Origin of the sequence: Nocardia albiluteola, from assembly GCF_018860155.1 — a bacterium.
GTDB lineage: Bacteria > Actinomycetota > Actinomycetes > Mycobacteriales > Mycobacteriaceae > Nocardia > Nocardia albiluteola.
The window spans coordinates 1-56,116 of the sequence record NZ_JAHKNI010000014.1 but is presented as its reverse complement, the minus strand read 5'-3'; the positions used below and the strand labels follow the sequence as shown (position 1 = coordinate 56,116).

Sequence of the window (56,116 nt, the reverse complement as noted above, 5' to 3'; positions counted from 1 at the left end):
GCGCGGAGGAGATGTTGGTGAACTTGCCGTTGGCGTCCTGGGCGAAGAACCCGATCCGATCGTTACCGGCCAGATCGCCCTCGGCTGTGAAATTCGGCCAGGCCCAGGGGTATTTGGTCAGCACGTCGTTCATGGTGACCATTTCCTGCAGCTGAGGCCAGCGGCTGACCTTGCCCTTGAACATGCCGTTGGTCTGCACGATCTGGGGACGGCCGCTGTTGTCGAAGTCGGCGATCTTGTTGTCCCAGCCCCAGCCGTCCCAGGCCAGCCCCTTCTTCACCGCATCGTTCTTGAACGGAGCGATTCCGGAATGTAGCTGTGCGGCGGCGTCTTTGGTGTTCTTCGCGGAGTTGTAGAAGGCGAAGTTCGCCTCCATGACGCCCCACCGCTGCGCGATGTTGCTCACGAACAGGTCGGGCATGCCGTTGCCGGTCAGGTCGCCGAAGTCGGCGCCCATCCCCTTGAACGAGCCGTTGCCCAGCACGAACGACTTCGGGTCGGTCCAGCCACGCTGCCCCTCGGCGAGCCGGAACTTGAAGTTCCCCGGGGTGGATTCGTTGACGAACAGGTGTCCGTGGCCCATGTCGTTGGCCACATACAGCGACGGCAGCTGCTCACCGGTGAGATCCTGTGCGGCCGCGGCGAGGGTCCAGCCGTTGGTCGTGCCCGGCGGGAAGGCGTTGAACACCTCCCGGTAGTCCGCGGTGGGGTCGGCGCCGCCGGTGCCGTGCTGGAAGGCGAGCAGATGATCGCCTCCGGCATTGGTCGAGTTGGAGAACGATTCGTTCAACGTCAGCGGAAGCTTGCCGTTGTGGCCGATGAAATCGCTGTCCGGGAAGTAGTTTCCGAGGAAGATGCTCGGATTGCCGCTGCCGTCGAAGTCGGCGACCGATGCGGCCAGGGTGAACCAGCGCGCGCCCTGGTAGGTCCCCTTCGGGCCGACCGGGGAGGGCACCAGCTCAACGGGTTTGAACGCGTTGTTGTCCAGATGCGTTGCGCCCGCGCGCGGCAGGAACAGGATCGGGGTGCGGCCGCCGTAGTAGACCATCAGGCCCATCCGGCCCGAGTGGTCGAAATCGCCCGGCACACAACCGGCCGGCTCCATCGTGTCGTCCATCGGCAGCGGCGAGGGATCGAGTACGAACGGCGCGAAACGGCTGGTGTCGCTGTCCGGCGCGGGGGTCACGATCACCTTGTCGGAACGGGAATCGACGATGCACAGGTCATCGTCCTTGCCGTTGCCCTCCAGGTCGTTGATCGCGACCGCCGAGTTGACCGTCGACAACCAGGCCGTGAGGTGTTGGTACCGGGGTTCCACGTCGCGGATGGTGTGCGCGGGCAACCCGGGCGGCTCCGCGATCGGCATCGGCGTGAAGTGGAACCGGGCGGCCAGCGGGCCGGTGGGATCGCTGGAGACCGGCGGCACCATGATCGAATGCGCCGGCACGAATATCGCGCCCATCAGTGTCAGGGACACCAAGGGCACCAATGCTTTCCGCAGAAGCGGGGATTTGATGCGTAGTTTCACTGCTGGTGTTCTTCTTCCGTGGACAGATCGTCGAGCACCTGACGCAGGGTGTTCAACGCGTGATCGAGCTGCTCCTCGGTGTGGCGGCAGTTGATGAAGAATCGCAGGCGTTGCTCCCCGGCGGGGACCACCGGATGGCCGATAGCATTGACCATCAGGCCGCGTTCCACCAGTCCCAGTGAGGCTTTCAGGGCCCGCTGGTCGTCCCCGATCATGATCGGCGTGATCGGGGTGCCCTCGCCGTTGCCGGTGTCGAACCCGAGTTCGCGGGCCCGGCGCAGGAAGTACTGTCCGTTGTGCCGCAGCGCCGCAACGCGTTCGGGCTCATCGTGCAGCACGGCCAGCGCCTCCAGGGCCGCCGCCGCGGCCGAGGGCGCGGGCGAGGCGGTATACATGCTCAGGCCCGGTGCGGAGTATTTGAATCCCTCCACCAGTTCCCGGTTGGCCGCGAGATACCCGCCGACGCTGCCGATCGCCTTGGACAGGGTGCCCATCCAGACATCGACCGCGTCGCCGGGCAGGTCGAACATCTCACGCACGCCGAGCCCGCGGTCGCCGAGCACGCCGAACGAATGCGCCTCGTCGATCATGATCGAGCAGTTGTGCTTGCGCGCCACCTCGATGATCTCGGGCAGCCGCACGACGTCGCCGTCCATGCTGTAGACGCCCTCGAGCAGCACCAGCACGCGGTCGAAGCTGCGCCGCGACATGCTGAGGATGGCATCGAGCGAGTCGGGATCGTTGTGCCGGAACGTGACTCGCTTGCAGCCCGCCCATTCGGTACCCGAGACCATGCTGTTGTGGATCAGCGAATCGCACACCGCGAGGTCGCGCTTGCCGAGCAGGAAGGCGATCGCCGCGGCGTTGGTGAGGAATCCGCTCGCGGTGACGATCGCGGCATCGGTGTCGTAGATGCGCGCGATCTCGCTCTCGAGCTCGCCGTAGAGCGGCAGTTCACCGGCGACCATCCGGACCGCGGCCGCGGAGGTTCCGTATCGTCCGATCGCCTCGATGGCGGCGGCGTGCACGCGCGGTTCGGCGGCCAGGTCCAGGTAGCCGAAGCTGGAGAAGTTGAGCATCTCGCGGCCCGCGAAGCTGGTGATGGGCCCGCTGATGCCCTCGTGCGGCAGGAAGTAGGGGTTCGGAACGCCTACCGCGCGGGTGTATTCGGTGAGCCTGTCCCACTTCTGTGCGTCGATCACACCGGGGTGGTCCCGAAACGAGTGCTGCCGCACGGTTGTCGGCGTCGCCTCCGAGGGGGACGGTTCGGGGGTGGATGCGGCCGTTGCCGGGGAGGTGGCCGCACCGCCGCTGTGTTTGGCCATCAGGGAGCGCGCCAGGCCGCGCGCATCGATACTCTCGGTGGTCATCGCCAGATTCCTCATACTCCCGTCGGTTCCGACGTTGCTTCCTCGTGCGCGATCTGGGCAGCGACCTTGGCGCCCAGGCCCGCGAGCGATAGTCCGGCGCCGATCGAGAGGATCGACATCTTCACGCCGAGACTCTTCACGACTCGGGCTCCGAATTCCACCGCCATCAGCGAATCCAGGCCGAGTTCGCTGATCGGGGCGGCCGGGTCCAGGCTGTCCGCGTCGACCCCGAGCACGACCGCCAGCTGCTCGGCGAGCAGGTAGCCGACCACGTCGCCGCGGTGCTCCGGATCCAGCGCCAGGATCTCCGCGCGCAGCGCGCTGCTGCCCGCGCCGCCGCCGGCCGCGGCGATCAGCTCGACGAAGCGGGGCACTCGCTCCGACGGGCGGTGGGCCAGAGCCCATTGCGCCCAGTCGATGTCGAGGAGGGCGACCTGGGTCGGATCGGCCCGCAACGCCTCCCACAGCAGCACGGTGGCGAATTCCATGTCCAGCGACAGGTATCCGGTCATCTCGGCGTACTGGGCGATCGCGTGCGTATCCGCCATGCCGCCGTCGCCGCGCATGTGGCCCCAGTTCACCGATACCGCGGGCAAGCCCCGCGCGCGTCGCGCCCACGCCAGTGTGTCGAGGGCGGAATTGGCCGCGCAGTAGCCGAATTGGGGAGACATGCCCGCGATGCCGCTCGCCGAGGAGTACAGCACGAACAGGTCGAGGTCGACCCCGGCCGCGGTGATGGCCCGGTCGAGATTGAGCGCACCGGTCACCTTCGGCTCGAAGATGTCGCGCAGCGATTGTTCGGTGATCTCGGGGATCTCGAGGTTGTTCACCACTCCGGCGGAGTGCAGCACGCCGCGCAGCGGTGCATCGCCCGCCGCCAGGCGCGCGATCATGTCCGCGACGGCGTCGTAGTCGGCCACGTCCACGCGCTCCTCGCGGACTTCCACACCGGCAGCGGCGAATTCGGCGAGCTGGGCGCGGGCGGCGTCGGTGGTGGCGCCGCGACGGCCGACGAGCACCAGGTGGCGGGCCCCGCTGCGGACCAACTGCCGGGCGGTCGCGAGGCCGAAGGCGCCGAATCCACCGGTAATCAGATAGCTTGCGCCGGGTTCGATCTCGACCGTGGACGGGACCTGCCGCACCATCGGTTGCTCGTCGCGCAGGTCGAGCAGCACGCGACCGACCTGGGCCGAGCGGGCCACGGTGTCGAACGCGTCGGTCAGCCGATCCAGCCCGAACACGGCGTTCGGGATGGGCGTGTACTCGCGGCGGCGCAGTGCGCCCACCACCTGCCCGATCGCGCGGCGCACCCGGTCGGGCTGGTAAGCGACCATCCGGTCGATATCGACGGCGAAGAAGGACAGGTTGCGGTCGAAGGGCCGCAGGTCGATGGTGGCCGAGGCGTAGATGTCGGCCTTGCCGATGTCGACGATGCGGCCGAATTCGGCTGCCACCCGGAAGTTCTGCTGCAGGATCTCACCCGGCGCCGAGGTGTAGATGACGTCGACGCCCTTGCCGTCGGTGAGCCGCATGACCTCGTCGACGAAGCTGATCGACCGGGAGTTCAGCACCTCCGCGGCGCCGAGCGCCCGGACGGCGTCACGGCGTTCGGGCGTACTGGCGGTGGCGATCACCCGCGCTCCCATGCGGACCGCGACCTGTACCGCGCCCATGCCCATGCCACCGGCCGCGCCGTGGATGAGGATCGTCTCACCGGGTTGTATGCGGGCCAGCTCGCCCAGCGCCAGTTCGGCGGTGAAAAGCGGCTGCACCGAGGTGAATTGGAGTCGGTCGAAGGCGCGGTCGGCGCCGACACCCATCTTGGTGGTCGCGCCGGCGTCGGGCCGCAGGGTCACGAAACGCCGGATGATGCCCGGCTCCACGACGGACATCTCGTCACCGGGCTCGATGCCGGTGACGCCGGGGCCGACCCGCTCGACGACCCCGTAGCCATCCATGCCGATCTCGGTGCCGTAGTAGGTGCCCGCCAGTTCCTTCTCGGTGAGCACACCGATGATCTTGCGGGTGTCCTTGTAGTTGAGACCCACGGCGTCCATGCGGATCTCGATCTCACCGTGTCCCGGCGCGATCCGCTCGGTGGTGCGCAGCGCCAGATCCGACAGCAGCCGCGACTGCGGAACCTCCAGCCGGAAAGACTGCTCCGGGTCGGTCAGCGGTTGCGGGGTGTTCCAGCGGGTCAGATGATCCGACAACGTGTGCCGCCAGCGAATGGTCCAGCAGGCGCCCGCCCGCAGCGCGACCTCGTCGGCGGAGGTATCGGCGTAGAGCTGCTCGAGCAGGGTCGCGGTCGCGGTGCCGGGTTCGGTGTCCACCAGCCGCCACTGCGCGGCCGGCAGTTCGTTCAGCAATTCCCGTCGCGCGCCGGTGAATACGGCGTGGTCGAGCCGGGCCGCAGTATCGATCGGCAGGCACAGCGCGTTCTCCGTGACCACGATCGCCTGCAGCCGGAGCGGGCCGTCGGAGACCTCCTCGGACGACGAATCATCCAGGGAGGCAAGCTGTTTGATCGCCTGTGCCACCTGGGCCAGACCGTAGAGCAACTCGACGGTGTCCGGATCGGTACCGGGCACGACCACCAGCCGCAGCCGCTCGACGCCGGGCCGATGGTAGGTGGCCCGCAGCAGCTCCAGCACCTGCGCGCGGTCCAGGCCCGGGGAATGATTACCGACGGTGACCAGCTCCGCGGTGCGGCTGTTGGCGATCTCCTTGGCCCGCTGGGAGATCTCCGCTCCCAGGTTGATCACGACCAGGGCCTCGTGCTCGTCGGCTGTGGATGCCGCGGAATCCGTTGTGTCCGCGACGATTTCCCATACTGGCTCGTAGAAGAACTTGTCCAGCTGGTCGGTCAGGGCCGGACGCGGGTTGAGCGTGCGGAATCGGACCCCGGACAGGACCAGGGCGACTTCACCGGTGGGAGAGGCGATCCGGATGTCGGCCCGCAGCCGATCGACAGGATCCCGGTCGACCACGACGACCGGATCGGCCGGAATCGGCCCGGTCCAGCGCACGCCCCCGATCGATCCGGGGATCACGATCTCGGGATCGCCGAGATCCGGCTCTGCGGGTGCGGTGCTCGCATAGAGCGCGGCGAAGCACTGCAGCGCGGCATCGACGACCGCAGGGTGGGCGAGATGACGGCCCTGGGAGGCGGAGGTGTCCAGCCGCGCCACCACCGCGTCGGTGCCGACGTGCACCTGCCGCAGCAGCCGGAACGCCGGACCGTAGGCCAGCCCGTGCTCGGCCATCCGGTCGTAGAGCTCGTCCACCGGTACTTCGGCCGAGTCCGGTTGTGGCGCAACGGCAATGGTGGTGCGATCGACATCCGCCTCGATCAGGCGGCCGTAGGCGTGCAGTGTCCACGCGGTGCCGGTCGAGGACCGCGAACGGATCGCGAAGCGATGGGTGGTGTCCTCCACCGTGATCCGGACGACGGGCACGTCGTGTTCCTCGACGACCAGCGGGCTGACGAACTCCACCGACTCGAGCCCGAAGCTCTCCCGGCCGGTACGCACCGCAACCGCGCTCATGGCGGCATCGAGATAGGCCGCGCCGGGCAGCACCACCGTATCCGCGACGACGTGGTCGTGCAGCCACGGCAGGTTCGAAACGGACAGCTGGACTTCCCATTCCGAGGCCAGTGGTGAGGCGAGATCGCCGAGCATCGCGAATCCGCCGGGCGTGCCGAGGCGGTCCAGCCGCGTCTCGGGTTCCATTGTCCACAGGTAGCGGCGCTGCCAGGGGTAGCGGGGGAGGTCCAGATGCGGGGTCGCCGGGTCGATGGCGCCGGGAAGCCGGGTGCCGTCGAGGGCGCCGGCGCGATACAGCTCGGCGACCGCGGTCGTGATGTGCTCGGCATCGTCGCCGCCGCGGGACAGCGTGGGGACCGCGGCGCCCGAAATACCCTGCTGCAGCAGGATTTCCCGGATGTTGCCGCTCAGGACCGGGTGCGGCCCGATCTCCAGGAACACGCGGTGGCCGTCGGCCAGCAGGGTGTCGACGGTGTCGGCGAAGCGGACCCGGTCGCGGACATTGCGGCACCAGTATTCGCCGTCCCAGTCCTGCCGGGTCGCGGCCGCCGCGGTGACGGTGGAGTAGCAGGGCAGGACGCCGTCCGCCGGCGCCAAGGAGGCCAGCGCCGCGCGCAGGTCGTCGAGGATCGGGTCCATGAGGCGACTGTGGTAGGGCACCTCCACCCGCAGCATCCGGGCGAAAACGTCGTCGGCGGTGAGCTTTTCGGCGAGTGCCTCGAGCACGGGCACCGCCCCCGCCAGCGTGACCGCCGACGGGCTGTTGACCGCGGCGATGTCCACCCCGTCGAGGTCGGCGAGCAGCTCGCGCGCCTGCGGCTCCGAGAGGCCGACCGCGAGCATGCCGCCGGTGTGGGCCGTGGTGGCCTGCAGCCGCGAGCGGTGATAGCTGACCGTCACGGCCTCGGTCAGGGACAGCATTCCGGACAGGTAGGCCGCGGTGACCTCGCCGACGCTGTGGCCGACCACGGCGGCGGGCCTGATGCCGAGCTCGGCGAGCTCCGCGGCGAGGGCGGCCTGCAGCACGAAGTTGGCCGGTTGGGCGATCTCGGTGCGGGAGATGCGGGAGTCCTGCTCCTCCCGGAGCATTTCCTCGAGGATCGACCAGCCCGCGAGTGTCGAGAATTCCCGGTCGATTTCGCGCGCGATGGCCGCGCCCGGGCCGTCGGCGGTGATCAGCGCACGACCCATCGCCCACCATTGCGGTCCCATGCCGCTGAAGACGAACACCGGATCGGTGTGTCCCTCGGCGATCGCCCGCGCGGGCGCCTGACCGCCGCCGTCCGCGAGCTCGGTGAGCTGGGTGCGCAGGTCGTCCTCGTCGCGGTACCGCAGCGCCGACCGCAGCGGATGATGCGCCCGCCGGACCCAGGCGGCGGCGGTGAGCTGTTGCGCCGATGTGGTTTCCAGGGCGGTGGCCAGCTCGCCGGCCAGCTCACGCAGCGCGGTTTCGCTGCGGGCGGACAGCGGCAGGATCCGCAACGGCCGTGCGGAGGACGGGGTTTCGGTCGTAGCAGTGGAATCTGGTGCGGGACCGACGATCGCGTGCGCGTTGGTGCCGCCATAGCCGAAACTGTTGACCGCCACCAGGGGTCGCGCGAGTGGTTCCGGGGCGAGGGGCACCCGCAGCCGCAGGGCCTCGAAATCGATGTCGGGGTTGGGGTTCTCCAGCGCGACCTGCGGTGCGATGGTCCCGTGGTACACCGTCAGCGCGGCCTTGATGACCCCGGCCACGCCGGCCGCCGCCTCGGTGTGGCCGATGTTGTTCTTGACCGAGCCGACCGGCAGCGGTTCGGTGCGGCCCTCGACCGCGCCGTACACCGCGCCCAGCGCCGCCAATTCGGCGGGATCGCCGACCGGGGTGCCGGTGCCGTGGGCCTCGACGTAGCCGATGTCCTCCGGTGCGATGCCGGCCTGCGTGCGGACGCGACGGGCGAGGTCCTCCTGCGCAACGGGATTGGGCACCGGGATCGCCAGCGTGCGGCCGTCCTGGTTCACCCCGGTGCCGCGGATCACCGCGTAGATGCGGTCGCCGTCGCGCACGGCCGCCTCGAGCGGCTTGAGGATCACCGCGCCGGCGCCCTCGCCGCGGCCGTAACCGTCGGCCGTGGCGTCGAACGACTTGCAGCGCCCGTCGGCGGACAGGAAGTGGCCCTTGCACATCGAGATGAAGGTCTCGGGCTGCAGCATGGCGTTGGTGCCGCCGACGATCGCGCTCTCGCATTCGCCCAGTGCCAGCGATTGCACGGCCTGGTGCAGCGCGACCAGCGACGACGAGCACGCGGTGTCGATCGTCATCGTCGGCCCGTGCAGGTCCAGCAGGTATGCGATGCGGGCCGACAGCAGCGTGTGTGACGAGCTGGTCGGGGTGTGGCTGCTGATCGCGGAGCGAATGACGTTGCGCCCTACCGCGTTGTCCATCATGAAGCCGCCGACGAACACGCCGACGTCGCGCCCGGAGACCCGGCCGGCCAGTCCGGCGTCGTCGAGGGCCTCCCAGGTTACCTCCAGCAGCAGCCGCTGCTGGGGATCCATGATCGAGGCCTCGCGCTGGGAGATGCCGAAGAAGTCGGCGTCGAACTCCCACAGTGACTGGGTCAGGAACCCGCCGTGCCGGGTGTACATCCGGCCCGGCGCCTCCGGGTCCGGGTCGTAGAACTTCTCCAGGCTCCACCGATCCGGTGGCACCTCCACGATGCCGTCACCTTTGCCGATGACGAAATCCCAAAAGGCGTCCGGGCCGTCGATACCGCCGGGAAACCGGCAGCCGATCCCGACGATTGCTGCATCGGACATTGCGCGATCCTCTGATGTATGCGTATTCGATATCGCGCCACGGGCGTCGACCTCGATGGCTAGCGATTGTCATCGAACAGTAGGCAGCATATTGGAAATACTCAACTTGCGTGAAGTGTGGACGAAAGCGGCTGCCGCACAGCATGTTCAGCCTGATCAACGGGTGAATTACGCTGTTATTCCGACCCGGCGCGACCCCCTGACCAGCTGGCCTGACAATGTTATTTCTATGAATATCATCGTTATTCTCCGCTGTGGCTCGAGGTATAACAGCGTCATAATCCGGAGGCGATGAAAAATAACACTGTCAGCCGGTCTGCGGCACCCTCGCCCGGGGTACGGTGACGCCATGAACTCCGGTGAATTCGTTCTCGATCCCGACGCCGAGCCCATCGAGAGCCAGGACTGGCTGCGCGCCTTCGTCGACACGTACATCGCCGGGTGGAACACCGGCGACGGCGAGGCGGTCGCGGCCTGCGTCACCGAGGACACCCGCTGGATCGATCCCTCGGAGCCCGAGCTGATGACGGGCCGCGCCGGGGTGGCGAAGTTCGTTCGCGACACGTTCCGTGCCTTCCCGGACGTGAACTACGACCTGGTGTTCGAGCCCACCATCGTGGCCGGTGGGCGCGCGGCGATGGTGCCGTGGCGCATGACCGGCACCCACACCGGACTGCTCACCCCGCCGGGTTTCGCGGGCACGGGCCGCAAGATCGATCTGTTCGTCGTCGACATCTGGCAGTTCCGCTCGGGGCTCATCTGGCGCAGCAAGGCGACCTGGGACGTCAACGAGCTGTTGCTGCAACTGGAGCTGATGCCCAAGCGCAACGGCTTCTCCGAGAAGTTCGTGGCCTGGTGGCAGCGCACCGGAGTGGCGATTCGCGGGCTCATCCGCTGAGGCAGGGCAGGGCCAGTGAATGCTGTACGGCCTGGGCCACCGCCTCCTGGACAACAGCTCGATCGGCGCCCATGCCGACCAGCACATGGGTGACCGAGGGTAGCAGCACATCGATCGGGCCGCGATCGCCGTAGAGTCCGGCCATGTCGAGCTGGATGAAACCGTAGAGCCCCGTCCAGAATTGGGCCGCGGTGGTGCGTGGATCGCCCTCGTTCAGGATGCCGGCATCCATCGCCCGCTGGGTGGCGCGCACGATGTGGTCGAAACTCTCGGCGAAGTTCTCGAAATCGGAGTCGTCGGCGCCGGATAGCACGTTGCCGCGGTTCAGTTTCACCTCCGCCTTCGGCGAGTCGGTGGCGAACATCAGCCGGAACAGCTCCGGCCGGCGCAGGGCCTCGTCGCGAAAGACGAAGCCCAGCACCAGGATATCGGCGATCGGATTGTCGGTGACCGCACATTCCGCGAGCCGGCTGCCCAGCTGCGCGAAGCCGGCGGACCCGACCGCGCGCAGCAGCCCGGGCATGCCGGTGAAGTTGGAATAGATCGCCATCGTGGACACGTCGCAGCTGCGCGACACCCGGCGCACGGACAGTGCGCCCAGGCCCTCGGCGGAGATGAGCTGAATCGTGGCCTCGATCAGACGCTCTCGAATCGGGCCGGGCGGCGCCGGATCGGCCGGGCACGGTGCGGTCATGCCGCGATCTCTCCCAACTCCGCGGCGGTGATCTCCTCGAGCGGCCGGCGCCGAGTCTCGACCAGCGCGCCGACCGCCACGATCGCCGCGAGCGCGACCGGCACCACGCTGAGTAGCGCCATCCGGCCGATCGACGGTGCGCTGATCGCCACCACCACGAGCGCGAGCACCGCGACCCCGCCGGCCTTGGTCATGGCCGCGGCGAATCCGGTACCGCGCGACCGGATTCGGGTCGGATAAACCTCGGATCCGTAGGCCACCACGACCGCGACGATCGAGCTGGATCCCCAGATCGGTACGACGAGAAGGGCATACAGGAGCGTGCGGTTGTCCGCGACATGATTGCCGAGCGCGACGAAGGCGGCCAGCGTCACCGCGAGCATGGTGCTGAGGCCGACGAGCGTCCATTTGCTGGAGCGGTGGTAGCAGTATGCGACAAGGAAATTGAGCGGGAAGCCCAGGATCGCGGAGTCGCGCAGGATCTTGTCCGCGCTCACGCCGCTGAACCCGAGGGTGCGTAGGTTCGTCGGCAGCCAGAACTGAAAGCCGTAGGTGACCAGCCCGACGCCGAGCCCCAGCAGCGCGAGCACGACGGTGACGCCGAGGAAGGGGCGGCGCAGCAGCTGGTCGATGCCCTCTCGAAAGCCCTGCGCCGCAGTGGGTTCGGGCTCGTCCGCGCGGACGATCTCGGCATGATAGGTGCGCAGCACCCGCTCGGCCTCCAACTCCCGGCCGACCGCGATCAGATACCGGGGCGACTCCGGAATCCAGCGCACCAACAGGGCGAGCAACAGCCCCGTGGGCAGGCCGACGAGCCACAGGATGCGCCAGCTGTAGGTGTGCCCGATGGTGGAGGACAGCCAGCTCGTGATGACGTACGCGCCGGCGATGTCGCCGCCGATCAGCACCAGCAGCCAGCCGCGGTGGCGGGCCGGAATGGTCTCCGACAGCAGCGTGAACGCGACCGGCAGCATTCCGCCCGCGGCCAGGCCCATGATGAAACACATCACCATGTTCATCTGGAAGCTCGGCATCGCGCCGCAGATCGAGGTGCCGACGAACCAGATAGCGGCCAGCAGGATGGCGGCCTTGCGACCGATGCGGTCACCGAGCCAGCCCCACAGGAACGATCCGAGCGCCGTGCCGAGGATGCCGGACAGCGGCAGCAACGCCACCGGCAGTGCGTGCAGGTGCGGCGAGGCCGGTGTGCGCAGGTGATATTCACTGCCGACCCCGGGCACCACGAATGAGAGCGTGGTCGGCTTCATGACGTCGATGGTGATGGCGGTGGCCAGCACCAGCACCAGCAGCACGTGCACGCGGCCCAGTGGAGCGTCGTCCATGGCCCGCACCCGCAACCGGGCCACCTCGCGGTGCACCGGGCGGCGCGGGAACAGGCCGTAGGTCGCCAGGCCCAGCCCGATCACGATCAGGATCATCCCGGCGATCATGGAGCCGTCCATGGGCATTCCGTCCATGCGGTAGCCCATGCTCGCGGCCATGAAATACATAGGTAGATGTAAGAGGGTTCCCACCGTGGTAGCGGTGAGCCCGGCCCAGAACGCCCATGTGTGCCGGCCGTTCATCGTCTGTCCAGACACTTGTGGAACATCGCGCACGTTCTATACCACCGCTTCAAACACCGGGGAGCCGCTGTCCGGCGACCCCCCACGACCTAGTTACTGCTTGGTAGCGTACAAACGAAAGTCCGGTTCAGGAAATGATTCGACACATTCGTTCCGAAATGTTCAGTCCGAGTGCCGCATTCACCGTACTTAAGATTCCCAACGATGGGAATGGTGTATAGGGCATAGATCGAAGAGGTGAACTCGGTAGGCTCGTATGGTTGATTGGTGTCGATACAGGAGGCGGTCATCGAGGAGCGGGGTAGCGCGCGGATGTTGGGCAGGATTCTGCCCGCCGGGGTAGCCGCGGCCGAGTTGCTGCGGTATCCGGAGGGCCTGAAGCCGCATCCGGGTGAGGAGCATCTGATCGCGAAGTCGGTGGAAAAGCGGCGGCGGGATTTCATCGGCGCCAGGCATTGCGCGCGGGAGGCGCTGGCGCAGCTGGGTGAGCCGCAGGTGGCGATCGGCAAGGGAGAGCGGGGGATGCCGCTGTTCCCGCGTGGCGTGGTGGGCAGCCTCACCCACTGCGACGGGTATCGGGCCGCGGCGCTGGCGCACCGGCTGCGGTGGCGCTCGATCGGTATCGACGCCGAACCGCACGCCGCACTGCCCGAGGGCGTGCTGGATTCGGTGAGCCTGCCCGCCGAACGGGACTGGCTCGCCGGTGCGCTCCCGGCGACCGGCCTGCACATGGACCGCCTGCTGTTCTGCGCCAAGGAGGCGACCTACAAGGCGTGGTTCCCGCTGACGTTACGCTGGCTCGGATTCGAGGACGCGCACATCACCTTCACCATCGGCGACGACGACCGGTCGGGCACGTTCCGCAGCGAGCTGCTGATTCCCGGCCAGGTCAACGACGGCGGCGCGCCGCTGCGATCCTTCGACGGGCGCTGGCTGATCACCGACGGGCTGATCCTGACCGCGATCGTGGCCGGCTGATGGGACGCGAACCGGCCCTGGTGGACGCGCTGGGCGGGCTGCTGGTGGTGGACAAGGACGGCGGCATGACCAGTCACGATGTGGTGTCGCGCTGCCGGAAGCTGTTGCGCACCCGCAAGATCGGGCATGCCGGGACGCTGGACCCGATGGCGACCGGCGTGCTGGTGCTGGGCGTGGAGCGCGCGACGAAGATGCTCGGCCTGCTGACCCTGACCACCAAGGCGTACTCCGCGACCATCCGCCTGGGTCAGGCGACCGTCACCGACGACGCCGAGGGCGAGGTCCTGTCCACCGCTCCGGCCTCGCATGTCACCGATGCCGAGATCGCCTCGGGCATAGCGACATTGACCGGTGACATCCAACAGGTCCCGGCCACGGTGAGCGCGATCAAGGTCGACGGTGAGCGCGCCTATGCCCGCGCCCGCGCGGGGGAGGACGTGCAACTGGCGGCCCGCCCCGTCACCGTCTCCCGCTTCGAGGTGCTGGCCCGCCGCGATATCGAGGCCGGTGCAACCACATTCGTCGATCTGGACGTGGAGGTGGAGTGCTCCTCGGGCACCTACATCCGCGCCCTGGCCCGCGACCTGGGTGAAAGCCTCGGCGTCGGTGGCCATCTCACGGCTCTGCGTCGCACCAGGGTGGGCCCGTTCACCCTCGAGCATGCGCGCACGCTCGACGCGTTGGCGCAGGACCCCACCCTGAACCTCGACATCGATTCCGCCGCGCGCCTGGCCTTCCCACATCGCAGCATCACGGGCGAGGAGGCCGAATCCCTGCGCGACGGCCGCTGGCTCGACCCGATCGGCCTGCGCGGGGTGCACGCCGCCCTCACCGAGGACGGCAAAGCCATTGCGCTGCTGGAGGAAAAGGGAAAGCGCTCGTCCCCGGTCCTGGTCGTGCGCCCGCGCGGCCTGTTCGACTAGGGGCCGGTACTCCGCTCTACCGCTGATAAATATCGCGACGGTGCCCCGCGTTGATGACCAGAATGATCAGGAGGCCGTCGTCGATGCGGTAGATCGCGCGGTAGTTCCCGTGGCGCAATCGGTAGTAGCCGGTATACGTGTCACCCACCATCGGCTTGATGTTCGGATTCGGTGCGTACGGGTCGTTGCCCAAGGCGGTGATCGCACTAAGCAATCCCAGTGCGTCTGCCTGCGGGATGGCTCGGATCGCTCGCCGGGCGGCAGGCGTGAATTCGAATCCGTACTTCACGCCGCGCCATGCTTCGGTTCGTCGAGAACCTCGGCCATCATCTCGGTAAGGCTGGTCCGCTCGCCTGGCTCACGCTCGGCCTCGTCGGCCATCCGGGTGAGCTGCTCGTCTTCCCACTGTTCGAGCTTTTCCAGCATGTACATGGGGATGATGGCGGCCACGGGCTGCCCGTCGCGGGTGACCGTCGTCGACTCGCCTGCGACCGCCTTGTCGATCACGGCTGCGAGACTGGCGCGTAGCTGCCGGATGCTGATCGAATCGTCGTCCATGAATTGGAGTGTACTCGGTATTGTGTACACGCGTGGTGGGCTCAGCTGACGTCGGATTGGATGTGCTCGGGCGCCCGCTGGGCGCGCAGCCGCTCGACCGCGTCGTGCATGTGCTCGATCAGCAGCTGGCGGGCGCGGGCCGGGGATCCCTCGCCGACGGCATCGCGCAGGTCGACGTGCTCGCGGGCCTGATCGCGCAGGTCGGGGTAGGCGGACTGCAGTGCGCCCAGGCACATTCTGGTCTCGATCAGCAGGGTGCGGGCCGCGCGGGTGAGCCTGGGGCTGTCGGCGCTGTCGACAAAGGCCTCGTGGAAGGCCTGATCCGCCTCGGACACCCCGGCGGCGTCGCCGCGCTCGGCGCACGTGACCATTTCGATCACGCTCGGTTCCAGCGCCGCGTAGGCGATCTCGCGGCGGCCGTCCAGAATCAGTTCCAGCGCACCGCCCTCGATCGCGGTGCGCGCCCGGTAGACGTCGATCACGTCGTCCTGGGTCAGCTCGATCACGAAGATGCCGCGGTGCCGGATGCTGTGCAGCAGTCCCTCGGAGACCAGGCGCTGCATGGCCTCTCGCACCGGGCCGCGCGACACGTCGAACTGCGCGGCCAGATCGGCCTCGACGAGCTGCGCGCCGGGCGCGAGCGTGCCGCGCATGATGGCCTCCCGCAGCCGGTCCGCGATCATTTCCGCGGTCGACTGCCGGTTGACCGGTTCGAACTCAATGACCGGCATGGACGAGCCTTTCCGAGAAGAGCCTCCCCAGGCTCGGTGAGACGGGAGCATATCCGGCCAGCCGCAGGCCCTCCCAGACGGTGACCTGATTGGCGGTCAGCACCGGCTTGCCCAGCGCCGCCTCGAGCCTCGGCAGCACCTCGACGGTGTGCATCGCGGTGTCGGGGATCAGCAGCGCCTGCGCCTCGGGGTGATCGTTGGCGATCGCGAGCTCGAGCACCCGCTCGGGCGACAGCGTGCCGACCTCGGCCGCGGTGTCGATGCCCGCGCTCGACATCGAGACGACCCGGATGCCCTCGGCGGCAAGAAAATCCACGAACAGCTTCGCGACCTCGTCCGGATAGCTGGCGCACACGGCCACCCGCGCCACCCCGATCGCCCGCGCCGCGTTGACGAAGGCGAAGCTGGTGCTCGACGCGGGCACCCCCGCGGCCTCCCCGAGCCCGCGCACCTGCTCGCGCGCGCCCTGCGGGCCGTAGACGAAACTGCCGGAGGTGCAGGCCCAGACGACGGCCGCGGGCGCATGCCCGGCCAGCAGCTCCGCCCCGTGCCGCAGCTTGTCCGGGCTGCCCAGATCCAGTAGTTCGGGCACCGCGTGCAGGTCGGTGCCGTAGATGTGGGCGATGCGCAGGTCTGCATTCAGCAGGGCGCCGGCGCGCGGATAGTCGTCCTCGGCGGCGTGGTCGGGGTAGATGAATCCGATCGCTGTCACGGGTCTCCTTCAGAAAACGTTCTGGAGCCACTTGCCAGGCCCCATCATGGGAAGTTTCATGCGGCCCAGGCAGGCCCACATGGTGAGCTGATTCGCGGTCAGGACCGGCTTGCCCAGCGCCCGTTCGAGCGGTTCGACCAGGTCGTAGGTGGGCAGGTTGGTGCAGCTGACGAAGATGGCCTGCGCCTGCGGATCGTCGGCGTTGATGATGCGCTCGGCGATGGTGCGGTAGCTGACCTTCCAGATGCCACCGCCCAGGCCGAGGTGATCCGAGCGGATCACCGTGCAGCCCGCCTCGTCGAGGAATTCGTGCAGCTTGCCGGTCAGTTGCTCGTCGTAGGGGGTGATCACCGACATGCGGGTGATCTCCAGTTTGCGGACCGCCTCGATCAGCGCCCCGGAGGTGGTGACCGCGGCGGCGGCCCCGGCGCGGCAGATGGCCTCGACCAGCGATCGCTCGTAGGCCAGGCCCTTGATGAAACTGCCCGAGGTGCACAGGTAGGCGATGACTTCGGGATCCACGTGCAGCACGTTGCGGGTGGCCGCGGTCAGGTGCACCGCGTCGGAGACCAGCTCCGCCATCTCCACCGAGACCGGCACCGGCTCGTACGGCGTGCGGGCCAGATGCAGGCTGACCTCGAGCGGCGCCCAGCGCCACAGTTCGCGCTCGAGGGCGAGGTCGAACGGCGCGATGATGCCGATGCCACGCTGGGCCACGGGCCCATCGATATCGGCAAAGTTCAGTTCCACGAGGGCCCCTCTCGCGTCCGCTACCAGTCCTCCGCACACGATCGGATTGTTGACAATCATACGATGCGTTTCTAGTCTGTCAATGTGAAAGAGGGCCCCAAAGTCGCCGTATTACACGATGGCACCCGGCCCGATGCGCAGCTGATGCGACCGGTCACGATGCGGGCCGAGGTTCGCTATACGGTCGCGGACGGGCTCGCCGAGGCGTTGCGCGGCGCCGATGTGCTATTCGTCGACGACTTCCGCACCACGGCGATACCCGCCGCCTGGTTCGCCGCGGATCGATTGTCCTGGCTGCACGTGGGTGCCACCGGTGTGGATGCCGTGCTGTTCGACGAACTGATCGCCAGCGACGTGATCGTCACCAACACCCGCGGCGTATTCGACAGTGCCATCGCCGAATACGTACTCGCGCAGATCCTCAATTTCGCGAAGGATCTGCCCGAATCGTTGCGCCTGCAGCGCGAGCACATCTGGAGGCATCGGGAATCCGAGCGGATCGCCGACGCCTCGGTGCTCATCGTGGGCACCGGATCGATCGGCCGCGCCACTGCCCGGCTGCTGCGTGCGGTCGGTATGCGGGTGCGTGGGCTGGGCCGCCGGGCGCGCGAGGACGATCCGGATTTCGGCACGGTCGCCACCGATCTGTACGCCGAACTGCCCGCCGCGGACTACGTGGTGGCCGTTGCTCCCTTGACTCCGCAGACGCGGAATATGTTCGACTCCCGGGCATTCACGAATTTCACACCGCATGCTCGTTTCATCAATGTCGGTCGTGGGGAATCCGTAGTGACAGACGATCTCGTCACCGCATTGCGCACCGGTCTGCTCGCCGGTGCGGCGCTCGATGTCGTCGATCCCGAACCGCTGCCGCACGGCCATGCGCTGTGGGATCTGCCGAATGTCCACCTCACGCCACACAATTCCGGCGATTTCGCCGGTTGGCGCCGCGAGATAACCGCGGCGTTCGCCGCGAATTTCCGGAAGTGGATCGATGGCCGGCCACTGGACAACGTGGTCGACAAGAGGCTGGGGTACGTCCCCGCCTGAAGGGAGTCAGCTATGGCCCACCCCGATATCGATATTCCCGCCGAACCCGCCGCCATGACAGCGGTCGAGCTGGTGACCGCCTATTCGGCCGGCGCACTGTCCCCGGTCGAGGCCACCGAGGCGGTGCTCGAGGCGATCGCCGAGCGGGACGGCGCGCTGAATGCGTTCTGTCTGGTCGATCCCGAGCGGGCGCTGGTGCAGGCCAAGGAATCGGAGGCGCGCTGGCATTCCGGGCACGTGCAGGGCCTGCTGGACGGGGTGCCGATGTCGATCAAGGACACCTACCTCACCGAGGGCTGGCCCACCCGGCGCGGCTCCACCTCCATCCAGGCCGATATGCCGTGGCCGGTCGACAGCCCCGCCACCGCGCGGCTGCGCCAGGACGGGCTCGTCTTCGTCGGCAAGACCACCACCCCGGAGCTGGCCTGGAAGGCCGTCACCGACTGCCCGCTCACGGGCATCACCCGCAATCCCGCCGATCCCGCCAAGACCTCCGGCGGCTCGTCCGGCGGCAGCGCGGCGGCGGTCGCGGCGGGGATGGGCCCGCTGTCGATCGGCAGCGACGGCGGTGGGAGCGTGCGGATTCCGGCCTCGTTCTGCGGCGTCGTCGGATTCAAGCCCACGCACGGGCGCATTCCGATGTATCCGGCGAGCCCGTTCGGGCCGCTCGCGCACGGCGGGCCGATCACCCGCACCGTCGAGGACGCCGCGCTGCTGATGGACATCCTGTCGCTGCCCGATCCGCGCGACCCCACCCAGCAGGCGCCCACGCTGACCACCTTCCGCAGCCAGCTGACCCGGGACGTGCGCGGCTGCACCGTCGCCTATTCGCCAACACTGGGCTACGCACACGTCGATCCCGAGGTCGCGGCGGTGGTCGATGCCGCGGTGCGCAGGCTGGACGAGGCGGGCCTGCGGGTCGTCGCGGCCGAGCCGGGCTTCACCGATCCCCTCGAGGCGTTCGAACTGCTGTGGGCGACAGGCGCCGCGGCGATGCTCTCGAAATTCCCCGAGGGCACCCGCGAGCGGGTCGACCCCGGCCTGGGCGCGGTCTGGGATGAGGGCGAAACCCGCAGCGCCGTAGACTATCTCGACGCGCGCGCGACCGCCGCCGAGATCGGCATCGTGATGGGCGCCTTCCACACCGCCTACGATCTGCTGATCACCCCCACCATGCCGATCACCGCCTTCGAGGCCGGTCACGATGTGCCGCCGGACAGCGGCCTGCGCAGCTGGCCGCAGTGGACCCCATTCACCTACCCGTTCAACATGACTCAGCAACCCGCGATCAGCATCCCCGCGGGCAGCACTCCCGAGGGCATGCCTGTAGGGTTGCAGATCGTCGGCCCGCGGCACTCGGACGATCTGGTCCTTGCCGCCGCGCGGTTCGCCGAAACCGTTCTGGCCTCCTGAGACTCGTGCACGGGACCTGACGCCAAGCCGTGCGCGCGGAGAAAGCCTGGCTCGCCAACAATGTTGGCGGGCCAGGCTTTTCAGTGTCGAGGTGCTATGCGGCCGATTCGGCTTGTGGCCGGTTCAGCGTCGAATTGCGGTAGCCGAAGCCCCAATACAGTGCCAGGCCGAGTACCAGCCAGATGACGAACCGCAGCCAGGTGACCCAGGTGAGTTCGGTGATCAGCCAGATCCCGCGAACACCTCACCATCGTCGACCTGATCGAATCCCGGGATCAGGACGCCGTCGAACGGTATCTGCGCGAACACATCCAGCAGGCCCGCGGCCGCTGGGCGAAGCCTCAGGACTGAGCGTCGCCGGTCGGCGCACCATGTCGAGTCCGGCTGCCCGAGGTGTCGTGATCGCGCCGCGCCGGAATGACGGATGCTCGTCGCGAGATCACGGGGTGGATGCGGTAACCCGACCCAGGCCGGTGTGGGGTTACCGAGGTCCGGTCGTCCGTGCGATGGGGCCGCGCGGCTCAGGCTCGGGCGAAAGCGAGGGTTTCGCCCTCTACTCCCCGCAGCCACAGGGAGTTGCAGGCGGTGGCGAGGTCGGGGAGGCCCTCTTCGATGGTAGCGAAGACGTTGCCCGGAACCCAGCCCATGTCACCGTTGATCAGTAGATTGTTGCGGCCGTAGAAGAGTGCAAGATCCGTGGCACCCTGGGCGTGATGTGCCTCGGAGCCGGGCTCGTAGCCGTAGGCGGGGTTGCCGATCTCCCAGGGCTCGAAGTCGAACAGGCATACGTCGCCGGGAATCGGTGTGACCGTGGGGTTCTCGCGATGCGGGGCGGCGGAGATGCGGGGGACCAGGGTGTACACCTCGTTGCGGGCGTACTTGGCGTGGAAGGCATCGCCCGCCTGCGGCAGCGCATCCCACACCGCGGCACAGGTGCGGGGGGCCTCCTCGTCGAGAAGGCGTGCGCGGCAGGTGATTCCGGCCTTGGTCAGGGTGATGGTGAGGTAGCGGGCCACGGAGACTCCCTTCGCGGGGTGGGTGAGCTCAGAGCTCGTCGAGGACGGCGGACCAGATCTCGAGCGCATCGTCGACCTGGCTCTCGGACACGATCAACGGCGGGATCATCCGCACGACATTGCTGTAGGCGCCACAGGTCAGCAGCAGCAGGCCCTTCTCGCCCGCGAGGCGCTGCGCGGCGGCCGCGGTGGCGGTATCGGGTTCGCCTGCGGCCGTGGTGAATTCGGAGCCCACCAGGAGGCCGAGCCCCCGCACGTCGCCCACCGCGATGGTGGCGGACTTGCGTGAACCCTCGATGAGCTGGCGCCCCCGGGCCGCGGCGTTGTCCACCAGGCCCTCGGACTCGATGACCTCCAGCGTCGCGACGGCCGCGGCGCACGCGACCGCGTTGCCGCCGTAGGTGCCGCCCTGCGAGCCGGGCCACGCCTTGGCCATCAGTGCGGCCGGGGCGGCGATGCCCGAGAGCGGGAAGCCACTCGCCAGGCCCTTGGCGATGGTGATGACGTCGGGCCGCACGCCGAAGTGCTGGTGCCCGAAGAACTTTCCGGTTCGTCCGAATCCGGTCTGGATCTCGTCTATCACCAGCAGGATGCCGTGCCGGTCGGCGCGCTCGCGCAGGCCCTGGAAGAACGCGGTGTTGCCGGGGATGTAGCCGCCCTCGCCGAGCACGGGCTCGACGAAGAACGCCGCGGTCTCCGCGGGCGAGCTGAGCGTCTGGAAGAGGTAATCCAGTTCGCGCAGCGCGAATTCGGTGGCCTGCTCCTCGCTCCAGCGGTAGCGGTAGGCGGTGGGGAACGGCGCGACGTGCACCCCGCCCATCAGCGGGCTGAATCCGGCCGAGAACCGGGTGCCCGAGGTGGTCATGGTGGCCGCGGCGACGGTGCGGCCGTGGAAACCGCCATGGAACACAATCACATTCGGCCGTCCGGTGGCCTGGCGCACCAGGCGCAGCGCGGCCTCGATCGCCTCGCTGCCGGAGTTGGAGAAGAACAGCGAGTCGAGTCCGGCGGGCAGCACCGTGCCCAGCTTTTCGGTCAGCTCGAGCAGCGGCCGGTGCAGCACGGTCGTGTACTGGCCGTGGATGAGGCTGCCGACCTGCGCGCGGGCGGCCTCCACGACCCGCGGATGGCAGTGGCCGGTGCTGGTGACCCCGATGCCGGCGGTGAAATCGAGGTACCGGCGGCCGTCGGTGCCGTACAAATAGCACCCCTCACCGTGATCGACGGTGACCGGAGTGGCCTGCTTGAGGACGGGGGAGAGTTCGGACATGTGAGCTGCCTCACTTCTCGACGATCATTGTTTATTGTCGGATTGTTGACAATATGAATATCATGGCGGGCAGGGCGACAGCAATGGTTTGCGGCGCCCGGGTCACGAATGCAGGAAACAAGCGTGAGGAGCGGGCAGTGACGCAGACCAGTGCGGGCCTGGAGTCCGACGAGCGGGCCGCCATCGACAGCGTGCCCACCGGACTGTTCATCGGCGGGCAGTGGCGGCAAACCGCCGCGCGACTGCCCGTTACCGACCCCGCGACCGGGCAATTGCTCTGCGAGGTGGCGGACGCCGCACCCGAGGACGGCCTGGCCGCCCTGTCCGCGGCCGCCGGCGCTCAGGCCGCCTGGGCCCGCACCCCGGCGCGCGAGCGCAGCGATCTGCTCATGCGCGCGCACCGGCTGCTGCTCGCCGACACCGAGCGCCTCGCGCTGGTCATGACCCTCGAGATGGGTAAGCCGCTGGCCGAGGCGCGCGGCGAAATCGCCTATGCCGCAGAGTTCTTCCGGTGGTTCGCCGAGGAGGCCGTGCGCCTGGACGGCGGGTACATGCCCGCGCCCGGCGGTGGCTCGCGGTTCCTGGTGACCAGGCAGCCGGTCGGGCCCAGCCTGCTGATCACGCCCTGGAACTTCCCCCTGGCCATGGGCACCCGCAAGATCGGCCCCGCCCTGGCCGCGGGCTGCACGTGCGTGATCAAGCCCGCCGAGCAGACGCCGCTGTCGATGCTCGCCCTCGCCGAGGTGCTGGTCCGGGCTGGGCTGCCCGCGGGGGTGGTGAACGTGATCACCACCTCGGACCCCGCGTCGGTGATGACGCCGATGATCCTGGACGAGCGCTCCCGCAAACTCTCGTTCACCGGATCCACCGCGGTGGGCAAGGTGCTGCTCGAACAGTGCGCCCGCACGGTCATGCGCACCTCGATGGAGCTGGGCGGCAACGCGCCTTTCCTGGTGTTCGACGACGCCGATCTCGACGAGGCGGTCGAGGGTGCGCTCGCGGCCAAGATGCGCAATATCGGGCAGGCGTGCACCGCGGCGAATCGAATTCTGGTGCAGCGCGGCGTCGCCGAGGAGTTCTCGCACCGCCTCGCCGCGCGGATGGCGGCACTGCCGATGGGCCGGGGCACCGAGGAGGGCGTGGTGGTGGGCCCGCTCATCGATGCCGACGCGGTCGCGAAGGTGACCTGGCTGGTGGCCGATGCCCAGGAGCGCGGCGCCACGGTACTACTCGGTGGATCCGCGGCCGACGGCCGTGGGAACTTCTATCCCGCAACGGTTCTCGTCGGAGTCCCCGATGATGCGGCGCTGTGCCGGACCGAGATCTTCGGCCCGGTCGCCGCGATCGCCGTCTTCGACACCGAGGACGAGGCGATCGAGCGCGCCAACGCCACCCAGTACGGCCTGGTGAGCTACGTGTACACCGAGAATCTGCGGCGCGGGCTGCGCGTCTGCGAGGCCCTCGACACCGGAATGGTCGGGCTGAACCAGGGCGTGGTGTCCAATCCCGCCGCACCGTTCGGCGGCGTCAAGGAGTCGGGCCTGGGCCGCGAGGGCGGTTTCACCGGCATCGACGAGTTCCTGGAAACCAAGTACATCGGCGTGAAACTGTGAGCCCGGAATCCGGATACGAGGGAGATTCGTTGAGTACCTACCGAATTGCGACCATCCCGGGCGACGGGATCGGCGTGGACGTGACCGCGGAGGCGGTGCGCGTGCTGGATGCGGTGCTGTCGGGCATCGAGTGGACCGAATTCGACTGGTCCTGTGAGAACTACCTGCGCACCGGCGCGATGATGCCGCCCGACGGCCCGGCGCAACTGGCCGGGTTCGATGCGATTCTGCTGGGTGCGGTGGGTTTTCCGGGCGTGCCCGACCATATTTCGCTGTGGGGCCTGCTGATTCCGCTGCGCCGGGCCTTCGGGCAGTACGTGAATCTGCGGCCGGTGCGGCTGCTGCCCGGCACCGAGTCCGCGCTGCGCGGCCGCACCGCCGAGGATCTGGACATTCTCATCGTCCGGGAGAACTCCGAGGGCGAGTACTCCGAGATCGGCGGCACCCACAATCCCGGCCGCCCCGAGGAATTCGTGCTGCAGGAGTCGGTGTTCACCCGCATCGGCTGCGAACGGATCATCCGGTACGCGTTCGAGCGGGCCGCCGAGCGCGACGGCCGCCTGTGCTCGGCCACCAAATCCAACGGCCTCATTCACTCGATGCCATACTGGGACAGCATCTTCGAGCGCATCGCCGCCGAATATCCGTCCGTGGAAACCCGCCAGATGCACGTCGACGCCCTGGCCGCCGAGATCGTGCTGCACCCTGACCGCCTGGACGTCATCGTCGGCTCGAACCTGTTCGGCGACATCCTTTCCGATCTGGCCGCCGCGGTGACCGGCGGCCTGGGACTGGCTCCCTCGGGCAATATCAACCCCCATCGCGAGGCCCCCTCCATGTTCGAGGCCGTGCACGGCAGCGCACCCGACATCGCGGGGCAGGGCATAGCCAACCCGGTGGCCCAGATCCTCGCCGCCGCAATGATGCTCGACCACCTGGGCGAGAAGTCGGCGGCCGCCGCTGTCGATCAGGCGGTCTGCGACATCCTGGCCGAGGGCGCGATCCGCACCCCCGATCTCGACGGCACCGGCACGACGACCGATCTGGGCGCGGCCATCGCGGCCCGGGCCGCCGAACTCGCGGGCTGACCGACGGGCCCGGAGCCTGCGGCGGACGAGTGAGCAAGCGGGCGGATACTTTGTCCCATGGACGTATCGGCACCGCTCGCAGACGTCATGATCACTCTCGGCGCGCACGATCTTCCCCGGCTCCGCGACTTCTATCGCCGCTGCGGCCTGCCGCTGATCATCGAAGACGACAACTTCGCCGCGTTCGAGCTACGCGGCGTCGTCCTGGCGGTGTTCCCGATCGGCGAACTCGCCCGCGACGGGCAGACCGCGCCCGATCCTGGCAACGGTGGCATCCGCTTCAGTATCGGGGTCATCGTCGACACGCCCGAGGATGTCGATCGCCTCACCGAGCAGATGCGCGACGCCGGCGCGCAGGTCACCAAGGAACCCGTCGACGCCGAGTTCTTCACCGGCCGCTCCGCGTACCTGCACGATCCCGAGAACAATTACTTGGAGATCACCTGGGCCGCGCCGGACAACCCGATCATGCGGCGCCGCCGAGCTCGGCCCGCGGACGGGTAGGCCGGGCTATCGGCTCCGAGCACCCACCGCGCCGCGGTCCGAATCCCGATCCCGCGGACGGGTGATCCGATAGTGGGCCGGGTCGGGTACCGCGAGCATCGCAGACAGCCGGCGGCGGTCGAACGGCCACAGGTCGATGGTGCGGCCCTCGGTGAAATACCAGGAGTCGCACCCGGTGTTCCAGACCGTCGGCCCCATCGCCTCGTCCACGTCCTTGTAGTAGGCGTCGGTGGCCGACTCGGTGACCTCTACGGTATCGATGTCGCCGTCGCGGAACCTGTTGAGCCAGTGCGTGATATACGCGGCGGTGCGCTCGGCGGCGTACTGCAGGGATATCGATCCGGTGGGGGAGTTGGGTCCCAGGACGGTGAACAGGTTCGGGAAGCCTGGGATCGCGGTCGTGCGGTAGGCCCGCGGTCCCTGCGCCCACGCCTGGTCGATGGTGACGCCGTCGCGCCCGCGCAGATCCATCGGGCGCATGTACTCGTGGGCGCGGAAACCGGTCGCGAGCACGATGACGTCGACGGGGTGCTCGCGGCCGTCGGCGGTGCGGATCGCGGTGGGCGTGATCTCCGTGATCGCGTCGGTGACAAGGTCCGCATTCGGCGCGGTGATGGCCCGGTAGTAGCTTCCGGACACGACCGGGCGCTTGCACAGCGGCTCGTATTCGGGGGTGAGCCGGGCGTGCAGGTCGCGATCGCGGACCAGGGCGTCCAGGCTGCGGCGGGCGTACGATTGCACCAGCTTTCGCCGCCAGCTCGGCCGGAGCACGATGTCGGTGAACACCCCGGATGCCTCCAGCGCGAGCCCGTACAGCCGGTGCGCGAGCGGCGGTGCGCTCCGCAGCAGCCGGGTGAGTGCCTCCGGCTGCGGAATTCCCATGGGAGCCCACAGCACCCACTGCGGGCTGCGCACGAAATGCCGCAGGGCGCTCGCCTCGGGCTGCAGCGCCGAGACGACCTGGACGCCGGTGGATCCCGTGCCTAGGACCGCGATTCTCTTTCCGGCCGTGGCGATGTCGTCGCGCCAGCGGGCGGTGTGCACGACCGGGCCCGCGAAGTCGTCCATGCCGGGAATGTCGGGGACGGCCGGATGATGCAGCACGCCGGTGGCGGCGATGACGAAGTCGGCCTCGAGGACCGTGCCGTCGGCGACCGTGACCTGCCATTGGTGCCCGTCGAACTCGGCGGCGGTCACCTCGCTGTTCAGGCGCAGGTACCGGTCCAGCCCGAAGTGCTCGACCACCTCGCGGTGATAACGCTGAATCTCGCCGCCGGTGGCCCAGATTCGCGACCAGTCCGGCTTCGGCGCGAATCCGAACTGGTACAGGGTCGAGGGCACATCGCAGGTCAGGCCCGGATAGCGGTTCCAGTGCCAGACCCCGCCGACGTCCGAACCCTTCTCCAGGATGGTCACATTCGTGAAACCGGCGTGGGTGAACGTGTAGGCGGCGGTGATGCCCGCGACCCCGGCGCCGATGATGACAATGCGCGGATCACGCGCTCCGGGTGAGGTTTTCATGCGTGATCCTCGCCGATGGCCCGCACCTGATCCTCGTAGGCCGCGCGGACCCCGGCGTCGTCCGGGTGCAGCGCGCGGTCAGCGTTGAACAGGCGGCGGACCAGCCGCACGGCCGGTTCGGGAGTAGCGGCCAGGAGTGTGTCGATCGGGCCGAGATACGACGGGACGGCGGTCTCGGCGCGGCGGGTGCGGCAGGTCTCGAGGATCGCTGCGGCCACGTCCTGCGGTTCGACGGTGGGCATGCCGCGGCCCAGGGTCAGGCCCGAGGAGAGCCGGGTGCGCACGGCCGAGGGCAGCACCGCGCTGACGCTGACGCCGTATTCGGCGAACTCGAGCCGCGTCGCGGCGGACAGCCCGACGGCGGCGAACTTGCTGGCGTTGTAGACCGCCAGGCCCGGGACGGGGATCTTGCCCGCCAGCGACGCGACATTGACGATATGCCCGCGCGAGCGGGCGATCATGCCGGGCGCCACCGTGCGCATGCCGTGGATCAGGCCCCAGACGTTGATGTCGATCGTGGTGTGTCCCACCGAATCCGGCTGCTCGAGGAACGGCCCGGCGGGCATGACGCCGGCATTATTGACCAGGATGTCGATATCACCGAACTCCGCGGCCACCTCCTCCCAGCGGGGGCGGTCGCGCACGTCCAGCTGGAATGCCCGGGCGCCCAACCGGTCCGCCACGGTCTGCGCGGCCTCGAGGTCGATATCGGCCAGCGCGAGCTCGGATCCGTTGCGGGCGAACAGCTCCGCGGTCGCCTCGCCGATGCCGCGCCCGGCGCCGGTGATCAGGACCCGGGCGCCGCGCGGTTCTACGGCCGGGTAGCGGGACAGAAGCGTCATAAGATGATTAGGCGCCCGTGATTCCCGTTTGCGAGGGGAGCAAGCGCCGTCTCCTTTCGATGTCGGTGGTAGCGGTTAGTGTGTTGAGTGTGGATGAGCTGGTGCGGTACAACTTTCGCTTGCGGCCGGGCCGTACTGCGGAGTCTGCGTTGCTCGCCGAGTGGCATCGCTGCCGGTTCCTTTGGAACGAAGCTGTTCATCGACAGAAATCGAGGAACAAGTCGACACTCTGCACTTTGAGCAAGCTTCTTACCGAGGCCCGTTCACGGAGTGCGTGGTTGCGGTCGGGTTCTCAGGTCGCCCAGCAGCAAACACTGCGCACGTACGCCCAAGCGCTCAGTGGGTCTTTCACCGTGACAGGACGTCGGCGTCCGGTGTTCAAGTCTCGCAAGAAGACTCGGGTGTCTTTGGAGTACACGCGTCGCGGATTCACCCTTACTAAGGGGCGTCTGGTGTTGGCCAAGGGCATCAGCGTCCCAGTGGTCTGGTCGCGGGAGTTGCCGTCCGACCCGACAAGTGTGCGGATTACTCAAGACTCGCTCGGGCATTGGTATGCGTCGTTCGTCGTGCGCCGCATGACCGAGAAGGCGCCTTCGGTTGAGGGGGCTATCGGTATCGATTGGGGTGTGAGTACGACCGCCACCACGACGAACCACTCGTTTGATTTGCGATACCCCAGGCACCGCAGGCGTTGTGCGGCGGAGTTGGCCAAGGCGCAGCGCACGATGGCGAGGCGACGACGTGGCACGCACGGCCCGCAGTCCGGCGGGTACCAGCGGGCCGCACGAAAGGCCGCGAAGCTTTACAAGAAAGCAGCCAGGCAAACCCAGCACGATGCACGTGTGTGGGCCAAGAACGTTGTCGACCACCACGACCTCATCGTGGTAGAGGACTTCCGGCCCAAGTTTCTGGCGAAGTCGACGAAGGCTCGCAAAGCCGCTGATGCGGCGATCGGTGCGACGAAACGGGATTTGATTGCGCATGGCGCGCGGGCTGGCCGGAGGGTGGTGTTGGTGCAGCCCGCCTATACGAGCATGACGTGTTCGAGTTGTTTCGCGAGAGCCAAGCAACGACTCGACCTCGCCGAACGAACCTTCCGGTGCCACGACTGCGGGTTCACCGAGGACCGGGATCGGAACGCCGCCAGAGTGATTCTGGCTGTGGCAGAGCGCGGCCACACACGTGTCGAGGACGTAAGACAATCGGATCACATCCCTTTGATGGCTGATTCGGTTGCGGTCTGAGCGTGAAATCCCCTGCTGACAGGCAGGAGAAGCGTTAAACGATGGTGCGGCGGGTACTGGCCATGGCGTGCTCGAGGGTCGCCCCGCGGCGCCGGTCGTCCATGAAATTCGGGCCCATCACCGCGAGATCGGCGGCGGTGGCGGCCACGTACAGCACCCGGGTGCCGCTGGCGCGCGCGGCCGCGATCTCGGCATCGAGCGTGTCGCTCATGCGATTTCGCAGCTGGCGCTCCAGGAGGTGGCCGGGACCGGAGGCGGGGATGCGGCCGGCCGAGGCCATCGGCGCCAGCACCACCAGCTCGTCCAATTCCAGCGGTGCGAGCAGATCGACCGAGGCGGTCGAGGCGACCCCGCCGTCGACGTAGCGGCGTCCGCCGATCGGGACGGGCGGGTACCACCCGGGGACCGCCCACGATGCCCGCAGTGCCGCACCGAGTTCCGCGCGCGGCGCGCCGGGGGAGCCGAACGGCACCCGGGTCCCGGTCTCGAAATCCGTTGCCACCAGCCATGTCGCGGGATGCGGCACCCAGTCCCGGCCCGGATTGAGTCCGTCGGCCAGCCGCTGCAGCCAGCTCGCGTCGCCGCCGCCGCGGGGCAGCAGCCCGCTGCCCGCGATCAGCATGTGCTGCGGAGATCCACTGCCGCGCAGGGCCATTCGTGGCGAGCCGAGACGCGGGCGGGGCAGCGGCGGGAATCTGCCGGGCCCGTCGCGGTGATGCCGCGCCAGCACGGGATGCGTGGCGGTGCCGAGCTGCATGTCGACGAGTTCGCCGACGTCCACGCCGCTACCGAGCATCGTCACCAGTTCCGCCCCGGCCGACGTGCCGATCAGCGCGTCCGCCTCGCGCGGATCCCAGCCCAGCACATCGCGTGCCGCGGCGAGCGCGGCCACGATCCACGCCGCGCCCAGGGTGCCGCCACAGCCGATGGCCAGTCCACGTCGATGTGTACCGAATGTGTTACCCACGGTTTCGGATACTAACAGTATTCGGATACTGATGGAATCCCGAAGGCGTGGGTATTTAGAATCGTCTCGTGGCACGTCTGACACGCACCGAATCGCAGGCCCGCACCCGGGAGAACCTGCTGAACACCGCCCGCGCGATCTTCCTCGCCGAGGGCTACGCGGGGACGAGCCTGGAACGCGTCGCCGAGGCGGCGGGCTACTCCAAGGGCGCGGTGTACTCGAACTTCCACACCAAATCCGATCTCTGCCTCGAGGTGCTGGCCTCGATCCACGAGACGAAGCTGGGGGAGGTGACCGCGGAGCTGGTGGGCGAGGGCACCCTCGAGGACCGGGTGGGCCGGCTCCGCGTCTGGGCCGAGCGCACCCTGGGCGATGTCGAGTGGACGCTGCTGGAATTCGAATTCGCGGTGGCCGCCCGCGACGATCCGCGCCTACGGGCGGCCATCGCGTCGAATCTGGCCGCGATGCGCGGCATGGTCGCGGCGCAGTTGGCGGGCCTGGCCGCCGATTCCGCCGTCGAGCTGTCGCTACCGGTCGAGGATGCTGCCGACCTGATCCTCAGCGTGGGTCTGGGCGTGGGCATCCAGCGCGCGGTGGACCCGTCGATATCGGTCGCCCTGCTCTCGCACATCGTGCGGATGGTGCTGCGCCCCAGTGTGTCCGGCGATTCGCGCGCCGGAGATCGCTGATCGATCGAGCTGTTCGAGCGGGAGGTGATGCCGGGCCTGCGGTGACGAACCCGGCGCCCGGATCAGTTGTGCGAGAACGGCCGGTGGGGCAGGACCACCGGACCGGGGCCACCGGCGCACCGCCACTGCCCGCCGGTGTAGACGGGCAGCTGCCATGGCGTGTGGCAGTGCAGATTCGGTGGGACGGGCGGGGTGGACGGCGCCGGGTCCGCGGTCGCGCCGCCTGCCAGGGTCGCGGCCGATACCGACAGCGTGGCGAGCACGCCCAGGAGGAGGGCGGCCGATCGTCGAGTTGTCCGGGTCACGGTAGGTCCTTCGGTTGCACTGCCGGGATCGTTAACTCGCGCCGACGACCGTGAGCCAGATGGCCTCGGCGGCGGGGCTGCCCAGATCCACGGTGCGCTCGCCGATGCGCACGGCGATGGTGCCCGCGAAATCGCGGCGCTCGACGACCGCGATCGGGGTGTCCAGCGCGATGCCGACCGAGTCGAAGTAGCGCAGCATGGCCGGATCGAAGTCGGAAATTCTTGCGACGCGGCCGTTTTCGCCCGCCTGGAAATCGCTGAGCTGGCGCGCGGGCGGGGTGGGCACCGCGCCGTCGACCGAGGGGATCGGGTCGCCGTGCGGATCGCGATCGGGGTGGCCGAGCTTGCTGTCGATGCGGTCCATCAGCGTCTCGGAGACCGCGTGCTCGAGGACCTCGGCCTCGTCGTGCACCTCGTCCCAGCCGTAGCCGAGCTCGCTGACCAGGAAGGTCTCGATGAGCCGATGCCGCCGCACCATCGCGATCGCGGCGCGGCGGCCGTCCTCGGTGAGGGTGATCGAACCGTAGCGGGCGTGTTCGACGAGGCCCTGGTCGGCAAGCTTGCGCACGGCCTCGGACACCGTGGACGCCGAGACGCCGATGCGCTCGGCGAGCAGCTTGGTCGACACCTTCTCCTGCGACCACTCCTGCGCGGTCCAGATCACCTTCAGATAGTCCTGGGCGACCGAGGACAGGACGGGCGCCACGCTCCCCGCCGCGGCGCTCGAGTCGGCGAGAACGTGCGGCGCGGCGGCGGTGACGAGTTCACGACGGGTGGCGATATCTCGTTTTCCGGGCACGCACCTGAGCTTAGCCGTGGAAACACCGGGTGAGTGCGACCGGACACAGCCCGCGTACCCCGGGCCGGGTCCGGCTCGCGGGCAGATGACGGCGGCGTGACCAACCGCCGATCCGCACCCTGCGCGGCCGTTAACAAGCGCACCGCGAAATGCTCGGAAGCGCCCGCGGTGATTAGGCTGCCGGTGTGCAGAGATGGCGAAGTCTCGAGGAAATGCCCGCGGATTGGGGCCGGTGTGTGCTCACGATCGGCGTCTTCGACGGTGTGCACCGCGGTCACGCCCAGCTGATCAGCCGCGCCGTGAAGTCCGCGGCCGTGCGCGGGGTTCCCTCGGTATTGATGACCTTCGATCCGCACCCCATGGAGGTGGTGCGTCCCGGCTCGCATCCCGCGCAGCTCACCACGCTGACCCGCCGCGCGGAACTGGTCGAGGAGCTGGGCATCGACGTCTTCCTCGTGATGCCGTTCACACACGAGTTCATGAAGCTCACTCCGGCGCGTTACGTGCACGACCTGCTGGTGGAGAAGCTGCACGTGACCGAGGTCGTGGTCGGTGACAACTTCACCTTCGGCAAGAAGGCCGCGGGCACCGTGGCGACGATGAAGGAACTCGGCGGCCGGTTCGGCTTCGAGGTCGACGGGGTCAAGCTGGTCGGCGAGCACGCGGTCACGTTCTCCTCCACCTACATTCGCGCCTGCGTCGACGCCGGCGACATGGCCGCCGCCGCGGACGCGCTGGGCCGCCCGCACCGCCTCGAGGGCGTGATCGTGCACGGCGACGGCCGCGGCCGTGACCTGGGCTATCCCACCGCCAACGTGGCGCCGCCGATGTACGCCGCCATTCCCTCCGACGGCGTCTACGCCGGCTGGTTCACCGTGCTGACCCCCGGGCAGACCGTGGGCACGACCGAGCCCGGCGAGCGCATGATGGCCGCGATCTCGGTCGGCACCAACCCGACCTTCTCCGGCCGTACCCGGACGGTCGAGGCCTTCGTGCTCGACACCGAGGCCGACCTGTACGGCCAGCACGTCGCGGTGGATTTCGTGGAGCACCTGCGCGGTATGCGCAAGTTCTCCTCGATCGATGAGCTCACCGCCGAAATGGGCCGCGACGTGGAGCGCGCCCGGCAGATACTCATCGCGGCGGAGTGAGGCATGGGGCCGCTGGTGAACTGGATGCTCTCGCAGCTCTCCGGTACCGGCAGCGCGGCGCTGTCGGACGTGCTGACCGCCGTGATCCACGGGCTGTCGGGCTGACCGGGGCGGTGGGGCGGGGGTACGCATTGGCGCGGCCCGGGGCGGGGCACCGCCCGATTCGGCTGGTCGCGGCCCTTCCTGTAAGGTGGTACGTCGGGTTTGCTGCGGTTCGCGGTGGCGCCCGCCCGGGTTCGTCCCGGTCCCTCGAGCGCGGACTGAAACAACAGGAGAGTATTTCGTGGCTCTGACCACCGAGCAGAAGACGGCCATCCTCAAGGAGTACGGCCTGCACGAGAAGGACACCGGTTCGCCGGAGGCCCAGATCGCGCTGCTGTCCAAGCGGATCTCCGACCTGACCGAGCACCTGAAGGTGCACAAGCACGACCACCACACCCGTCACGGCCTGCTGGCCCTGATCGGTCGTCGTCGTCGCCTGTCGAAGTACCTGCAGGCCAAGGACATCGAGCGTTACCGTTCGCTGATCGAGCGCCTGGGCCTGCGTCGCTGATCTCGGAAGAGAGCAACACACCGGCCGGTTGACATGGCAGCCGACGGGGAGGCATACAATCTCCCCGTCGGCTAGTCGTGTATATGGACCCGATCGGGGTCTCGTACAATACCGGCCACAACGCCGTATGCACCCGTCCTCGTGGCGTCGGTCCTCGGTAGTGGCCTTTCGGCAGGACATACGGTCCGCCGGAGGGCTTCGATCGAAGGCCGCCTCCGCGTCGCCGCTTCCTAGGGGGAACCGGTCGGGTGTGTGAGCGGCAGTCAGGGTGACTGCCGCGCGCCCGCACCTGGGTACGGCACATTCTCCAGCCGGGGACATGGCTGGGGGATTACTACAGCCGGATCGCGCAAACGTGCGCTTGATCCGGCGAAGACGAGAGGTTGAGAACAGAAAATGTCAGACACAGTGACCAGCACCGCCGTAGAGGTCGAACCCGGAGTGTTCGAATCGGTGGCCCTGATCGACAACGGGTCCTACGGCACCCGCACCGTCCGCTTCGAGACCGGACGCCTGGCCAAGCAGGCCGCCGGCGCGGTCGTGGCCTACCTGGACGACGAGACCATGCTGCTGTCGGCCACCACGGCCGGTAAGCACCCCAAGGACCAGTTCGACTTCTTCCCGCTGACGGTGGACGTCGAGGAGCGCATGTACGCCGCGGGCCGCATTCCCGGCTCGTTCTTCCGCCGCGAGGGCCGTCCCTCCACCGACGCGATCCTGACCTGCCGCCTGATCGACCGCCCGCTGCGCCCGTCCTTCGTCGACGGCCTGCGCAACGAGATCCAGGTCGTCGTCACGGTCATGTCGCTGGATCCCAAGGATCTGTACGACGTGGTCGCCATCAACGCGGCCTCGGCGTCGACCCAGATCTCGGGCCTGCCGTTCTCCGGTCCGGTCGGCGGCGTGCGCGTCGCGCTGATCGAGGGCCAGTGGGTGGCGTTCCCGACCGTCGAGCAGCTCGAGGGCGCCGTGTTCGACATGGTCGTCGCGGGCCGGGTCGTCGACGGTGACGTCGCGATCATGATGGTCGAGGCCGAAGCCACCGAGAACGTCATCGCCCTGGTCGAGGGCGGCGCGCAGGCGCCGACGGAAACCGTTGTGGCCGAGGGCCTCGAGGCCGCCAAGCCGTTCATCGCCCGGCTGTGCCGCGCGCAGCAGGACCTTGCCACCCTGGCGGCCAAGCCCACCGAGGAGTTCCCGCTCTTCCCGCCGTACGGCGAGGACGTCTACGTCGCCGTCGAGGGCACCGCGAAGCGCGAGCTGAACGAGGCGCTGTCCATCGCGGGCAAGCAGGAGCGCGACGAGAAGACCGACGAGATCAAGCTCGCGGTGCTGTCCGAGCTGGCCGAGACCTTCGCGGGCCGCGAGAAGGAGATCGGCGCGGCGTTCCGCTCGGTCACCAAGAAGCTTGTGCGCCAGCGCATCCTGACCGACGGCTTCCGCATCGACGGCCGTGGCCTGGCGGACATCCGCGCGCTCTCGGCCGAGGTCGCCGTGGTGCCGCGGGCGCACGGCTCGGCGCTGTTCGAGCGCGGTGAGACCCAGATCCTGGGCGTCACCACCCTCGACATGGTGAAGATGGCCCAGCAGGTCGATTCGCTCGGCCCGGAGACCAGCAAGCGCTACATGCACCACTACAACTTCCCGCCGTTCTCCACCGGTGAGACCGGCCGCGTCGGCTCGCCGAAGCGGCGCGAGATCGGCCACGGCGCCCTCGCCGAGCGCGCGCTGGTGCCGGTGCTGCCCTCGCAGGAGGAGTTCCCGTACGCCATCCGTCAGGTCTCGGAGGCGCTGGGCTCCAACGGTTCCACCTCGATGGGTTCGGTGTGTGCCTCGACCCTGTCGCTGCTGAACGCCGGTGTGCCGCTGAAGGCTCCGGTCGCGGGCATCGCGATGGGCCTTGTCTCGGACGAGATCTCGAACGACCAGGGCCAGTCCGAGACCCGCTACGTCGCGCTGACCGACATCCTCGGCGCCGAGGATGCCTTCGGCGACATGGACTTCAAGTGCGCCGGCACCCGCGAGTTCGTCACCGCGCTGCAGCTGGACACCAAGCTGGACGGCATCCCGTCCAAGGTCCTCGCGGGCGCGCTGAACCAGGCCCGCGACGCGCGCCTGACCATCCTGGACGTGATGGCCGAGGCCATCGCCACCCCGGACGAGATGAGCCCGTACGCGCCTCGCGTCACCGCGATCAAGATCCCGGTCGACAAGATCGGCGAGGTGATCGGACCCAAGGGCAAGGTCATCAACCAGATCACCGAGGAGACCGGCGCCAACATCTCCATCGAGGACGACGGCACGGTGTTCGTCGGCGCGACCGACGGCCCGTCGGCGCAGGCCGCGATCGACGCGATCAACGCGATCGCGAACCCGCAGCTGCCGAAGGTCGGCGAGCGTTTCCTGGGCACGGTCGTCAAGACCACCGCCTTCGGCGCGTTCGTCTCGCTGCTGCCGGGTCGCGACGGCCTGGTGCACATCTCCAAGCTGGGCAACGGCAAGCGCGTGGGCAAGGTCGAGGACGTGGTGAACGTCGGCGACAAGCTGCGCGTGGAGATCGCCGATATCGACAACCGCGGCAAGATCTCGCTCGTTCCGGTCGAGGAAGAAGATTCGGCGAGTGATGCATCCGACAACACTGCTGCGGTCGAGGCCGGTGCCGAGTAAAGATTCTCGTGTGAAGAAGAACGCGAAGCCCCCCCTGCTCACTGGCGAGCAGGGGGGTTCGTCTCTCCTGAAGACCACGATCGACGCACCCCTGGCCGACAGCGGGGTGCGGCGCACCGTGCTGCCCGGCGGGCTGCGCGTGGTCACCGAGCATGTGCCCGGGGTGCGGTCGGCGTCCATCGGGGTGTGGGTCGGCGTCGGCTCGCGCGACGAGGGCCCGACGGTGGCCGGCGCCGCGCACTTCCTGGAACACCTGCTGTTCAAGGCGACTCCGACCCGCTCGGCGCTGGAGATCGCCCAGCGCATGGATGCGGTGGGCGGTGAGCTGAACGCGTTCACCGCGAAGGAGCAGACCTGCTACTACGCGCACGTGTTGGACGAGGACCTGCCGCTGGCGATGGACATGGTCTCCGACGTCGTGCTGAACGGTCTGTGCCGTACGGAGGATGTGGCGGTCGAGCGCCAGGTGGTGCTCGAGGAGATCTCGATGCGCGACGACGACCCCGAGGACATGGTCGGCGACGCCTTTCTGAGCGCGCTGTTCGGCGACCATCCGGTCGGGCGCCCGGTGATCGGCACGGTCGAGTCGATCGAGTCGATGACCTCGGCGCAGCTGCGCAGCTTCCATCAGCGCCGGTATCGCCCGGAGCGGATGGTGGTCGCGGTGGCGGGCAACGTCGAGCACGAGCACACGGTCGAGCTGGTGTATCGCGCCTTCGCCGATCGCCTCGATCCCACCCGGGATCCCGCGCCACGGCGCGAGGGCCGCTTCCGCGCCCACACCCCGCCGCGGCTGGAGTGGGTCGGGCGCGACAGCGAACAGGCGCATCTGGTGTTCGGGGTGCGCGCGTTCGGGCGGCACGACGGCGAGAAGCGCTGGCCCCTTTCGGTATTGAACACTGTGCTCGGCGGTGGCCTGAGTTCGCGCCTGTTCCAGCGCATCCGGGAGGAGCGCGGCCTGGCGTACTCGGTGTACTCCAGCGTCGACACCTTCGCCGATACCGGCGCGTTCTCGGTCTACCTCGGCTGCCAGCCCGAAAACCTCGCGCAGGTCGCGAGTCTGGCGCGCGGTGTACTGGAAGAGGTTGCCGTGGACGGCATCACCGATGCCGAATGCGCCCGCGCCAAGGGTTCCCTGCGTGGCGGTCTGGTGCTGGGCCTGGAGGATTCGGGCTCCCGCATGAACCGCATCGGCCGCAGCGAGCTCAGCTACGGCAACCACCGCAGCGTCTCGGAAACCCTGACCCGCATCGACGCGGTCACCACCGAGGAGGTCACGGCGGTGGCCCGCAAACTCCTCTCGCGCCCGTTCGCGGCGTCGGTGGCCGGCCCATATCGGCGCACCCGGGATCTGCCGGTGTCGGTGCGCAGAATGGTGGAGTGAGGACTCCCCGGCGCCGAGAAGTCGCCCCGGCGCCGGCCCCGTCATCACCGGCGGCACCTTCGGCGTCGCCCCGTGGGGTCTGGTGTCGGGCGTCGGTGCGGAACTTGCGGCATCGGATGACGGTGTGACGCAGCATGTCTCGGACATGTCAGTTGGCGAAGCCGCCGGGCATCGTCTGATGACGGGAGGGCTCAGATCGACGCCGGGGGATCGGCGTTGGCGCCGAGCAGGGCGATGGCGGCCTCGACCGTGACGTCCACGAGGGTCTCGATGTCGCCGCCGTCCTCGACGGTGATGGCGATCAGCTCGCGGAATCCGCCGAAGACGATGGTGGCCATCTCGCGGCTGGGCCGGTGCAACCCGCTGGATTCGAAAGCTGTTGAGCTGGCCAGGTTTTGGATCAGCACGATGAACGCCTCGGCCGCGCCGCGATGCAGCTGCCGGGCGAGCTCGCCGAGGGCGGGCGAGTCGCGAATCCAGGACAGGGTGATCCACGGATCCTCGCGCGAGGCGCCGATCCACGCCTCGATGGCCTGGCGGACCTGGGTGCGCCAGGGCGCGGCGGCGTCGACCGCAGCGGCGATGTGCGCGATCATCTCGGTGTTGCGCTCGGTCATGAGCGCTACGAAACAGTCCTGCTTACTGCTGAAGTGCTCGTAGAAGGTGCGCCGGGAGGTGCGGGCGTACCGCACGATGTCGGCGACGGTGGCCTCGGCATACCCATTCTCGCGCACGGCCACGGCCATGCCATCCAGGAGCCGCCGCCGGAAAGCGGATTCCGGCGACCCCTCCTCGACGGGGCTGCGGGCGGGCTCGGTACGGGTCACGGAACACAGATTAGTGTGCCGATGCCGACGACCCGGACAGCGGCCGGTCGCACCCCTAGTGGCCGCACCCTACGCGGTGGCGTGTTCGGATCCATGCTCATGCTCGCCGACCACCTGCGGCTCGCGCCGCTCGAACCGCATCGCACCGTCGGCGATCCGGCCGTGGCGCAGGGTGTAGACGTCCTGCGCGTAGTTCATGCCCAGCCGCCAAGGCTGCCGGGTGCCTGCCGAGGGGAACCGATCCAGCGCCCGCAGCACGTAACCGGCCTGGAAGTCCATCAGCGGCCGGCGGTCCACCGCCGGATCGGGCGTCGGCGTGCAGCTGTCGTAGCCGCGCGCGTCCATGTAACGCAGGAGGCGGCAGACGAATTCGGCGACCAGATCGGCCTTGAGCGTCCAGGAGGCGTTGGTGTACCCGATGGTGAACGCGAAGTTCGGGACATCGCCGAGCATCATGCCCTTGTAGGCCATGGTTTTCGGTAGTTCGACGGTGCGCCCGTCGACCCGCAGTTCGATGCCGGCGATCGGCAGCAGATCCAGACCGGTTGCGGTAACCACGATGTCGGCCTCGAGTTCGGCGCCGGACTCGAGGCGGAGTCCGTCCGGGGTGAAGCGCTCGATGCGATCGGTGACCACCTCGGCGTTGCCGTGGCGAATGGCCCGGAACAGGTCGCCGTCGGGCACCAGGCACAGCCGCTGATCCCACGGGCCGTAGGTGGGTTTGAAGTGGGTGTCGACGTCGTATCCGGCGGGCAGCTGTTTGACGGTCTGGCTACGGATGAAGCCGCGCATCATCGCCGGACGGCGCTGGCTGAGCTGGTAGATCAGCGTGGCGACCGCCACGTTCTTCCAGCGCGTGATCGTGTAGGCCCGCCGCGGACCCAGCAGTTCGCGCAGGCGGTTGGCCACGGCGTCCACGCTGGGGAGGGACAGGATGTAGGTCGGCGAGCGCTGCAGCATCGTCACCTTCGCCGCCGATTCCGCAAGCGCCGGAACGAGAGTCACCGCGGTGGCGCCGCTGCCGATCACGACCACGCGCTTCCCGGCATAGTCCAGATCCTCGGGCCACTGCTGGGGATGCACGACCCGGCCGCGGAATTCGCCGATGCCCGCGAACTCCGGCGTGAATCCCCGGTCGTACCGGTAGTACCCGCCGCACACGTACAGGAAATCGCAGGTCAGTTCGGAGGTTTCGCCGTCGTGCTCGATCCGGACCGTCCAGCGGGCCTGCGAACTCGACCAGTCCGCGCCGATCACGCGGTGCCCGAACCGGATTCGCTTGTCGATTCCGGCCTCGGTGGCGGTGTCGCGCACGTACTGCAGGATCGACGGTCCGTCGGCGATCGCCTTGGCGTCGGTCCACGGGCGGAATCGGTAACCGAGGGTGTGCATGTCGGAGTCCGACCGCACGCCCGGATAGCGGAACAGATCCCAGGTCCCTCCGATCGCGTTGCGTGCCTCCAGGATCGCGTAGGTGCGCTGCGGGAAGGCGTCCTGCAGATGCCGGGCAGCCCCGATGCCCGACAGTCCCGCTCCCACGATGAGGACATCGACGTGTTCGGTCATCGGGCGGCCCTCCGTGCACGCGCTTGGCCGGCTCGCATCACGAGCCCGAGCACGTCGTAGTAGTGGGTGGGGGTGATGCGGGTGATCGCGTCGAACAGGTACGCATCCGGGCCGACCAGGATCCGCGCCTTACCGGATTCGACACCGCGGCAGATGATTTCGGCTGCCTTGTCCGGCGAGGTCAGGGTGACCGCCTCGAATTCGGCGGCCATCTGCTCGGGGGTGCGGCCCATGCCGAGGGGATCCTTGCGGATCCGGGCGTTGCGCGCGATGTTGGTGGTGATCCCGCCCGGGTGCACGGTGACCGCCGAGACCCCGGTGCCCCTGAGCTCCTGCCGCAGTGCGTCGGTGAAGCCGCGCACCGCGAACTTGGCCGCACAGTAGGCACTTTGATGGGGGATCCCGCCGAGACCGTACACGCTGGAGGTGTTCACGATGACACCGAAGTTCTGCTCGACCAGCAGGGGCAGGAAGGCGCGGGTGCCGTTGACTACGCCGTCGAAGTTGATCTGCCGCAGCCATTCGTCGTCCTCGGGCACCGCGTCGAGAACCGAGGAGGACACGGCCACGCCGGCGTTGTTGAACACCGCGGCCAACTTCGGGGATGGTGAGCCGGCGGAGCTGGCGGGGTGGGTGGGGACAGTCCGATCTATCCACTCGCGCACCTCGTCGGCGAAGGCCCGCTGGTCGGCGGCGTCGCGAACGTCGAGCACGCGGGTCAGTACGGGACCGCCGAGCGATTCGGCGGTCTGCTTCAGCCCGGCCTCGTCGAGGTCGGCGATCGCCACCGGAGAGCCACGGCGGGAAAGCAATTGGGCCAGGCCGCGGCCGATGCCCGAGGCGGCGCCGGTGATCATAACGGGGTGGCCGGACAGTGGTCTGGACTTTCGGGGCATCGGTGGTCCTTCTCAGCGTGGGTGTGCGGGGCTGGCGGATTCGGCGGCGCGGATGTGGTCGTGGATAAGGTCCGCCAGGGTGGGCCACAGCTCGGCGGGCAGGTCGTGGCCCATGCCCGGCAGCGTGTGCCGCCGTGCGCCGGGGACGGCCCGTGCGGTCGCGGCGCCACCGCTGGGATGCACCATCCGGTCGCGGTCGCCGTGCAGTACCAGGGTGGGTGTGGTGATCCGGGTCAGCTCACGGGTTCTGTTGCCGGACTTCATTATTGCCGAGAGCTGACGGCCGCTGCCGGGAGCCGGGCGCGGGTCGCGGTCCCAGACCCGTCCCGCGGTGGCGCGCACCGCGGCCGCGTCGAATGGATATCCCGCCGAGCCGATGTGCCGGTAGATGCGCTCGGCGCGATCCACATGCTCGTCCCGCGATCGCGCGGGCTTGCCGAGCAGATAACGCCACGTGGACCACGCCGGCCGGCCGTACCGGAATCCGCCCGGGCCGGAGATGATCGAGGTGAGCGAGGCGACGCGGCCTCGATGGCGGGCGGCGACGGTCTGCGCGATCATCCCGCCCATCGACATGCCCGCCAGATGCGCCCGCTCGAATCCCAGCGCATCGAGCAAACCGACGGTGTCGGTTGCCATGTCACCCAGGTCGTACTGATCGCGATGCCAGCGGCGGCGCAGCAGGTCCGGCGGCGCCGGCGGCGGGAACGGCAGATGTGTCGACGTGCCGACGTCGCGGTTGTCGAAGCGGACGACGTCGTATCCGCGCTCGGCGAGTATCCGGCACAGATCGTCGGGCCACTCGTGCAGCTGCTGCCCGAGTCCGGCGATCAGCACCAGCGGGCTGCCGTCCGCACGGAATCGCTGATAGGTCAGGGTGATTCCGCGCCCGACGTCGGCGGACTGTTCGATCACGCGGTCACCCGCTCGGATTCGGTTCGCTCCGGGGCGGGCGCGGGGGTGCGGCGATACACGACCGCGCGTCCCTTCTGTGCGGGCACCAAGGCGACTCCGCGCCAATGGGTCCGCTCGTCGGGCGCGGTGGTGGGCTCCAGGGTGAAATCCCGCAGCAGCGTGCGCAGGACGACGTTCATCTCCATGGTGGCGAAGGCGGCGCCGATGCATCGACGCGCGCCGCCGCCGAACGGAATCCAGGTGAAGGTGCCGGGCCGCACGCCGACGAATCTATCCGGATCGAAGGCGCGCGCGTTGGGGAACAGCTCCTCGTTGTCGTGCATCAGCCGGATGTTGAGCGCGATCCGCTGGCCCTTCGGCAGCGTCCACCGCCCCACCTCGAGCTGGTCCGCGACGACCTGGCGCGCGGTCATATCGATCACCGGCCGCACTCGCTGCACCTCGAGCAGGGTGGCCTCGAGCAGTTCCGAACCGCCCTCGTCGACCTCGGCGACCAAGCGGCGCAACACATCCGGATGCCGCCGCAGCCGTTCGACGGTCCAGGCCAGCGTGGTGGCCGTGGTCTCGTGCCCGGCGGTGAGCAGGGCGAGCAGCTCGTCGGCGATTTCGCCGCGGGTCAGTGCGGACCCGTCGTCGTAGCGGGCCAGCAGCATCATCGCCAGCACGTCATTGCGTTCGGACAGTTCGGGATCGGCGGCGGCGCGATCGATCAGCCGACCCACGATCTCGTCGTAGCGGGCCCGCAGGACGGCGAATCTGCCCCAGGGACCGAAGCGGCCCAGCATCTTCTGCGGCATCGGCACCGCGACCAGCGCCGAGCCGACCAGCACCACCTTCGGCAGCAGTTCGCGCAGCTGCTCGAATTCCGCTCCCTCCGCGCCGAATACGGCGCGCAGGATGACGTTCAGCGTGATCCGCATCATCGAGTCCATTGTCGCGAATTCCCGGTTCGATGGCCAGGATGCCATCTCCCGCACCGCTTCCTGCTCGATCAGCTCCTCGTACACGCCCAGGCGCCGCCCGTGGAAAGGCGGGGCGAGCAGCTTGCGGTGCCGGCGATGCTCGCTGCCCGACAGTGCGAAAAGTGAACCGGGACCGAGCACTTGGCCCAGATTGACGTCCATGTTGTCCGAGACGTCGGTCCCGGCGAGAAACACCGACTTGACCTCCGCCGGATCGGACAGCACCACCATCCGGCCCAGCCGCGGCACGGACACCGTGAACGCCGACCCATAACGCTGATGCAGCCGCCGCCACCGCTGCGTGCGTCGAGTCAGCACCTCCAGACCCTGCACGATGGTCGGCGCCGAGGGTCCCGGGGGAAGTTTGATAGCGGCCATGGGGACTCCTGTCCGTGGTACGTCTCTGTACCAAGGAACGGTACGCTTACGTACCGGCGGTGACAAGAGGTCGGGATCTTGATCTACCGACCCGGGACCGGATTGTCTCGGCGTCGCACATCAACCACCGCGTCGAGTAATTCCGTGTGCTCTACGACCGCGGCGAATCATGCGCTGTGGGTACGGCTTTCACCTCGTCGATGGGTACCTCCTCGCCGCAGTGGCGGCAGATCGTCCGCTGGCGAACCTCGCCGCCGCAGCCGGCGTGGGCGGTTACATCGGCGCGGAGGTCGCCCGGTCCTTCGCCGCGGAGGGTGCGCGGGTCTTCCTCGCGGGCCGCAGCCGCCCCGCGCTCGGCGTCGACTGAAATGCTCGCCGATCGCCGCGCCGAATTTCGCTGATCCTGTTCGGGGCGTGGCTGTTTCGCCGAGTGCTCAGCACATCCAGCAGTAGAGCGAGTGGTTCTGCCCGGTGGCTGTTCGTGCGAGCTCCGCGACGTCGCTCAGGAGAGCGTCGATCATTTCCGGGTCGAAAGGTGCTCCGGTGCTGGTGGTGTCCTGCTTCCAGCGGGTGCCGATCTCGGCCAGGACGGCGGGATCGGCCGTCGTCAGCGCCTGCTGGAGGGTGGGGGAGGCGGCGTATATCGCGGAACCGCTCTCGCCGTCGGTCACCGTGCGTGGTTCGTCCGCGCTGACGAGATCGTCGAGTGATCGTCCGGTGAACAGGCTCTCCCATTCGGCGAGGGCCTGGAAGACGAGGAAGTTGCCGTAGTCGGTGACGGCGGGGAAGTGGTCCTCGGGGCCACCCTCCAATACCGTTGCCGCGGTGTCGTCGTCGGGCGCGATGAAGAATTCGACCAGAATGCTCACCGGTCGATGGTGCCCTGCCGATCGCCTCGACGCATGGCGACGTCGCCGCGACCGGGGCGGGCGCGGTTCCCGGACGGTGCCGGCGCGGTGTATTCCGCGCCGGCACCGCAGCCGGCTACTTCGGGTCGAGCACGAATACCGGGATCTGGCGGTCGGTCTTCGTCTGGTACTCGGCGTAGGGCGGGTAGGCCTCCACGGCCCGGGCCCACCACTCGGCTCGCTCGGCGCCTTCGGCCTCGCGGGCGACGTATTCGTTCGTCACTGTGCCGTCCTGCAGCGGAAACTCCGGGTGCGCCTTGATGTTGTAGTACCAGGTGGGGTGCTCGGGCGCGCCGCCCTTGGACGCCACCACCGCGTAGCTACCGCCGTGCTCGACCCGCATCACCGGGGTGTAGCGGAGCTTGCCGGTCTTCGCGCCGCGCAGGGTCAGCAACACCACCGGCGACCCGAGAATCTCGACGCCGGCCGTGGTCCCGGTCTCGAGGATCGTCTTGGTCTGGTCCTGCACCCAGTCCGTAGGACTCAGTTCTGCGGATTCGCTTGCCATGCCGAATTCTAACATTCCTTGCGTCCGCCCTATTCCCGCGCCGTCAAGATATGGCGTGTCGCCCCGTAAAGCAGAAGCGACCACTGTCACGTACCTCTGTACCTACTAGTATGTATAGTGTTCTGTATGAGTACGCGAGACAACCTCATCGAGAGCACGCGGGCGCTGCTGTGGGAACGCGGCTATGTCGGCACCAGCCCGAAGGCGATTCAGCAGCGGGCCGGGGCCGGTCAGGGCAGCATGTACCACCACTTCACCGGAAAACAGGAGCTGGCGCGCGCCGCGATCGATGTCACGGCCGAGGAGCTGTGCGCCGGTGTCGACGCGCAACTCTCCGGTCCGGGCAGCGCGCTCGAACGCCTCTCGGCCTACCTGCTTCGCGAGCGAGATATCTTGAAGGGCTGCCCAATTGGTGGACTGACCCAGGACCCGGACATCATTGCCGCACCCGTCCTTCGCGAGCCGGTCGAGCGGACCCTCGCCTGGTTGCGCACGCGCCTGGCGGGCGTGGTGGCGGAGGCCGTCGACGCCGGTGAGCTGAGCTCGGCTCTCGAGCCCGCGGCCACGGCGTCGGCGATCCTGGCCACGTTGCAGGGCGGGTACATCCTGGCCCGCGCCGCCAACAGCTCGGCGCCGTTCGAGCAGGCGGTCGAGGGCATCCTGGGCCTGCTCAATTGTCATGCCGCGCACTGAACATCGAACAACACCCAATCGAAGGAACTCAGCAAGCATGCGTATCTCCCGCGCACCCCACACCGCCGTGTCCGCCTCGTCCGAGTGGATCACCGGCAATGCCCGCATCGAGGAACTCGCAGCACCCGATGGGCCGTCGCGAACCCAGGTCGACAGCGTTCGCTTCGCGCCCGGGGCCCGCACGCGCTGGCACCGCCACCCACTTGGACAGGTGCTCGTGGTGACCGCCGGCACCGGCCTGGTGCAGCGTCGGGGCGCACGGGTCGAGACGATCCGCGCCGGTGACACGGTCCGGATCGAGGCCGGTGAATGGCATTGGCACGGTGCGACATCCGACAGCGCGATGACCCATGTGGCCATCGAGGAACTACCCGGGGACGGGCGCGCGGCCGAGTTCGTGGAGGCGGTGACGGACGCCGAATACAACGGTGGCACTGGGGAACTCGCCGAGCCGACGCCCCCGATGAGTCGGGTGATCGTCATGGATCAGAAGCTGCCGGAGTCGCTGGCCACCCAGCGCGTCGAAATCCGGCGGATCGCCATCGCGCCCGGGCATCCGGCGGGGCTGCACATTCACAACGGGCCGGTCTTCGGCAACATCGAGACCGGCTCGGCGATCTACCAGATCGAGGGCGAGCCCGAGTCGGTGCTCACGCCGGGTGATGTGTTCTACGAGCCGGAGGGTGTGCGTATCGCGCGCTTCGACGCCCAGGAGGACGGCGTCACATTCCTGGGGTACTTCCTGCTCGCCGACGGTGTGGATGCCGGTCTCGTGGACCCCGACGCCCGACAGTAAGCAACTTCGGTTGACTAGCGCGATTTAGTCAACTACGGTTGCTTGCATGTCGGAGATCGAGATACCCACCGCAGTCGAGGATCCCGCTGACGCGCTGGCCGCCGTGGTGGCGCTTCGCCGCCTCGCCGATCTGCTCGAGGATGCGGCGGTCGAGCGGGCGATGCGGGCCGGGTGGGGGTGGCCGCGCGTCGCCGAGGCCCTCGGCGTGACCCGGCAGGCCGTGCACAAGAAGCACGTCAAGCGGCTGATCGCCGCGGGCGTCACACTGAGGAGGCGGTGACCGTGGTTGCCATGGGCACAGGCAAATTCATCAATCCGGTGCTGGCGAGAAGTCGCCTCGAGGCGCAGCGGGACGGTTCGGCGACGGTCGAGGCGCCACACCTGCTGCTGGCCCTCGCGGCGAGCGACGATGCCACCGTGCGGCGGGCGCTGACGGCTGTCGGGCTCGACCACACCGCGATTCGCGACGCACTCTTTCGCGAATTCGAGCACAGCCTGAGTCTGGTCGGCGTCGCCGAGCTCGCCCGCGGGCTGCCGCGTCCCAGCGCCACACCGGATCCGGCGTCGGCCCTGGGCGCATCGGCGAAGCTCGCCATCGCCCGGGGCGTCGAGGCCGCGGCCGATCCGCGGGACTTCCGGCCCGCCCACCTGCTGCAGGGCATCGTGCGCGCGCAGGCCGGAACGGCCACGCGGGCACTGGATCTCATCGGAGTCGATCGTGCCGAGCTGGATGCGCAGGTATCGGCCGCGTTGGGGGAGGCGTGAGCATGACCGACGAACCCCTGGTCGACGTCGAGGGTCTGGCAATGAGTTACGGGGACCGGACGGTGCTGCGCGATGTCACGTTCGCGGTGCGGCGCGGCGAGGTCCTGGCGCTGCTTGGCCCCAACGGTGCGGGTAAGAGCACCACGATCGAAGTGCTGGAAGGCTTTCGGATCCGTTCGGGTGGACGGGTCCGGGTGCTCGGAGTGGATCCGGCGCATGGGGGCGAGGATTGGCGTGCGGGCATCGGCGTCGTACTGCAGTCGTGGCGTGACCACGGTGCCTGGAAGGTGCGGGAACTGCTGGCACACTTGGGTTCCTACTATGCCCGCTACTCCGATGCCTCGTACTCGCGGCCCTGGAATGCCGAGGAACTCGTTGCCGCGGTCGGGCTGAACGAGCAGGCGCATACCAGGATTCGGCGGCTGTCCGGCGGACAGCGCCGGCGCCTGGACGTGGCCATCGGCCTCGTGGGCAGGCCGGAACTGCTTTTTCTGGACGAGCCGACGACCGGATTCGACCCACAGGCCCGCTACGAGTTCCACGACCTGGTGCGGGGTCTGGCCCGAACCGGCCGTATCACGATCGTGCTGACCACCCACGACCTCGCGGAGGCGGAAAAACTGGCCGACCGCATTGCCATCCTCGACGACGGGCGGATCGTCGCCGACGGCACCCCGGCTCAGCTCGCCGCCACGATCGTCGGCCACGACACGGTCCGATGGCGTTGCGATGGAACGTCGTTCGAGAAGTCCACGCCCGCCTCGACCGGATTCGTCCACGACCTGTTCTCCGAGCACGGCCGTGCCATCACCGATCTCGAGGTCCGCCGGGCCACGCTCGAGGACACCTATCTCGCGCTGGTGCGCCACGCCGAGGACGCATCTCTTCCGGAGGCATCATGATCCCGACCGCCGTGCGCTGCGGTACTCGACGCGGCCTGATCGAGCTGCGGCAGGCCTTCGCCGGTACCGCCATGATCGGCCAACTTCTATGGCCGGTAGCGACATTGGTGTCCATCTTCGTGTTCCGTAACCGGCCGCTGCCCGGTAACGGCACATTGGGAGCGTTCATCCTGCCCAGTGTCCTGGGAACCTATGTGGCGATGGGGATGCTGCTGGTGATCCAGTACCTCGCCGTCGAGCGCGACGACGGAACCCTGTTGCGGGCCAAGTTGATCCCGGGCGGCATTCAGGGCTATCTGATCGGCAAGATGGTTACCGTATCGGCCACCGTCGGGGTCTATCTCGTGATCGTCGCCGGTCCCGGACTGCCGCTGGTCCACGGATTGGCGGTCGGCAGCGTCGGCGCCTGGCTGACCCTGGCCTGGGTTGTCCCGCTGGGACTTCTGGCCACACAGCCCATCGGGGCCATGCTCGGCTCGCTGGTTTCCGGCCCTCGCGCGGTCGGATACGTATCCGCCGTCGTCATGGGCATGATCGCGATCTCAGGCATCTTCTACCCCGTCACCGCGATGCCGCGCTGGCTGCAGTGGGTGGCCCAGGTATTCCCGGTGTACTGGCTCGGCCTGGGCATGCGCTCGGCGCTGCTGCCGCACGATGCGCTCGCCGCCGAGCTCGGACATTCCTGGCGGCATGTCGAAACCGCTGCGGTACTGGGTGTCTGGGCCGTGGCGGGCATGGTCTCGGCGCCCGCGGTGCTGCGCCGGATGGCCCGCCGCGAATCCGGGTCGGCGCTGGCGGTCCGCAGGGAACGGGCATTGCGGCAGGCAGGCCGATAACCGGACCGCCGCGGCGCTGGTGGCGTCGAAGTTCGGCGAGCAGTTCGCCAAGGACGCAGGTGACACCGCATGGCATGCGGTCGAGCGCCTCCGCAAGCTGGTCGCCGACAAGGTTCGTCATGACCCCGAAGCTCTCGAAGCACAGGCCACGGTAGCGCATCGGATCACCGAGGCTGCCCGCGCGGACTCGAGGTTCGCCAACGAAGTGGACGCGCTGGTGTCCGCCGCGCGGAAGGACAGCTCGGCCGACATCTTCATCGCGCAGGCATTCGACGATGCGCGGCAGGTGAATATTCACGGCGACAACACCGGCACCATCAGCATCGGCTGAATCGGTGGCGGAGTTCCGTGACAACTCGACGCACCCGAGGCGGAGGAGGTAGTGGCTTACCTCACTGCATTGGAACGAGACCAGCCGTAGCGCAGTAGGTTCCGTCGGGTCGGATGTTGCGCGCGTGCAGATAGATTGTGTCGTAGGCGATCCAGCCGCCGCTGGTGCAGGACATGTCATGATTGTCGTTGTGGCTGATCCCGAATTGGCTGTAGCCCAGTGTAACTGGTGCGTGTCTCCCGGCGCGCCGCGTGCGAGATGGTTCGGATGAAGTCAATCACGTTCTGCCGCTATCATTCTCGAGACGATACGATGGTCTACGGGAAAGAGCTTCGCCATGATACTCCTCGCCCTTCACGACGTAGTTCACGCGCAGCTCGGCAATCCCACCCCGCAGACCCCGCCCGTGGCGGACAAGCTCATGAAACTCGTGCGGTACTTCACCTGGTTCGTGATCCTGTCCGGCATCATGGCAATCACCTATGCCGGAGGCCATTTTGCCTGGGAGAAGTGGACCGGCGGCGGCTCGCAGTCGCCGAAGATGGTGGCGGGGGCGATGATCGGCGGAATCGTGGCCACCAGCGCGGGGACGATCATGAATGCGGTGATCGGCTAGCGAACCGCGGGCTAGCCGACAATGCGGAGAAAGTCCAAGAGCGCTTCGTTGACCTCTTCCGGTCGTTCCTGCTGAATCCAATGTCCGGTGTCGGCGAGCACGACCGGGTCGGTCAGGTTGGGGACCCGCTCTCGCATGCCGGTCGGGTCGGTGAAGCGAACGGCGGTGTCCAAAGCTCCGCCGATGAACAGGCTGGGCTGGGTGATCGTGCCGGTGCCGAGTTGCGGCAGCAGGTGCCAGTCGCGGTCGGCGTTGCGGTAGCGGTTGAGGCCGCCGGTGAATCCGGTTCGCTCGTACTCGCCGACGTAGTAGGCGAGATCGGCGTCGGTGAGCCACGTCGGCAGTGTCGTCGGTTCGGGAATCTCGTTCAGCAGCACCGCATTACGCGGCAGGCCGGTCAGCAACCGGACACCCAGGTCACCGGCGTTGCCGGACAGGCCGTACATCACCAGTCGCAACGTCCGCGTGACATCGGCCGAGAAGGCGGCCTCTGCCACCCCGGGCTCCTGAAAGTAGAGCATCCAATTGAACCGCTCACCGGCCTGCGCGCGCAGGACGGTCGGGAGCGGGTGTGGCGTGCGCGGGCGGTACGGCACGCTCAACGCGGCAACGGCGGAGAATCGATCGGGGTGCATCTCGGCGGCCGCCCATGCGGTGTTCGCGCCCCAATCATGACCCACCACAACGGCTGTCGATTCGCCCAGCGCATCGAGCAGGCCCACCGCGTCTGCGACATGCTCGGTCATTCCGTAGTCCTCGAGCCGCGGCGGCGCTTCTGTCCGGCCGTGACCGCGCAGATCCGGCGCGACCGCGTGATAACCGGCGGCCGCCAGGGCCGGAAGCTGATGCCGCCACGAGTACCAGAGCTCGGGGAAACCGTGCAGTAGCAGCACGAGTGGGCCGCTCCCGGCCTCGGCCACGTGCATCGACAAGCCATTGACAGTGATGGTGCGGTGCTCGACAACGTCCATACCCTCACTCCACATCGTGGGAGCCGAGGGCACATCCGCATGCCGTCGTCACCGTAGCTACGCGCCGCGGCGTATTGAACCGGTCCGAGAGTGCTCGGATGCCGCTGGGTCTGGCGCCCGAAGATCAGTTCCCCGCCACGCCCGCTACGACCGACGCGATCCGCAGCAGATGAACATCCGGGTTGGCGCAGGCGCTGCCATGCCAGGGTAGGTAGAGCGAGTCGGTGTTGTCCGGTGGGTAGATCCGCAGGCCCGCGGTGGTGATCTGATGGCACCTGTCGCCGTAATTCCCGGCGGCGGTGATGCGGAGTACGGCCGAGGCCGTCCCGTTGACCTCCAGGGTGACCGTCGGCTTCGGTGTGTCTCGATCGGCCGGGGCGCCGATCGGGTCGCCGCTGGGGCTGTCGGCGAACGAGACCCCGGGGAATCCGGTCAGAGTGCAGGGTGCGGTGCCCGCGTTGACGAAGATGAGCGGGGTGTACGCGTGCCCCGCCGCTCCGTCGGATCGGCCCGTGGACAGCCTCAGGTCCGCGGTGCGGCACAGCGCGGGGCCCACGGGGGTGGACGTGGACTCGGTGGTCGTCGGGGCAGGCGTGGTGGCGCCGGTTGACGTGCCCGGGGTCGCGGACGTGATGACGGGCGACGGGGTGGGGCCGGAGCTTTCCGAAGCGCATCCCGCCAGTGTCAGCGTCCCCACCGCGAGCAGCGCCACGGCGGTTGTCTTCAAGGCTGTCATCAGTCCCTCCATATCTGATTGCAACCAGCACAGGGCGATTCGGCCCCCACGTGCTGCGAGCACCAGAAATGGCGGTGCCGCACCTGTCTATCGGATGCCGCGCCCGCGAACGTAACACCGACGACCGACACCCGGTGCGTGACCGGGGGCCGTGAGCCATGTTCCCGGATGTTGCGTTCCGGCGATGGGTTTTGCGGGCGCGCGTCGTCTCAATGCACCGGCGGAGGTCGCCGAGCAGATGGCAACGGCCCTGTCCCGGTGGTGACCATCGCGGGCAAGAACAGCCCGGATTGGATGCAGCGCTCGGGCACCGATCAGGCCGCCGCGATCCCGGGTGGCCAGGCGCGGCTGCTCGACGGCTACGACCACTGGATCCCGGCCGAGGCGATCACCCCTATGCTGATCGACATCTTCAGGACGAACTGAGCCGAGTACGGGAGGATTTCGGATGAGCAGAACGACAATTTCCGCCGCACGAGTCACGATCGGGGTCATGGCGGTCCTGGGCTCTGCCGCGGTAATCGGTTCCGGCACAGCCCATGCCGCACCACAAGATTGTGTCGTCACCCGGGACTTGTTCGGCGCGCGGGCGGCGTGCCATGACGCCGACGCACCCGCCGGCAGGGAGTACACCCTCGTCGTCGAGTGCGTCGGCCTGCACGGAATACCGAATGCTTTCCCGCTCATGGCCATTGGTCCATACAGCGGTTCGTGGAGTGGTTCCTTCGCTCCGTCCGGCCAGGGCACAGCCACGTGTATGGGGCCCACCAGCATCGGGACCACCACCAATGCTTACGTAGCGATATATCGCGACTGATCGGACCGCAGCGCCGAACTCCGGGCGGCTTGAATGCTGCGCGAGAACGTCTGCCGCCCAACGTCACTGGGCGTGGGAGACGGGTGTGGGCGGTAGAGTGCGGGCAGTGACGTCCTGTTCACCTGACGCGGCGGCGACCCGCGACATGTCGCGCCCGGCGCGCGTGCGCGCCTATGGCGCCGTCTCCACGGCCCTGGCGCTGCACAGCGATCACGCGTTGCGCGAGCTCGTGGACGCGGCCGCACCGATCGGTGCCGGTATCGGCGGGAAGTCGGCGCTGCTGGAGGTCGCCGGAACTCCGGTTTTCGTGAAGCGAGTACCCCTCACCGACCTGGAACGACAACCCGAGCACGTCCAGTCCACGGCGAACCTGTTCGACTTACCGCTGTTTCACCATTACGGCGTCGGCCTCGTCGGCGGGGCGGGCTTCGGGGCCTGGCGCGAGCTCGCCGTGCACACCATGACGACGAACTGGGTGCTCGCCGCCGAACACGAGGGCTTCCCGCTGATGTACCACTGGCGAGTGTTGCCGGACACGACGCCGCTGCCGGAAGAACTCGCCGATATCGATCGTGTCGTCGCCTATTGGGACGGCCGACCGCAGGTACGCCACCGGATCGAGGCCCGCCGGGACTCATCGGCGAGCATCGCGCTGTTCCTCGAGTACATCCCGCAGACCCTGCACGAGTGGCTGAACACCCGGATCGAGGCGGGCGGCGAGGCCACCGACCGGGCGTGCGCCCTGGTGGAGCGGGAACTGGCCGCCGGCACTACGGTCTCGCGCTCTCCTCCATGTTCGACCTCTCGCCGCAGGAAGCCGCGTTCTTCGACCGGAACCAGAGCTATGACCGCGGCTTCACCGCCAACTATCTGGTGAACTGGCTGCTCACCGCCCTGTACGGGCTGAAAGGCCGGGAGACACGCGCCGCGATGGTGCGCGCCATCGCCAAGGGCACGCCGCCGCAGGACATCCCCGAGGGAGCCGCCGCGATCCTCACCCGGCACGCGCCGATCGCCGCGGCGATGTCCGCATTCACGCGTGCGTTCCAGCAGCAGAGTCGAAGCACCCCGTATCCGGACCAGGAGATCCGCCGCCTGCTGGACGGCCAGGCCCCTGTGTTCGCTCAGACCATATGCGGCGGCTGACGCAACGTGACCGCCACCGTCGGAGTCGGCGGACTGCTCGCCGAGCGTCATCCCGACACCACCGGAGAACGGTCAGGCGACCGATCGCCGATCGTTGCTGGTGTGTCAGTGCGGCTTCGGAATTCGTTTGCCCGGCGCGGCGGAGAAGCCGAGAATGATTCGGTGCTGGTCTCCCTGATGTCGTTTCTGATCGCCTGCACCGCAGTTGCCGCCGTGCCTGGACAAAGCACAGCGTTGATCATCCGCCAGTCGATTCGTGGCGGGAGGCGTGCGGGTATCGCCACGGTCTTGGGCAACGAGACCGGAGTGTTCTTCTGGGGCTGTGCTGCGGCGTTCGGCCTTACGGCGCTGCTCAGCGCCTCGCAGATCGCCTATGACGGCATGCGCGTCGTCGGCGTGTGTGTCCTGCTGTGGTTCGGCGTGCAGTCTTTTCGCTCCGCACGTCGGATGAAACACGACGGAGTCGATGGCGAACATCCCGAAGCCGTCGTCGACCGTGGGTCGTCGGCGCTGCGTTCCTATCGCGCGGGCGTGCTCACCAATCTGGCGAACCCGAAGGCGGCGATCTTCGCGATGTCGTTTCTGCCGCAGTTCGTCCCCGCGCATGCGGAGAAGCTGCCGACGATGATCCTGCTGGCCGGCGTATGGGCCTGCTACGAGATCGGCTATTACTCGGTGTACGTCTGGTCCGTGCACCGCATGAGCTCCTTCTTCAGCCGCCGTGCGGTCCGCCGGCGGATGGAACAGATTTCCGGGACCGTGATGCTCGGCCTCGCCGCCCGGATGGTCCTGGAGAACGGATAGACCGCGGCGAGTTTGCGCGCTCGATCTTCGAAGGCCACTGGATCCGACCCCGATCGCGAGGATGCAATCGCCTGACCGCTTGGGGCACAACATGATCAGGGCGCTTCCGATCTGTGAATGGTCCATGAGAAGGTAGCCTCCGGGAACAATCCAGGGAGGACTCTGCGCATGATCATCTTCGGTACCAGGAGCTACCTGTATCAGCTGGCGATGCTGCTGCTGGCGTGCGGGCGCTGCGGCAACACCGCCGCCCACGTCCTGCGTAAGCGCGAGACGAAATTCACGCTGTTCTTCATCCCGCTGTTCACGACCTCCACGACGTACACGACACAGTGCACCTACTGCGGAATCCAACAGCAGGGCACCGAACAACAGGCGAACCAACTGCTGGCCTACGCCAATCAGCAGCCGTACGGACAACCTCGGCCCTCCTACCAACCCTGATCGGCGCCTCGAGCGGTTGTTTCGTGCCGTGAAGCTGCGGCCGGTCCCGCTTGCAGGCAGCCGGTCCCCCTCACCGATGCCGTGCGGTGGGTAAGATTGTCCCGCAGTCGATCCCGTCCGTGGGGCGGTGACGGGATCGGATAGCATCGTGTGACTTGCGAGCTATGAGGGGGAATCGTGACGCAGACACCTGGGCAGTGGGCCGGTCGGCCGCAGCCCACCGGCCAACCGACATACGGTGTGCCGCAGCCTTATCCGACACCCCGCGTGCCCCAGCCGTATCAGTCCGCGCCGGGGGTGCACGGTACCGTGCCCGAAGCACCGCCCCGGTCCGCCCCTCAGGGCGGGTTAGCGGCACCGCAGCCGTATCCTGCCGCAGCGCAACAATATTCGCAGCCCTCGGGCTACCCGCAGGGCGCTTACGGTGGTACTCCACCGACCGGGGGTCTCGAATGCCGGGTCTGTGGTGCCGGGCCCGCCGTCAAGGCGACGTTCGTGGGCATCACCGGATTCGCTGTGGCATGGACGGTTCGGCGGTGGCGCGGTCCGTACTGCCGGACCTGCGGGCTGGCGACGTTCCGGGAGGCGGTGTCCGAGACGCTGGTCGGCGGTTGGTGGTTGATCGTCGGGTTCGTTGTCGTGCCTGGGTACGTGCTGGCCAACCTGTTCGGACGATCCCGGGTGTCCGGCCTGGGGGAGCCGTCGGGTCAACGATCGCAGCCTGCCGTGCCTGGTCCGCCGGTTCTCGCGCGCCCGAAGGTCCAGATAGTTGCGGTCCTCGGGATACTGCTGTGGGTGTTGTTCTTCGTCTTCGCGAAGTGGAAGCCCTAGAGCGGCTGTGTGCCGAAGCTCGTGTAGCCCGACTGGGTTCATGGGCGGCGGCGGGAGGAGTCGGGGGTGATGCGATCCGCGGCAACAAGGGTGGTGAAGGCGGCATGTTTGCGGGGGCAGGTGTGGTCTCGATGGAGCTGCATGCAGCGGTGGGCCTCGGGGACGGTTAGTGGGTGTTTCGGTGTTGTGCAGGTGAATTCAGGGGGCCAAGAGATCGGGCGGAGGCGGCAGTGGGGTGGGGTGGGAGTGCGGGTCGGGTGGTGTGGGCGGTTCGGGGGCCAGAGGCAGCCGATGCCGAGGAGGATGGCGGCGGCGCCGGTGAGGGCGGACAGAACGCTGGAGGTGATGTCCCAGGGCGTCATGGGGTGCACCGCCCGTCGCCGTGCTCGCGCAGGTCCCGGGTGAGACGCTCGAGGCCGTCGAGAATCTGCCGGAATGGTTGGGGCTCTGGGACATTCGGACTGGTCGGATCGGCTTCCCCGGGGTTCTCGGGTCGGGAAGAGGTTTCGTGCGGCCTCGGGCCGGTACCGTCGGCCGGGTCGTGGTCGTTCGGGTGTGGATCGGGGTGGACCGGGCTGATGGCGGGATCGTGCGGGTTCGGGTTGGCCGAGCCGGTGCGGTCGGACAGATTTGTGCTGGTGGGGTCGGGGAGGCCGCGGCGGAGGGCGCGATCGCGTGGGCTCGTGTCCGTCGGAACTACGTGGCCGTGGTGGATGAGGGTGGTGTATGCGACCCATTTCCAGGCGCACAGGTCTATGCGGCAGGTGCGGTGAAGTTGCATTTGGTGGTGTGCCAGGACGAGGTCCGCGTGCGGGCAGATCTCGTCGGGGACTACTACGGTGTTGCCGGTTCTGGTGTAGTACAGCATGTTCGGTCCCCTCGGTGGATGGGCGGCGGTGTGCCGGAGTGGTGACTGGCCGATTACCTCGGACGTATGGGGTGGAGGTGATTTTCGGTCGGCTCGCCGAGCTGATCGTGCGAAGGTGTCGATGGTGCCCATTGAGCGGTGGGGGTGGTGGCGGCTCGGGCCCATGTTGTTGGGGGACAGACGGTTTCGAGATCCACGGCGGTGCACGCGCGCGCGGGGTTGTCGTCCACGTGGGCGAGGTCGTAGATGATGAGGGTGTCGATGGCCAGGTCTGCCGCGATGCCGAGGGCATAGGCGAGGGGATCGACGAGGTGTGCGGGTGGGTGGTTGGGTCGACCACAGGCGCGGTGGTCGAGTTGCCTCGACTCCGTTTCCTGTGGCCGCCCGCCGAACCGGACGTGCGAGTTTCCCCGCATCCGGCTCTCCATGGATTTCATGCCAGTGCTCCTGTG

Annotated in this window: 59 protein-coding genes (1 of these 59 cut by a window edge); 30 read left to right on the top strand and 29 right to left on the bottom strand. The window is 68.2% G+C overall.

Annotated elements, in window-relative coordinates:
* The 3 genes in view from KO481_RS32975 to KO481_RS32965 are tightly spaced (at most 47 nt apart) and all read right to left on the bottom strand, a layout consistent with a single transcriptional unit that may run on beyond the window.
* A protein-coding gene (locus KO481_RS32975; RefSeq protein WP_215922404.1) for an ASPIC/UnbV domain-containing protein crosses the window boundary here: on the bottom strand, positions 1 to 1,477 show its 5' portion. 482 nt of this gene lie to the left of the window's left edge; the window shows 1,477 of its 1,959 coding nt (coding positions 1-1,477); it begins with the start codon at positions 1,475 to 1,477; its stop codon lies off the left edge, out of view.
* Between the two features lie 47 nt (positions 1,478 to 1,524).
* Complete coding sequence (locus KO481_RS32970) at positions 1,525 to 2,898, bottom strand: aminotransferase class I/II-fold pyridoxal phosphate-dependent enzyme (protein ID WP_215922403.1); 1,374 nt, start codon at positions 2,896 to 2,898, stop codon at positions 1,525 to 1,527.
* 11 nt (positions 2,899 to 2,909) lie between these two features.
* Positions 2,910 to 9,242: a type I polyketide synthase gene (locus KO481_RS32965; protein WP_215922402.1), complete on the bottom strand. Its 6,333-nt coding sequence runs from the start codon at positions 9,240 to 9,242 to the stop codon at positions 2,910 to 2,912.
* Between the two features lie 349 nt (positions 9,243 to 9,591).
* Between KO481_RS32965 and KO481_RS32960 the strand changes: the two genes are divergently transcribed.
* A complete protein-coding gene (locus KO481_RS32960; RefSeq protein WP_215922401.1) occupies positions 9,592 to 10,140 on the top strand; it encodes an ester cyclase in 549 nt (182 codons plus the stop codon).
* On the opposite strand, the gene KO481_RS32955 is transcribed toward KO481_RS32960, so the two are convergent.
* Both KO481_RS32955 and KO481_RS32950 read right to left on the bottom strand, forming a co-directional pair.
* On the bottom strand, positions 10,130 to 10,834 hold the full coding sequence (locus KO481_RS32955) for a TetR/AcrR family transcriptional regulator (RefSeq protein ID WP_215922400.1): 705 nt from the start codon (positions 10,832 to 10,834) through the stop codon (positions 10,130 to 10,132). The two genes, KO481_RS32960 and KO481_RS32955, sit on opposite strands and share 11 nt — an antisense overlap.
* Positions 10,831 to 12,435: an MFS transporter gene (locus KO481_RS32950; RefSeq protein WP_215922399.1), complete on the bottom strand. Its 1,605-nt coding sequence runs from the start codon at positions 12,433 to 12,435 to the stop codon at positions 10,831 to 10,833. The genes KO481_RS32955 and KO481_RS32950 overlap by 4 nt, the downstream gene beginning before the upstream one ends.
* Positions 12,436 to 12,732: 297 nt before the next feature.
* On the opposite strand from KO481_RS32950, the gene npt reads away from it, so the two are divergent.
* Positions 12,733 to 13,398, top strand: coding sequence for a 4'-phosphopantetheinyl transferase Npt (gene npt / locus KO481_RS32945; RefSeq protein ID WP_215922580.1), 666 nt, complete (start codon positions 12,733 to 12,735; stop codon positions 13,396 to 13,398).
* Positions 13,398 to 14,321: a tRNA pseudouridine(55) synthase TruB gene (truB, locus tag KO481_RS32940; RefSeq protein ID WP_215922398.1), complete on the top strand. Its 924-nt coding sequence runs from the start codon at positions 13,398 to 13,400 to the stop codon at positions 14,319 to 14,321. Before npt ends, truB begins: the two co-directional genes overlap by 1 nt.
* Before the next feature lie 16 nt (positions 14,322 to 14,337).
* Here truB and KO481_RS32935 read toward each other — a convergent pair whose 3' ends face one another.
* The 5 genes from KO481_RS32935 to KO481_RS32915 are packed head-to-tail and all read right to left on the bottom strand — an operon-like array spanning position 14,338 to position 17,072.
* A complete protein-coding gene (locus KO481_RS32935) occupies positions 14,338 to 14,610 on the bottom strand; it encodes a type II toxin-antitoxin system RelE family toxin (protein ID WP_215922397.1) in 273 nt (90 codons plus the stop codon).
* Positions 14,607 to 14,879 carry a type II toxin-antitoxin system Phd/YefM family antitoxin gene (locus tag KO481_RS32930; protein WP_215922396.1) on the bottom strand — a complete coding sequence of 91 codons (273 nt, stop codon included), beginning with the start codon at positions 14,877 to 14,879 and terminating at the stop codon, positions 14,607 to 14,609. The genes KO481_RS32935 and KO481_RS32930 overlap by 4 nt, the downstream gene beginning before the upstream one ends.
* A gap of 41 nt (positions 14,880 to 14,920) precedes the next feature.
* A complete protein-coding gene (locus KO481_RS32925) occupies positions 14,921 to 15,610 on the bottom strand; it encodes a GntR family transcriptional regulator (RefSeq protein ID WP_215922395.1) in 690 nt (229 codons plus the stop codon).
* Positions 15,597 to 16,313 carry a maleate cis-trans isomerase family protein gene (locus KO481_RS32920; protein WP_215922579.1) on the bottom strand — a complete coding sequence of 239 codons (717 nt, stop codon included), beginning with the start codon at positions 16,311 to 16,313 and terminating at the stop codon, positions 15,597 to 15,599. Before KO481_RS32920 ends, KO481_RS32925 begins: the two co-directional genes overlap by 14 nt.
* 18 nt (positions 16,314 to 16,331) lie before the next feature.
* Positions 16,332 to 17,072 carry a maleate cis-trans isomerase family protein gene (locus KO481_RS32915; RefSeq protein WP_308166859.1) on the bottom strand — a complete coding sequence of 247 codons (741 nt, stop codon included), beginning with the start codon at positions 17,070 to 17,072 and terminating at the stop codon, positions 16,332 to 16,334.
* A 144-nt stretch (positions 17,073 to 17,216) separates the two neighbouring features.
* On the opposite strand from KO481_RS32915, the gene KO481_RS32910 reads away from it, so the two are divergent.
* Both KO481_RS32910 and KO481_RS32905 read left to right on the top strand, forming a co-directional pair.
* Positions 17,217 to 18,122: a D-2-hydroxyacid dehydrogenase gene (locus tag KO481_RS32910; protein ID WP_245401868.1), complete on the top strand. Its 906-nt coding sequence runs from the start codon at positions 17,217 to 17,219 to the stop codon at positions 18,120 to 18,122.
* 27 nt (positions 18,123 to 18,149) lie between these two features.
* Positions 18,150 to 19,535, top strand: coding sequence for an amidase (locus KO481_RS32905; protein ID WP_215922578.1), 1,386 nt, complete (start codon positions 18,150 to 18,152; stop codon positions 19,533 to 19,535).
* A gap of 94 nt (positions 19,536 to 19,629) precedes the next feature.
* On the opposite strand, the gene KO481_RS32900 is transcribed toward KO481_RS32905, so the two are convergent.
* The gene (locus tag KO481_RS32900; RefSeq protein ID WP_308166872.1) at positions 19,630 to 19,758 is read right to left on the bottom strand and encodes an amino acid permease C-terminal domain-containing protein; all 129 of its coding nucleotides are present in this window, start codon (positions 19,756 to 19,758) and stop codon (positions 19,630 to 19,632) included.
* 26 nt (positions 19,759 to 19,784) lie between these two features.
* On the opposite strand from KO481_RS32900, the gene KO481_RS44930 reads away from it, so the two are divergent.
* Positions 19,785 to 19,886: a hypothetical protein gene (locus KO481_RS44930; protein ID WP_215922576.1), complete on the top strand. Its 102-nt coding sequence runs from the start codon at positions 19,785 to 19,787 to the stop codon at positions 19,884 to 19,886.
* Between the two features lie 170 nt (positions 19,887 to 20,056).
* Here KO481_RS44930 and KO481_RS32890 read toward each other — a convergent pair whose 3' ends face one another.
* Positions 20,057 to 20,551: a DUF3830 family protein gene (locus KO481_RS32890; RefSeq protein WP_215922392.1), complete on the bottom strand. Its 495-nt coding sequence runs from the start codon at positions 20,549 to 20,551 to the stop codon at positions 20,057 to 20,059.
* 28 nt (positions 20,552 to 20,579) lie between these two features.
* The gene (locus KO481_RS32885; protein WP_215922391.1) at positions 20,580 to 21,821 is read right to left on the bottom strand and encodes an aspartate aminotransferase family protein; all 1,242 of its coding nucleotides are present in this window, start codon (positions 21,819 to 21,821) and stop codon (positions 20,580 to 20,582) included.
* A 137-nt stretch (positions 21,822 to 21,958) separates the two neighbouring features.
* Between KO481_RS32885 and KO481_RS32880 the strand changes: the two genes are divergently transcribed.
* The 3 genes from KO481_RS32880 to KO481_RS32870 are packed head-to-tail and all read left to right on the top strand — an operon-like array spanning position 21,959 to position 25,026.
* The gene (locus KO481_RS32880) at positions 21,959 to 23,434 is read left to right on the top strand and encodes an NAD-dependent succinate-semialdehyde dehydrogenase (RefSeq protein WP_372452161.1); all 1,476 of its coding nucleotides are present in this window, start codon (positions 21,959 to 21,961) and stop codon (positions 23,432 to 23,434) included.
* Between the two features lie 29 nt (positions 23,435 to 23,463).
* Entirely contained in the window at positions 23,464 to 24,522 is a 1,059-nt protein-coding gene (locus KO481_RS32875; protein ID WP_215922390.1) for a tartrate dehydrogenase, read from the top strand.
* Between the two features lie 57 nt (positions 24,523 to 24,579).
* Positions 24,580 to 25,026, top strand: coding sequence for a VOC family protein (locus tag KO481_RS32870; RefSeq protein WP_215922389.1), 447 nt, complete (start codon positions 24,580 to 24,582; stop codon positions 25,024 to 25,026).
* Positions 25,027 to 25,032: 6 nt separating this feature from the next.
* On the opposite strand, the gene KO481_RS32865 is transcribed toward KO481_RS32870, so the two are convergent.
* Complete coding sequence (locus KO481_RS32865; protein ID WP_215922388.1) at positions 25,033 to 26,547, bottom strand: flavin-containing monooxygenase; 1,515 nt, start codon at positions 26,545 to 26,547, stop codon at positions 25,033 to 25,035.
* Positions 26,544 to 27,389 carry an SDR family oxidoreductase gene (locus tag KO481_RS32860; RefSeq protein WP_215922387.1) on the bottom strand — a complete coding sequence of 282 codons (846 nt, stop codon included), beginning with the start codon at positions 27,387 to 27,389 and terminating at the stop codon, positions 26,544 to 26,546. Before KO481_RS32860 ends, KO481_RS32865 begins: the two co-directional genes overlap by 4 nt.
* Before the next feature lie 89 nt (positions 27,390 to 27,478).
* Here KO481_RS32860 and KO481_RS32855 point away from each other — a divergent pair, with 89 nt between their 5' ends.
* On the top strand, positions 27,479 to 28,633 hold the full coding sequence (locus KO481_RS32855) for an RNA-guided endonuclease InsQ/TnpB family protein (protein ID WP_372452160.1): 1,155 nt from the start codon (positions 27,479 to 27,481) through the stop codon (positions 28,631 to 28,633).
* Between the two features lie 34 nt (positions 28,634 to 28,667).
* On the opposite strand, the gene KO481_RS32850 is transcribed toward KO481_RS32855, so the two are convergent.
* Positions 28,668 to 29,600: a patatin-like phospholipase family protein gene (locus tag KO481_RS32850; RefSeq protein ID WP_308166858.1), complete on the bottom strand. Its 933-nt coding sequence runs from the start codon at positions 29,598 to 29,600 to the stop codon at positions 28,668 to 28,670.
* Between the two features lie 68 nt (positions 29,601 to 29,668).
* On the opposite strand from KO481_RS32850, the gene KO481_RS32845 reads away from it, so the two are divergent.
* Entirely contained in the window at positions 29,669 to 30,289 is a 621-nt protein-coding gene (locus KO481_RS32845; RefSeq protein WP_215922386.1) for a TetR/AcrR family transcriptional regulator, read from the top strand.
* Positions 30,290 to 30,351: 62 nt separating this feature from the next.
* Here KO481_RS32845 and KO481_RS32840 read toward each other — a convergent pair whose 3' ends face one another.
* Positions 30,352 to 30,594, bottom strand: coding sequence for a hypothetical protein (locus KO481_RS32840; protein WP_215922385.1), 243 nt, complete (start codon positions 30,592 to 30,594; stop codon positions 30,352 to 30,354).
* Between the two features lie 31 nt (positions 30,595 to 30,625).
* Entirely contained in the window at positions 30,626 to 31,300 is a 675-nt protein-coding gene (locus KO481_RS32835; RefSeq protein ID WP_215922572.1) for a metal-dependent transcriptional regulator, read from the bottom strand.
* Between the two features lie 278 nt (positions 31,301 to 31,578).
* On the opposite strand from KO481_RS32835, the gene KO481_RS32830 reads away from it, so the two are divergent.
* The 4 genes from KO481_RS32830 (at position 31,579) to KO481_RS32815 (ending at position 37,148) form a co-directional block, all read left to right on the top strand.
* Complete coding sequence (locus tag KO481_RS32830; protein WP_215922384.1) at positions 31,579 to 32,544, top strand: bifunctional riboflavin kinase/FAD synthetase; 966 nt, start codon at positions 31,579 to 31,581, stop codon at positions 32,542 to 32,544.
* Positions 32,545 to 32,827: 283 nt separating this feature from the next.
* The gene (gene rpsO / locus KO481_RS32825; protein ID WP_215922383.1) at positions 32,828 to 33,097 is read left to right on the top strand and encodes a 30S ribosomal protein S15; all 270 of its coding nucleotides are present in this window, start codon (positions 32,828 to 32,830) and stop codon (positions 33,095 to 33,097) included.
* Positions 33,098 to 33,493: 396 nt separating this feature from the next.
* Positions 33,494 to 35,764, top strand: coding sequence for a polyribonucleotide nucleotidyltransferase (locus tag KO481_RS32820; protein ID WP_215922382.1), 2,271 nt, complete (start codon positions 33,494 to 33,496; stop codon positions 35,762 to 35,764).
* Complete coding sequence (locus KO481_RS32815; protein WP_215922571.1) at positions 35,721 to 37,148, top strand: M16 family metallopeptidase; 1,428 nt, start codon at positions 35,721 to 35,723, stop codon at positions 37,146 to 37,148. Before KO481_RS32820 ends, KO481_RS32815 begins: the two co-directional genes overlap by 44 nt.
* A 191-nt stretch (positions 37,149 to 37,339) precedes the next feature.
* On the opposite strand, the gene KO481_RS32810 is transcribed toward KO481_RS32815, so the two are convergent.
* The 5 genes from KO481_RS32810 to KO481_RS32790 form a co-directional block, all read right to left on the bottom strand.
* Positions 37,340 to 37,975 carry a TetR/AcrR family transcriptional regulator gene (locus tag KO481_RS32810; RefSeq protein WP_308166856.1) on the bottom strand — a complete coding sequence of 212 codons (636 nt, stop codon included), beginning with the start codon at positions 37,973 to 37,975 and terminating at the stop codon, positions 37,340 to 37,342.
* 69 nt (positions 37,976 to 38,044) lie between these two features.
* Positions 38,045 to 39,541 carry a flavin-containing monooxygenase gene (locus tag KO481_RS32805; RefSeq protein WP_215922381.1) on the bottom strand — a complete coding sequence of 499 codons (1,497 nt, stop codon included), beginning with the start codon at positions 39,539 to 39,541 and terminating at the stop codon, positions 38,045 to 38,047.
* Positions 39,538 to 40,437, bottom strand: coding sequence for an SDR family NAD(P)-dependent oxidoreductase (locus tag KO481_RS32800; RefSeq protein ID WP_215922380.1), 900 nt, complete (start codon positions 40,435 to 40,437; stop codon positions 39,538 to 39,540). The genes KO481_RS32805 and KO481_RS32800 overlap by 4 nt, the downstream gene beginning before the upstream one ends.
* A 12-nt stretch (positions 40,438 to 40,449) precedes the next feature.
* Positions 40,450 to 41,352, bottom strand: a complete 903-nt coding sequence (locus tag KO481_RS32795) for an alpha/beta fold hydrolase (RefSeq protein ID WP_215922379.1) — start codon at positions 41,350 to 41,352, stop codon at positions 40,450 to 40,452.
* On the bottom strand, positions 41,349 to 42,692 hold the full coding sequence (locus tag KO481_RS32790) for a cytochrome P450 (protein WP_215922378.1): 1,344 nt from the start codon (positions 42,690 to 42,692) through the stop codon (positions 41,349 to 41,351). The genes KO481_RS32795 and KO481_RS32790 overlap by 4 nt, the downstream gene beginning before the upstream one ends.
* 220 nt (positions 42,693 to 42,912) lie before the next feature.
* On the opposite strand from KO481_RS32790, the gene KO481_RS32785 reads away from it, so the two are divergent.
* Positions 42,913 to 43,059, top strand: coding sequence for a hypothetical protein (locus KO481_RS32785; RefSeq protein WP_215922377.1), 147 nt, complete (start codon positions 42,913 to 42,915; stop codon positions 43,057 to 43,059).
* 67 nt (positions 43,060 to 43,126) lie between these two features.
* On the opposite strand, the gene KO481_RS32780 is transcribed toward KO481_RS32785, so the two are convergent.
* Together KO481_RS32780 and KO481_RS32775 are read right to left on the bottom strand one after the other, a co-directional pair.
* Positions 43,127 to 43,561 (bottom strand): hypothetical protein, encoded by a 435-nt coding sequence (locus KO481_RS32780; RefSeq protein ID WP_215922376.1) that lies wholly within the window; start codon positions 43,559 to 43,561, stop codon positions 43,127 to 43,129.
* 115 nt (positions 43,562 to 43,676) lie between these two features.
* Positions 43,677 to 44,108 carry a nitroreductase family deazaflavin-dependent oxidoreductase gene (locus tag KO481_RS32775; protein WP_215922375.1) on the bottom strand — a complete coding sequence of 144 codons (432 nt, stop codon included), beginning with the start codon at positions 44,106 to 44,108 and terminating at the stop codon, positions 43,677 to 43,679.
* Between the two features lie 126 nt (positions 44,109 to 44,234).
* On the opposite strand from KO481_RS32775, the gene KO481_RS32770 reads away from it, so the two are divergent.
* The 8 genes from KO481_RS32770 (at position 44,235) to KO481_RS32735 (ending at position 49,047) form a co-directional block, all read left to right on the top strand.
* Positions 44,235 to 44,801, top strand: a complete 567-nt coding sequence (locus KO481_RS32770; RefSeq protein WP_215922374.1) for a TetR/AcrR family transcriptional regulator — start codon at positions 44,235 to 44,237, stop codon at positions 44,799 to 44,801.
* A gap of 37 nt (positions 44,802 to 44,838) precedes the next feature.
* Positions 44,839 to 45,597, top strand: coding sequence for a (R)-mandelonitrile lyase (locus KO481_RS32765; protein ID WP_215922373.1), 759 nt, complete (start codon positions 44,839 to 44,841; stop codon positions 45,595 to 45,597).
* Between the two features lie 46 nt (positions 45,598 to 45,643).
* Complete coding sequence (locus KO481_RS32760) at positions 45,644 to 45,877, top strand: hypothetical protein (RefSeq protein ID WP_215922372.1); 234 nt, start codon at positions 45,644 to 45,646, stop codon at positions 45,875 to 45,877.
* An 11-nt stretch (positions 45,878 to 45,888) separates the two neighbouring features.
* Complete coding sequence (locus KO481_RS32755) at positions 45,889 to 46,362, top strand: Clp protease N-terminal domain-containing protein (protein ID WP_215922371.1); 474 nt, start codon at positions 45,889 to 45,891, stop codon at positions 46,360 to 46,362.
* 2 nt (positions 46,363 to 46,364) lie between these two features.
* Positions 46,365 to 47,264, top strand: a complete 900-nt coding sequence (locus KO481_RS32750; RefSeq protein WP_215922370.1) for an ABC transporter ATP-binding protein — start codon at positions 46,365 to 46,367, stop codon at positions 47,262 to 47,264.
* On the top strand, positions 47,261 to 48,100 hold the full coding sequence (locus KO481_RS32745) for an ABC transporter permease (protein ID WP_215922369.1): 840 nt from the start codon (positions 47,261 to 47,263) through the stop codon (positions 48,098 to 48,100). Before KO481_RS32750 ends, KO481_RS32745 begins: the two co-directional genes overlap by 4 nt.
* A gap of 19 nt (positions 48,101 to 48,119) precedes the next feature.
* Complete coding sequence (locus KO481_RS32740) at positions 48,120 to 48,431, top strand: hypothetical protein (protein WP_215922368.1); 312 nt, start codon at positions 48,120 to 48,122, stop codon at positions 48,429 to 48,431.
* A gap of 337 nt (positions 48,432 to 48,768) precedes the next feature.
* On the top strand, positions 48,769 to 49,047 hold the full coding sequence (locus KO481_RS32735) for a hypothetical protein (RefSeq protein WP_215922367.1): 279 nt from the start codon (positions 48,769 to 48,771) through the stop codon (positions 49,045 to 49,047).
* Between the two features lie 11 nt (positions 49,048 to 49,058).
* Here KO481_RS32735 and KO481_RS32730 read toward each other — a convergent pair whose 3' ends face one another.
* Together KO481_RS32730 and KO481_RS32725 are read right to left on the bottom strand one after the other, a co-directional pair.
* Positions 49,059 to 50,018 (bottom strand): alpha/beta fold hydrolase, encoded by a 960-nt coding sequence (locus KO481_RS32730; RefSeq protein ID WP_215922366.1) that lies wholly within the window; start codon positions 50,016 to 50,018, stop codon positions 49,059 to 49,061.
* 124 nt (positions 50,019 to 50,142) lie between these two features.
* Positions 50,143 to 50,754: a DUF4232 domain-containing protein gene (locus tag KO481_RS32725; protein ID WP_215922365.1), complete on the bottom strand. Its 612-nt coding sequence runs from the start codon at positions 50,752 to 50,754 to the stop codon at positions 50,143 to 50,145.
* A gap of 261 nt (positions 50,755 to 51,015) precedes the next feature.
* Between KO481_RS32725 and KO481_RS32720 the strand changes: the two genes are divergently transcribed.
* The 6 genes from KO481_RS32720 to KO481_RS32695 all read left to right on the top strand — a co-directional run bounded on the left by KO481_RS32720 (position 51,016) and on the right by KO481_RS32695 (position 54,796).
* Positions 51,016 to 51,180, top strand: a complete 165-nt coding sequence (locus KO481_RS32720) for a hypothetical protein (protein WP_215922364.1) — start codon at positions 51,016 to 51,018, stop codon at positions 51,178 to 51,180.
* A 497-nt stretch (positions 51,181 to 51,677) separates the two neighbouring features.
* Complete coding sequence (locus KO481_RS32715) at positions 51,678 to 52,448, top strand: hypothetical protein (protein ID WP_215922363.1); 771 nt, start codon at positions 51,678 to 51,680, stop codon at positions 52,446 to 52,448.
* A complete protein-coding gene (locus tag KO481_RS32710; RefSeq protein WP_215922362.1) occupies positions 52,445 to 52,717 on the top strand; it encodes a hypothetical protein in 273 nt (90 codons plus the stop codon). Before KO481_RS32715 ends, KO481_RS32710 begins: the two co-directional genes overlap by 4 nt.
* A gap of 162 nt (positions 52,718 to 52,879) precedes the next feature.
* Positions 52,880 to 53,521: a LysE family translocator gene (locus tag KO481_RS32705; RefSeq protein ID WP_215922361.1), complete on the top strand. Its 642-nt coding sequence runs from the start codon at positions 52,880 to 52,882 to the stop codon at positions 53,519 to 53,521.
* Between the two features lie 168 nt (positions 53,522 to 53,689).
* Positions 53,690 to 53,965 carry a zinc-ribbon domain-containing protein gene (locus tag KO481_RS32700; protein WP_215922360.1) on the top strand — a complete coding sequence of 92 codons (276 nt, stop codon included), beginning with the start codon at positions 53,690 to 53,692 and terminating at the stop codon, positions 53,963 to 53,965.
* A 495-nt stretch (positions 53,966 to 54,460) separates the two neighbouring features.
* Positions 54,461 to 54,796 (top strand): hypothetical protein, encoded by a 336-nt coding sequence (locus KO481_RS32695; protein WP_215922359.1) that lies wholly within the window; start codon positions 54,461 to 54,463, stop codon positions 54,794 to 54,796.
* Between the two features lie 358 nt (positions 54,797 to 55,154).
* Here KO481_RS32695 and KO481_RS32690 read toward each other — a convergent pair whose 3' ends face one another.
* Complete coding sequence (locus KO481_RS32690) at positions 55,155 to 55,664, bottom strand: hypothetical protein (RefSeq protein WP_215922358.1); 510 nt, start codon at positions 55,662 to 55,664, stop codon at positions 55,155 to 55,157.
* A gap of 53 nt (positions 55,665 to 55,717) precedes the next feature.
* Positions 55,718 to 56,101 (bottom strand): hypothetical protein, encoded by a 384-nt coding sequence (locus KO481_RS32685; RefSeq protein ID WP_215922357.1) that lies wholly within the window; start codon positions 56,099 to 56,101, stop codon positions 55,718 to 55,720.
* Between the last annotated feature and the right edge of the window lie 15 nt (positions 56,102 to 56,116).

Bases quoted from the DNA above. Each gene is read 5' to 3' on its own strand.
- KO481_RS32970 (WP_215922403.1), bottom strand. From the start codon at position 2,898: ATGACCACCGAGAGTATCGATGCGCGCGGCCTGGCGCGCTCCCTGATG.
- KO481_RS32965 (WP_215922402.1), bottom strand. From the start codon at position 9,242: ATGTCCGATGCAGCAATCGTCGGGATCGGCTGCCGGTTTCCCGGCGGT.
- KO481_RS32960 (WP_215922401.1), top strand. From the start codon at position 9,592: ATGAACTCCGGTGAATTCGTTCTCGATCCCGACGCCGAGCCCATCGAG.
- KO481_RS32955 (WP_215922400.1), bottom strand. From the start codon at position 10,834: ATGACCGCACCGTGCCCGGCCGATCCGGCGCCGCCCGGCCCGATTCGA.
- npt (WP_215922580.1), top strand. From the start codon at position 12,733: ATGTTGGGCAGGATTCTGCCCGCCGGGGTAGCCGCGGCCGAGTTGCTG.
- truB (WP_215922398.1), top strand. From the start codon at position 13,398: ATGGGACGCGAACCGGCCCTGGTGGACGCGCTGGGCGGGCTGCTGGTG.
- KO481_RS32930 (WP_215922396.1), bottom strand. From the start codon at position 14,879: ATGGACGACGATTCGATCAGCATCCGGCAGCTACGCGCCAGTCTCGCA.
- KO481_RS32925 (WP_215922395.1), bottom strand. From the start codon at position 15,610: ATGCCGGTCATTGAGTTCGAACCGGTCAACCGGCAGTCGACCGCGGAA.
- KO481_RS32910 (WP_245401868.1), top strand. From the start codon at position 17,217: ATGCGACCGGTCACGATGCGGGCCGAGGTTCGCTATACGGTCGCGGAC.
- KO481_RS32885 (WP_215922391.1), bottom strand. From the start codon at position 21,821: ATGTCCGAACTCTCCCCCGTCCTCAAGCAGGCCACTCCGGTCACCGTC.
- KO481_RS32870 (WP_215922389.1), top strand. From the start codon at position 24,580: ATGGACGTATCGGCACCGCTCGCAGACGTCATGATCACTCTCGGCGCG.
- KO481_RS32865 (WP_215922388.1), bottom strand. From the start codon at position 26,547: ATGAAAACCTCACCCGGAGCGCGTGATCCGCGCATTGTCATCATCGGC.
- KO481_RS32860 (WP_215922387.1), bottom strand. From the start codon at position 27,389: ATGACGCTTCTGTCCCGCTACCCGGCCGTAGAACCGCGCGGCGCCCGG.
- KO481_RS32820 (WP_215922382.1), top strand. From the start codon at position 33,494: ATGTCAGACACAGTGACCAGCACCGCCGTAGAGGTCGAACCCGGAGTG.
- KO481_RS32815 (WP_215922571.1), top strand. From the start codon at position 35,721: ATGCATCCGACAACACTGCTGCGGTCGAGGCCGGTGCCGAGTAAAGAT.
- KO481_RS32805 (WP_215922381.1), bottom strand. From the start codon at position 39,541: ATGACCGAACACGTCGATGTCCTCATCGTGGGAGCGGGACTGTCGGGC.
- KO481_RS32800 (WP_215922380.1), bottom strand. From the start codon at position 40,437: ATGCCCCGAAAGTCCAGACCACTGTCCGGCCACCCCGTTATGATCACC.
- KO481_RS32790 (WP_215922378.1), bottom strand. From the start codon at position 42,692: ATGGCCGCTATCAAACTTCCCCCGGGACCCTCGGCGCCGACCATCGTG.
- KO481_RS32775 (WP_215922375.1), bottom strand. From the start codon at position 44,108: ATGGCAAGCGAATCCGCAGAACTGAGTCCTACGGACTGGGTGCAGGAC.
- KO481_RS32770 (WP_215922374.1), top strand. From the start codon at position 44,235: ATGAGTACGCGAGACAACCTCATCGAGAGCACGCGGGCGCTGCTGTGG.
- KO481_RS32765 (WP_215922373.1), top strand. From the start codon at position 44,839: ATGCGTATCTCCCGCGCACCCCACACCGCCGTGTCCGCCTCGTCCGAG.
- KO481_RS32760 (WP_215922372.1), top strand. From the start codon at position 45,644: ATGTCGGAGATCGAGATACCCACCGCAGTCGAGGATCCCGCTGACGCG.
- KO481_RS32755 (WP_215922371.1), top strand. From the start codon at position 45,889: ATGGGCACAGGCAAATTCATCAATCCGGTGCTGGCGAGAAGTCGCCTC.
- KO481_RS32750 (WP_215922370.1), top strand. From the start codon at position 46,365: ATGACCGACGAACCCCTGGTCGACGTCGAGGGTCTGGCAATGAGTTAC.
- KO481_RS32745 (WP_215922369.1), top strand. From the start codon at position 47,261: ATGATCCCGACCGCCGTGCGCTGCGGTACTCGACGCGGCCTGATCGAG.
- KO481_RS32735 (WP_215922367.1), top strand. From the start codon at position 48,769: ATGATACTCCTCGCCCTTCACGACGTAGTTCACGCGCAGCTCGGCAAT.
- KO481_RS32730 (WP_215922366.1), bottom strand. From the start codon at position 50,018: ATGGACGTTGTCGAGCACCGCACCATCACTGTCAATGGCTTGTCGATG.
- KO481_RS32725 (WP_215922365.1), bottom strand. From the start codon at position 50,754: ATGACAGCCTTGAAGACAACCGCCGTGGCGCTGCTCGCGGTGGGGACG.
- KO481_RS32700 (WP_215922360.1), top strand. From the start codon at position 53,690: ATGATCATCTTCGGTACCAGGAGCTACCTGTATCAGCTGGCGATGCTG.
- KO481_RS32690 (WP_215922358.1), bottom strand. From the start codon at position 55,664: ATGCTGTACTACACCAGAACCGGCAACACCGTAGTAGTCCCCGACGAG.
- KO481_RS32685 (WP_215922357.1), bottom strand. From the start codon at position 56,101: ATGAAATCCATGGAGAGCCGGATGCGGGGAAACTCGCACGTCCGGTTC.